We start from the raw sequence: 57,671 nt of genomic DNA, 5'->3' as shown, positions 1-57,671 counted from the left end.
CTCCGGGGAGCGGAAAGAGGAGTATAGCGAAACGAGTAAAAAGTTGGCGCGATTTGCGAAAGAAGTCGTTCCTCAAATTGTCGAAGAACAATGCCACGGCAAGCTTGTTTATGCAGGAGGCGATGATGTTCTCGCCTTCTTGCCGACCGAGACGGTGCTGAAAGCGGCGGAGGAGCTCCGATTGGCGTTTGGCGATGAATGGAAAGGATTAGGTCATGGAGCGACCGCCTCGTTTGGCGTGGTCATCGCTCACAAAAAGTCGCCGCTCCATCTCGTTCTTAACGCTGTCAGAGCGTTGGAGAAAAAGGCGAAACAGTATTCCAACGACAAGACGGGGCAGCAAAAGGACGCCCTTGCTTTAGCGCTTCACACCCGCTCTGGTGAGATTTCGGAAGCGGTTCTCCCATGGATGATTGGGGGAGAGAAGGTTTCACAATTATTGGATCAATGGATTCATCTGTTGAAAACATCCCTGTCGCCGAACTTTATTTTTCATTTCGCTTCCGCGTTTGCCCCGCTGCTGCATGAGCGGCACTGCCCTAAATGGGAGAATGGCGACATGCTCGCGACAGAGCTTCGGCGTTTGCTTAAGCGGTCTGTAAAAGAGGGAAGCCATCTGAGCGCCCAAGAGATCGCCCATCACACGCAAGTTCTTTTGTCTTTGCATGAAGCGGTTCGCAGCGGCTATGACTTTTTGTATCTGTTAAAGATATTGACCTTTTTCAAACGGAGCGAGGGGAACGGGCAATGACAAAATTAGTCTTGACACCGGTAGACACGTTTTTCTTTAAAAACCATCATGCGACGCAAGCGGGGGAGGCGACGGTGATGGAGTCGATATTCCCTCCGCGCCCGAATACGATTTACGGCGCGTTGCGGGCGGCGTACATTTATGCGTACAGCACGTTTGACGACTTTGCGAGGGGCAGTGATGAACAGGTGAGGAGATGGATGGGCACCCCGACTGAGCGGGGGCAGTTCTGTCTCCATTATTGCACGCTGGCGAAAGAAGACGTCTTGTTCTTTCCCCTGCCCTTTGATTATCAAGTCATAGAGGAGGAAAAATCGCTCAAAGCGTATCCATTGCAGCTTGTCCGAGACCGGAAGCTTTCGTCATCTTCTTCAATGTGGCGACTTGCTTCTTCACGGCGTGACAAAACGAAAAGTCCACAGCACTATTACGTCCCGATGGAGGAATGGAAGCAGGCGCTTCTTGAGAATAAGCCAATCTCTTCCCTTTGTTCATTGTCATCGTTCATCGCTTGGGAAGATAAGGTGGGAATTCAACTCGACACGTCCAGCCGAACAGCCCAAAAGGGGCTTTTATACCGGGTGGCGAAAGGGCGTTTTGTAGATGGGGCGTCCCTTGTCGCTTACATCGGTGATGGTCCTGATTTCTCCAAGGTAAAGTGGGCGCGGATCGGCGGGGAAAACCGGCCGTGGTCTATCCGCCAGCAGCCGGAAATGCTTCGTATATGGAATCCGGACGAGAAAAAGAGGATTGAACAAGACATCGAGCGGACGAGGCTGGCAAAGATTATCTTTTTGTCCCCTGCGATTTTCGCCAACGGCTCTCGTCCGATTGCGATGGACGGTGATCGGTGGACATGGCCGAACGGAGCGGTGGTGACATGGCTTGCCGCTTCCATCGGACGACCGGAGTTGTACGGAGGATGGGACATCGTCCGACATCGTCCAAAACCGCGAAAATGGATGGTTCCAGCGGGTTCTGTCATTTACGTGAAGATCGAGCGGGATGATGATTTGCCCCATGTCTTTTCTGCCCTTGACGGTGTTCATTTCACTGATGAAGGGGCAGAGGAAGGGTTTGGGTTTGCGGTGATCACGAGTGCAAAAGAAAGCGAGGAGGAGTTGTAATGTATTCGATCGTACGGCCTTTTCTTATGCATGCCATTACGTCTGTCCATGCGGGGAGTGGGAGCGAGATCGGGTTTGTCGACTTGCCTATCCAGCGGGAGAAGCATACAGGATTTCCAAAAATCGAAAGCTCCTCGCTCAAAGGCGCGCTTCGGTATCACATGACACAGTCGCTTCCTGAAGATAGGAAGAAGCTTGAACTGATTTTCGGCGCGGACAAAGGACAGGAAAGCGTCACACAAGCGAGCGCCATTGCTCTGAGTGATGCACGTGTTTTGCTGTTTCCGGTTAAATCGCTTCGCGGCGTATTTGCTTGGATTACGTGCCCGTTTGTGATTGAGCGGTGGAATCAAGAGATGAGCGTTCATCAGCAATCGATCGGGAAAGAAGTTCAACTTCTTCCGATGCCCGCACCGAACACGGTCAGTTCCGACCGGTTGATGGCGGTCAATGGACGCATTGTGTTGGAGGAGTATGCGTTTTCGGTCACCGTCTCTTCTGAAGCGAAACAGCTGGCGGAACAACTTGCCGCCCTCCTTGGGGAGCATTGCCGCCTGCGTCTTGTAGATCGACTCGTTGTTCTCTCCGATGACGATTTCACGGATTTCGTCAAATTGTCGACCGAAATTAACGCGCGCATTCGCATTTCACCGGAGACAGGGACCGTTGACAACGGTGCGCTCTGGTATGAGGAAAATGTTCCGCCAGAAACGGTTTTTTACAGTTTCCTCTACATTGGTGATGTACGGGGAGACGGAATAGACGGTCTTGCGAAGGCTGCGGATATTGAACGGTACTTTCTGAATGAAAACAAATTTCCATCCGTCTTTCAGCTTGGCGGGAACAGTACATTAGGTCGCGGAATGATGAGAACGATTTGGGTGTGAACGGAGGAGAAGCCATGGAAACAAACGTGAAGCGTGTGGGGATTGAGAACGGGAGAGCCGCATTTGCGTTTCAAGAAGTGAAACAGGCAAAAGAACGATTGAGAGGAAGCTTCGAAAACTATCGTTCTTACGTCAAAAAAATGCCGTCCTTAATTCAAGTCAACGGTCTCGGACAAGCATTGGCGTTTTGTTTTCAAAAAGGGAAGGAATACAAGGCGATTTATCAATCCCTCGCAAAATGGATGAGGGAACAGTTTCCGGATCAATTTTCATCGGCAAACCAAGAACTCGTCGAGGCTGTCGTCAACTTATCGAGCGCTGATTACCGGTTATGGACGATGGAAGCCATGGCGCTGTTAGATTGGATGCGCAAGTTTGCCGACGGGATGGCGAAAGACGATGCAAAGGCGGCAGAGTAAGGAGGGGAGGGCATGCTTTTTCATCCAAAGGACACCCTAGAAGTCGTGCAAAAGGCCAATAAATCGATCGGGCATTTGGCGTACCATCTCCATTATTTTATTGAGCATCGGTGGAATGACCGTAAAAAAGTGTGGGAACCTTCGAAACAGTTGAAATCCGCCCCGATTCTCCCAGAGCTGAAAGAGGTTGGCGAGCAGCTGCGGGCGCAGCGAGAACAGGCCATGGTGGAATGGGCGCAAACAGGGGGAGTCAAGAAGCTGAAAGCCCGCCTCTCTGGCCGAATTGTCCACGGACTGGGCGCGGGGCATGTTCGCGAGACGTCATTGACGATCCACCCCGTGTACGGTCTTCCTTACATTCCTGCCTCCAGTCTGAAAGGCCTTGTGCGCCATTGGTTTATCGAGGCGTATTGCGAAGGGGACGAGAAACGGCTCGGCGAGCATGAAGACGGACGCGCGATTTTTGGGACGCAAGGCAATAAAGGACAGGTGCAGTTTTACGACATCTTTCTCATCGATGGATTGCGGTTGGAAAAGGATGTGCTCGCTGTACATATGAAGGAGTATTATGAGGGAAAAAACGCTGCGACAGATAATCAAAAACCTGTTCCCGTTTCGTTTTGGACGGTCATGGCTGCAGAGGCAGACATTTATTTAACGGCCTATGGCTTTCGAGACGATGAAAAAACCGCCCGTTTGTTGGAGGCAGCATCGTTATACACAAAACAGGCGTTGATGGAATGGGGGATCGGTTCGAAAACATCGTCAGGCTACGGTCGATTTTCTGAAGTGGACGACGTGACGGAAACCGAATTCCTCCCAATGGTGCAAAAAGAGCGCGCCCGTCTTGAGCGTCGAAAAATCGAGCAGGAAATGGTGGAGCGAAAGAGACGCGAGGAAGAAGAACGAGCAAGGCTGGCTCTTCTCTCCCCCGAAGAACGGTTGGTGGCCGAAATTGAACGGCTCGCCGACAGCGAAGCGGATAAGCAGCGAAGCAAAGACGTGCTGTACCAGCAAGTCCTTGAGCAGCGAAACAAACAAGCCGCCCTTGCCTTGCAGGCGTATTGGCAACGCATCGGCGAATGGGGAAAAGGCATCAGCAAAAAACAAAAGCAAAAAATTGACAAGCTTCAACAGCTGCTAAATGACGAATGACACCATCCCAGTTGTCGTCGACCCCCATTGTGTCCAAATCCGGGGGATCGACGACAAGATTTCGAACTTCAATAGAACCTGTTTTCTTTTATGGATAGATCATTTCTCTAGATGAGCAAATGAACTGTAATAAATTTGCAACCAAACAAAAAAGGAGACATGAACCGGACTCCTTGGTTAGAATCAATGTGCCAACCATTCCTACAGGTTCATGTCTCATGAATGGATAAGCACGTTATCAAGGAGCTCACAAGTTTTTCATAACATTGGGGTTCACCTTTTCGGTTTTGAAGCATCACGTTCGTCTCGTCGCCGCCTTGATCACCAAGGGATTTTCCGGAACGTTGACCGTTCTCGATGATGCAATCAAAAACCAGCCTCATGCCGACTAAGGGGCCCCTTGTTTGCCTCTCTTAAAAATGCACATCTACTAATTTGAAGGCAGGATTCTGACACAATGTGCTGATGTACATCCTAGCTCTCCATTTTTTCTATCTTCCATGCAGGATTTTTGCCTCTTGCCCGCGAATCGATATGTTGAACATGTTCAAAGAGGGGTGATGGAATGGCCATTGACCATGACCGGCTGTTCAAAGAACTGATCCAAACGTTCTTCGAAGAGTTTCTCCTTCTCTTTTTCCCCGACATCCACGAGCATATCGATTTCCGCCATTTGTCCTTTTTGTCCGAAGAACTGTTCACTGATGTGACCGCAGGAGAAAAGTACCGCGTCGATCTGTTGGTCGAGACGAAGCTGAAAGGAGAAGATGGGCTGATCATCGTTCATGTGGAGAATCAAAGCTACGTGCAGCCATCGTTTCCAGAGCGCATGTTTGTCTATTTCAGCCGTCTGTTTGAAAAATACCGCACCCGCATCGTTCCGATCGCCGTCTTCAGCCATGATGCCCTCCGCGAGGAGCCGTCCGTGTTTTCGATCGAGTTTCCCTTTGGCGAGGTGCTGCAGTTCCGCTTTTTCCCGGTGGAGTTGCGCAAGAAACATTGGCGGGACTACATCCGGCATGACAATCCGATCGCGGCTGCCCTCCTTGGCAAAATGGGGTATACTGAAAGTGAGAAAGTCGAGTTGAAAAAAGAGTTTTTGCGCATGTTGGTGCGATTGGAGCTGGATGAAGCGAGGCAGCGGCTGCTCTTGGGTTTTTTTGAAACGTATGTGAAGTTGTCGGAGGAGGAAGAGCAACAACTCCAAAGAGAGGTGAGGGCGATGGAAACGAAAGAAAAAGAGAACGTGTTGGAGCTGATCATTTCCTATGAGCAAAAGGGAAGGAAACAAGGGTTGGAAGAAGGCATCAAACAAGGAATGAAACAGGGAATGAAACAAGGAATGAAACAGCTGATTCGTAACATGGCACGCAAAGGAATGACGGTGGAAGACATTGCTCGGTTGGTGGATCTTTCAGAGGAAGATGTTCGGGGATTGCTTAGAGAGTAGGGAAATCAAACACAAGAGGTGGCCATCTAACGAGGGTATTTCGATGTGATGATTGTGGAATTGAACTTGACAGAGATCGAAACGACAGTATCAATCTTTCGAGATATCCTGCATAGCGACTGGTACCGTGAGTTGCACGGGAAGTGAAGCCTTCGGAGCGTCAATCAAACGAGAGCAGTTTCGGCGAAATCGGACAAGGATCAAGCAGGGAATGAAGCATGGGATTGAACAAGGACGCCAAAAAGGATCGAGGAAGGGAAACCCGACATCGCGAAGGAAATGTTGATGAAAGGGTAGGATATCGACACGATCCACGAACTGACCGGGCTGCCGGCGGAAAAGATCGAACAGCCGAAGAAGTCAACCCGCCTTTGCATTGTCGTCGACCTCCAATCATGCAAAAAACCCGGGGGATCGACGACAATGGTTTTTGACGCTCCAAGCCTACAGCCATCACGATTGAAAGTCATTGACAGAATTTTTGAAACGTGCTATGCTGAAAATAGCTCCAAACCGAAAAGCTTGATGGAACAAGCCTTTTTGGGGTTTTTATCGTACCTATGAGGGATTGAAACTTGCCGAAGCGCTCGCCTAAATCTTCCTCAATCATTTTGTTTTTATCGTACCTATGAGGGATTGAAACTGCACCAAAATAGACCTGGCGATGACGCTAAGGAAGTTTTTATCGTACCTATGAGGGATTGAAACTTGAATCCCGTTGATTATGTACAACGCCAAGTGCTGAAAAGTTTTTATCGTACCTATGAGGGATTGAAACCAAGCATTGGAGGGAAAAGAATGATCTACATCTTGCGTTTTTATCGTACCTATGAGGGATTGAAACTCGCTGAAACAGCTGACTCGGTACAGTGAAGCCGAGTTTTTATCGTACCTATGAGGGATTGAAACACACAACGGTACGGACATATCAGCTGACGCCGGAGCGTTTTTATCGTACCTATGAGGGATTGAAACTCCACGCTTGTAGTGAAAACAACAGCCGGAACTACGTTTTTATCGTACCTATGAGGGATTGAAACGCCGAGGCCGAGGCGAAAGCGTTGGTGAAACTATTGCCCAGTTTTTATCGTACCTATGAGGGATTGAAACGCATCTCGTTCCGGATGCGTGTCAGCACATTCAGCACATGTTTTTATCGTACCTATGAGGGATTGAAACAGGCTCGCTATGGCTACGACAACATCAGTGGAATACGTTTTTATCGTACCTATGAGGGATTGAAACTTATATCATCATTTGGTGATTTGTAAACATCTTTTCGTTTTTATCGTACCTATGAGGGATTGAAACCAATCTCAAAAACTCGGTTGCGATCATCGAGCGATGTTTTTATCGTACCTATGAGGGATTGAAACCGTTTCCCAGCTCGAAAAAGTGGCGCAGAAGCAACAAAGTTTTTATCGTACCTATGAGGGATTGAAACCTATTTCCCCAAGCGTGTGCTGGCACGCTGCAAGCATAGTTTTTATCGTACCTATGAGGGATTGAAACCATTCGATATATGGACGACGTCATTGTACTGCACGAAAGTTTTTATCGTACCTATGAGGGATTGAAACCGCTAATAACCGCGTAGTAATGTCGCTCAAAAACGCGTTTTTATCGTACCTATGAGGGATTGAAACACCAAACAACTCAACCAATTTTTTAAAACTAATTCCCGTTTTTATCGTACCTATGAGGGATTGAAACACCGTCTACCCATTCAACAAGGAAGGCTGTTTTTCTGTTTTTATCGTACCTATGAGGGATTGAAACTAAGCGTCTGTCAATGTTTCTTGACGTTCGCTTTCGTTTTTATCGTACCTATGAGGGATTGAAACTCTATGAAACCCTTCGTACCGAAGAGAAACAGCGGTACTAGTTTTTATCGTACCTATGAGGGATTGAAACCAAAGAAGATCGGGGTCAGCCAGGCGGCACTGAGTGCTAGTTTTTATCGTACCTATGAGGGATTGAAACCGAATCTGGCTGATGATATACAAGATGATCTTCTGGTTTTTATCGTACCTATGAGGGATTGAAACAGGACAAGCGCGGTTTTTCCCATCGACGGGCGGGCGCCGGTTTTTATCGTACCTATGAGGGATTGAAACCCCGATCCAAGCGCGCTTCTAAATACCAAATGGTGGTTTTTATCGTACCTATGAGGGATTGAAACGATGATTTGCGGATGATGGTCGGGGCGGGGGATAGTTTTTATCGTACCTATGAGGGATTGAAACCAGCCACTTTTTGAATGTCACTTCCACATATCGGGTTTTTATCGTACCTATGAGGGATTGAAACAACATCCAGTAACGCTTTTTTGTCTTAAAATGAATTGTTTTTATCGTACCTATGAGGGATTGAAACAGAAGTAAAAATTAATAAGAAACACATGGAACATATGTTTTTATCGTACCTATGAGGGATTGAAACAGAAAGGATGGGCGAGATGAAAGTCGTATGGAGCAAATCAGTTTTTATCGTACCTATGAGGGATTGAAACCTCATCCACACGCACAGGAATAATAAGAGCATCAGCGTTTTTATCGTACCTATGAGGGATTGAAACTTCCATCCACAATGAGTAATCGCAATAGCTTGTACCTTGTTTTTATCGTACCTATGAGGGATTGAAACGTGTAAGGCACTGGTTGGTTGAGTAAGCCGAATCCGTTTTTATCGTACCTATGAGGGATTGAAACCCGAAGATCAAGAGACAGAGCGCCGTCTGCTTGAAGAGTTTTTATCGTACCTATGAGGGATTGAAACCGTAGTCATGAGCAAGGTTGGATTGCACGACGATCGCGTTTTTATCGTACCTATGAGGGATTGAAACTCCGGAACGGAAGGGCCAACGTTGGTGCTTCATCGCGTGTTTTTATCGTACCTATGAGGGATTGAAACAAACACCGTGTTTCATTGGCCAACTCCCCGATCTCGTTTTTATCGTACCTATGAGGGATTGAAACATCGCATCCATGATTTCGCGCTGATATGGAGCCCGAGTTTTTATCGTACCTATGAGGGATTGAAACCCTCTTGTTCATCGTTTCCAGCTACACTGCCGATGAGTTTTTATCGTACCTATGAGGGATTGAAACCAAAGAAGATCGGGATCAGCCAGGCGGCACTGAGTGTTTTTATCGTACCTATGAGGGATTGAAACACTCCTCGCAAATGGCGTACGCCACTGGGAAGGAAGGCGTTTTTATCGTACCTATGAGGGATTGAAACTCATATTCATCCGTTTTTTCTTCAAACAGATGAGCGTTTTTATCGTACCTATGAGGGATTGAAACCATTCTATTTTCTCCTCTACAAACAGCACCTATAGCTCCCAGTTTTTATCGTACCTATGAGGGATTGAAACTTTGAAAAAGTCACTTCAATCGTTTAAAAAACGTTATTTGTTTTTATCGTACCTATGAGGGATTGAAACCCGCCAATGGGCGCTCGAAGTGGCGGGAGTTGGCGACGCGTTTTTATCGTACCTATGAGGGATTGAAACTTCGACGATCTCCAAGTCTTTAATGCGGATGCTTTTCGTTTTTATCGTACCTATGAGGGATTGAAACACCTTTGCATGTCCAAATTCCAGCAAATGAACGCGACGGGTTTTTATCGTACCTATGAGGGATTGAAACTCAAACACTCACCATCCACCGATTTCTTTTCCTGTAGTTTTTATCGTACCTATGAGGGATTGAAACATATGCTACAATCTCCCATTCATCTTCGGCAACCGTTTTTATCGTACCTATGAGGGATTGAAACCTTTGTCCCTCATGCTTATGTCGTTCGCGATCCGCCAAGTTTTTATCGTACCTATGAGGGATTGAAACTCATACGCCGGACGCAAATGTGGCCGCTCGTCTACACGTTTTTATCGTACCTATGAGGGATTGAAACTCTGGACTAATCGAAAATATATAAATAAAGGTATCGGTTTTTATCGTACCTATGAGGGATTGAAACTGATCGCTCTGGCCGCAGTTAACTTATTAAATTTATCGAGTTTTTATCGTACCTATGAGGGATTGAAACTGAAAATCAGCAGATATTGCAAAAGCTCGAGGAAGTTTTTATCGTACCTATGAGGGATTGAAACTCAAAGGTTGGCGTGATTACTAACGCTGTGAGAAAGTTTTTATCGTACCTATGAGGGATTGAAACTTCAGTCACTCCTTGTTCTGTAGATTCGTTTTGGCGTTTTTATCGTACCTATGAGGGATTGAAACCCTCAACCACTTTAAGTGTCTTTTTGAGGTCGCCCCGTTTTTATCGTACCTATGAGGGATTGAAACCGGGTTTTGTTGGTTCCGGAAAGTCGTACAATGCTACACGTTTTTATCGTACCTATGAGGGATTGAAACAAATTTTTCAATATCCCCCTAATATAGCTCCATCTCCGGTTTTTATCGTACCTATGAGGGATTGAAACAAGATATTGCGATCAACGAGGCGGTCGAACTGGATAAGGTTTTTATCGTACCTATGAGGGATTGAAACACGGACGAGATGCCCGTAAACAAACCTGTTTTGGCTTTCAGTTTTTATCGTACCTATGAGGGATTGAAACTCTTGTCCGGCTTCGAAGCCGAAAACCAGCCAAGATTCGTTTTTATCGTACCTATGAGGGATTGAAACTCCTTTCAAATTTTGGTCAAAGACACAGACCAAATGTTTTTATCGTACCTATGAGGGATTGAAACGTGACAAACGGGCTTGCAAGTAAGAAACTAGCGATTGTTTTTATCGTACCTATGAGGGATTGAAACTCTCTAGAAATAGAGGTGAAGGAAATTGCAAAACGTGTTTTTATCGTACCTATGAGGGATTGAAACGCTCGAGATTTTCGATATGGTCAATCAAGTTCATGTTTTTATCGTACCTATGAGGGATTGAAACACCTTTAGCTCCTTCGCTGTGTCTCGGAAATTTGTCGTTTTTATCGTACCTATGAGGGATTGAAACCCGTTTGACCTTTATAATATTTTGGCTGTTATCAATGGTTTTTATCGTACCTACGAGGGATTGAAACCGGAGTCGGCCGCTTTCTCCACGCGTTTCCGCCCAGTTTTTGTCGCGCCTATAAGAGGCGAAACCCTCTTCAATGTCACGCCATCGTATGAACGTCTTCCGTTTGAAGAAACCGGATGGCTGCACTTCCCCGATCGACCGCTTCGTTTTGCTTCGGCTGCTCATTCTTGCGCCGCTTGCTTTGCAGGAAGCCGCTTTTTTGTTTCGCACATGGAGAACGTTTTGGCATCTGCTTTTTTTGTATGGCCCCATTGATCCACCAGGCATGGTTGTTCACCGCCTTTCTTTGCCGCTGCTGCATTTCCTCAGTCCGATGCGATATACTTGACATGGGAACAATCACGCTTCTTTCTCGTTCACCGTCGTGTCGGCGGACATGCTGCGTTGGCGTTGGACGGTTTGAAAGAAGGCGGAGAAAAGCGACAGGGGTGGGATGGATGCGCCGCAAACTTCGCGATCTTGGTTTTTCCATCGGCACGCTTCCGACAGGGGAGCGCAATCAAGTCACCGATGTGCCTGGGGTGCGGGTCGGTCATGTGACGATTCGGGAAGATATGAATGAGCGGACAGTGATCCGCACTGGGGTGACGGCGGTGTTGCCGCATGGGGGCAACTGGTTTTTGGAGAAGGTGCCCGCGGCTTGTTTTGTTTTGAACGGTTTTGGGAAAACGGTCGGGTTGGTGCAGGTCGAGGAACTTGGGTTGATCGAGTCGCCGATTATGCTGACCAATACGTTCAGTGTCGGCGCTGTCTGGCAAGGGACGCTTGAGTATATGCTTGCGATGACGCCGGAGATCGGAGATACGACCGGGTCGGCCAACATTGTCGTCGGGGAATGCAATGACAGCTATTTGAATACGGCGCGGGCGCTTTCGGTGACGAAGGAGCATGCGAAAGAGGCGATTGCCGCGGCGCGGGTGGAGATGGAAGAAGGAGAGGTCGGGGCAGGAACGGGGATGATGTGTTTCGGTTGGAAAGGGGGCGTTGGCAGCTCGTCGCGGGTCGTGAGCAGGGGATATACGGTCGGGGCGCTGGTCGTGAGCAATTTCGGGCGGCGTGAAGAGCTGCGGTTTGTGCCGTATGTGCCGCCGTCGTTTGATGAACGGGATGTGCCGGCTGGTTCGATTATGATGATCGTCGCGACCGATGCGCCGCTTGATGCGCGGCAGTTGAAGCGGCTGGCGAAGCGGGCGGCGGTGGGGCTGGCGCGGACGGGAAGCCACGTTCATCATGGCAGCGGCGACATCGTCATCGCCTTTTCGACGGCATACACGGTTCCGCATTTTGTGGATTCAGCGCATCAGGCGCTGCCGCCGCTTGTCCGCGATGATGCGCCGCTCATGAACGAGTTGTTTCAGGCGGCTGTTGAGGCGACAGAGGAAGCGATTTGGAATTCATTGACGATGGCGGAGACGACGACCGGGCGAAATGGACGCGTCGGGGAAGCGATTCCGTATTCGTTGCTTCGATGGATCAAATGGACGGAGAAATGAAACGATGAGAGGAAACGGCCCGAAAGGAATGGTTCTTCGGGCCGTTTCGTTTTTTCTGCCGCGCCTCTTGCCGCTGTGGTTGTCAGTACCGACTATGGAGACGATGTGTCCAAGCGGCGATCTTCTCTTTCATTTCCTCGCGCCATGCACGGTCATGCGTCGCATACCCGACCAATGCGCCGGTGGCGATCAACAAGAGACCAGATAAGACGAAAATGGAGGAAATGGAAAAGAACCCTGCGATCGCGCCTGCGGCGGTCGGGCCAGTCAAGTTGCCGAGGAAGCGGCTGCTTGCCGTGACGCCGAACACCCGCCCTTGAATGCGGCGCGGGCTTTGCGCGTTGATGAGCGCTTGAATAGACGGCCATACGCCGCCAACAACAAGCCCTTGCAAGAAGCGCCACACGTACAGCTCATAAATGTTGTCCGTCCATACTTGCGGCAAGGCGAACAAGCCGGACAGCACAAGCAGTATCGGTAATGTTTTCTCCTGCCCGATTCGGTCGCCGAGTTTCCCTAAGTACGGTGCGCCGATGATCGTCGCGATGCCGGTGATCGACGAGGCGAGGCCGGATAGAAAGGCGAGATTGCTAGAATGGCCGATGAGCGATTGGACAAAAATCGTCATCATCGAGTTGACGCCAAGAACCGCAATTTGCACGAGAAACGTGGCGATAAATAAGACGATGAGCGGCCGGTGTCTGAATACTTCTTTGAAGCTGGCCTTGTTTTCTTTTGTCTGCGGCACGACGGGATCTTTTTCGAGCCAAAAAATGACCGGCAAGAGCGTCAGTAAAATGCAAAGCCCGGTCACGAGAAACACCGGGCGGAAGCCGAACAGGTCGGATAAGGCGCCGCCGATGAGCGGCCCGATGATGTTGCCGGCGATGCTTCCCGTCTGCAGCGTCCCGAGCGCCTCGCCGCTATGGTCTCTCGGCACAACGCGGGCCAAGTATGAAAACGAGACAGTGATAAATCCAGAGAAAAAGCCGACAAGAAATCGGAGAGCAAGCAGCGCCATCGGTGAGGCGGCGAACGCCATGCATCCGGTGATCAAGCCCATGCCGATCCCCGCGCGGATGAGGTTGGCGCGCTGGCCGTACTTATCGGCGAATACCCCCCAAATCGGCGCCATGACAGCGGCTGATAGGAACGTGACGGAAAACACAAGTCCTGTCCAGATGCTCAAGGCGTGGTGCTCAGTGACGCCCATTTGCCATAAAAAGAGCGACAAAAAGGGAATGACCATCGTCATCCCGGCAGAAACCATGAAATTGCACAGCCAAAGAACGCGGACGCTTCGCTTCCAGTTCATAGGAGGTCATCTCCTGTATTATTTCGTTTCTCTAATGATTTTACCACGATGGAAAAACAAAGGAAACGATTTTGCTTCCGAACGGGGGAAAGCGAGAGTCAGGCCGTGCGACGGTGGGGAGCGGTGTCATTTCCCTGAACAAACACCATCCCCCTTGCCTGCCCGGCAAGGGGGTCATCTATGTCAAAGGGGGAGGGGATTAGGCGTTATTGGCTTGGGCTTCTTTCCACTTGGCTAACTCACGTTCGACTTCTTCATCAAATGGCACGGGGGACAACGCAGCATTCGTACCGAACCGGGCGGCGGCCGCTTCGGCTTCTAAGGCGATGACGCGCTCTTCCATGCGGGCGAAGCCGCGCAGCGCCTCATCGGCGGAAAACGAAGCGAGCGCCGTGTCGATTTGTTTCAACGCTTGAGCGGCGTTCACCCGCGCCGCGAGCTCGAGCTGCTTGGCGGCGAGTCCGTCGTACCGTTCGCGTAGTTGGTTCAAGCGATTGGCGACCTCAACTGTTTTCGCTTTGATGGCGTCGTATTGTTGTTTGTACGCCTCCAGCTTTTTCTCGTACAACAGTTTATCACGCAGCGCCAGTTTGGCGACCGATTCTTCGTTGCGCTCGAGCGCCAGTTTCGCTTGGCGGCTTCGTTTCTCAATGGTCGCTTCGGCTTGGGCGATGAGCGTCTCATAGCGCCGCTCGGCGACCCATTGTTGGGCGAGCGCTTGGCGGCCTTGTTCGAGTTGTTGCTCAAGCTGGCGCAAATATTGTTTCGTCATGGCAACGGGGTCTTCCCAGCGGTCAATTTGTTCATTCGCCTCAGCGAGAATAATCGTTTTGATCCGGCGAAAAATGCCCATGTTGTTTGGCCTCCTTTTGTATTGTTTTTTCCCATTCATCCAACCAATCGACGGGAACGGACGGCAGTGCTGGCGCCCATGCTTCGGCAATTGCCGTTTTTCGCGCTTGACGGCGCCCTAAGGTGTACACGGCGGCCAGCGCCAGCAAGATCAGCACCCATTTCGGCAAGATCGCAGCAACGCCTAAAGCGACAAGCGCCCAACCGATCCAGCGCTTCGACCGCGCCGCGGCGAGCCATATCGCCCCCGCGCCCACGAGCAAAAACGGAATGAGCCACCACATGAACAAACCTGCCATCATCCAGCCTTCGCGCGATCCCATGCCGAACTCTCGATGGTGATGTCCGAATCCATCGTGCACGCCGGCAAATGGAACGCCCGGACGGCCGTGCGCCATCACTTCATGCGGCGTCAGAACATGAAACGCGCTCCATCCAACGAGAGCAGCGAGCGCGATGAATAGGAACGTTTGTGCCTTTTTCACATCGTCACCTCCTTTTTTCGGCAGTGGACTGGCTTACGGTTTGTATTGTAGAGGGGGAAGGAGAAAATTAGGTGAAAAGCGAACATTTTTTTGAAGGATTTTTGAGTATATCATGAATAGGGGATCCGCCGCGAGATGGACGATGATTTTGACGGGCATCTGTTTTTTCTGACATTGTGGGGACGAAGGAGGGGAAGACGTGGTTCGGTCGTATGGGCTTGATGTTGGCGGCGCTTTGTTTTGTGTTCTTGTTTTCCTTTTTGTTTCCGACGTTTGATGTCGGATATTATGCGTACGGCTCGTTTCTCGGATTCGCCATCGGCTCGTTGATCGTCGGCTTGGCGAGAATTCGATGGAATCCGCATGCGCGGTTGGGTGGCGCTCTAATCGGTTTGTTCCTCATCATCGCGATCTCTGTCATCATCATCCGCCTGTTTCCCATCGAAATCCGAGATGTCGGAGACTTGGTCATGCCCTATGTCAATGCCATCGTGAATGCGTGTTTTTGTTGCAACTTGTTCTAGGGGCTGTATAATTTCACCGTATGTTTCTAAAATCTTTCCCGATTTTTTATCGACTAGGCTAAAGGATTTTTTATCTCGCTTTTCAGAATAACGTTTTGGCCAACACGACTAGCGATGGCAATCTTTTTTGACCATCGTTAGTCGTTCCGTATCATGTTAGACGTAGATGCTCTCATCCATGTCCATATCCGTCAAGTTCAGCGTTAAAAATCGCTCTATCCATACATAGTGTTTGTGCCATGGGATGAAGAAAAGAATATTTCTCATTTTAGGCATGGGACTGACTCAAAAGGAAATTCATTTGATATCAGAACGAAAAAATCCTCCCGATTTTCGTCGGGAGGGTGCGAAATGTGAGGTGAAAAATAAAGCTTCTGAAGCATATTATGCCTCAGAAGCTTGTTCGACGGCTGTTGCAAATCGCCGGCGATGTTGCATCGTAAAATACGCCATCGTTCCAACCATCATGGCGACGATAAACAGTAGCAACTTACCGATGTTTTCCCACATAAATGAGAAATCGCCGCTTGAGATGACCGCTTTGAATCCGAAAACAGAATAGGTCATTGGGAGCCATGCGTTAAAATGCTGCAACGAACGCGGAATGAGCTCGAGCGGGAACGTTCCGGCGCTTGTTGTTAATTGCAAAATTAATACGACAATCCCAATAAACCGTCCCGGATCCCCGAAGGTTGTGACGAGAAATTGAATGACAGATAAAAAGGCAATGCTTGTGACAACGCTAAACAAGATAAAGAACGGAACGCTTTTCACTTGTAAGTCAAGTCCGTAAAGCAATACGCTATCGGCCAGAAGCGCTTGAAAAATCCCAACCCCAATGAGCACACCAAATTTTGCAAAAAACCAATGAAATGGCGAACGTGGAACCGCTGCTGGTTCGCGAAGCGGGAAGACAATCGAGAGTAAAAGCGCCCCAACAAACAAGCCTAACGACAAGAAATATGGTGTAAATCCTGTTCCGTAGTTTGGCACTTCATTCACTTTTTCATTTTTTACTTTCACCGGTTCTGCAAACATGTCGTATACGTCTTTATTTGCTTTTACGTCGCTTGCTTTTTTGGCCCCTTCTTTTAACTGATCCGCTAGTTCTTCTGAGCCGTCTGTCAGTCGATTCATACCATCTTGCAAATGCCTTGTCCCACTCGTTAATTCATTCATTCCGCTTGCTAGTTGCTGCGAACCATCCGCCAATTGATGGGCGCCGTCTTGCAGCCGATCAGCTCCTTGAGCAAGCACTTGCAGACCAGAGGTCAGTGTTTGGCCGCCCTTCGCGAGTTTGTCAGCTCCTTGTTCCGCTTCTTTCATTTTTTCGTGCAACGTGTTCATGCCTGCGACAAGCTTTTCTTGGCCGTTCAAGAGTGCATTGGCGCCATTGACAAGCTGCTGTTGTCCAGAAAGCAGTTCGTCGACCCCGCGGTCGAGAGCAATATGCCCTTCATGCAGCTGTTTCGCCCCGCTGTTTAACGACGCTGCTCCTGATTGTAATGCTTTGGCTCCATCGTTTAACTGCGCAATGCCGTTTTCGACTTGTTTGCTTCCGAATGATAATTTCTCAACATTTTCCTTTAGCCGCTCATACACCGCCTTTTGTGTCGGATCGGGGGTTTGAGCAATGAGTGCATCAAGCTGCGCCGCTAACTGTTCAAGCCCGCCTGTTACTTGGGTCGCCCCTGTTTGAACCCGAGCCGCCCCTTGTTGCCATTGCGCAAGCGATGATGCTAGCTTTTCGGCTCCCCCGCTTAATTGTTCCGAACCTTGCAAAAGCTGCGGCATGCGGGCATCGAGTGTTTGCATTCCTTCATATACGCGTTTTGCACCGGAAGCAAGATTTGCGGTTCCCTCTTGCGCCTGTTTTGCTCCGTCAAGCAGCTGCCCTTGCCCGTCGGCCATGTGTTTCATCCCGTTGTCAAGCATTTGAACCCCTGCTTGAACTTGCGTGGAACCATTGACTGCTTGATTCAATCCGTCAGTAAAGGCCATGGATTTTTCGGCAAGTGTCGCTAAATGATGATGCAAATCTTTGGATCCATCCTCCGCTTTTTTCATTCCATCATACAGTTTGTTTGTTCCATTTTTTGCCTCGCCGAGACCATCATGTAATTGTTTGGCTCCATCGCTCGCTTTTGTTAACCCGTCTGCTAATGTTTGAATGTTTTCAAACATATTTTCTGCGTACGTTTCCGTTAACGTTTTGGCTACTTCTGTTTTGATTTTTTCAACCGCTGTTCCGCCAATTTGGGCTGATAAAAAGTTAAATCCTTCATTGGGCTTGTAAATAAGTTGAAGTTTTTTCGGGTGATCGTCTTGCAACGTCGTCGCATTTTGTGAAAAATCTTCAGGGATTTGAATGAGCATATAGTACTTTTGTTCTTTTAATCCTTTTTCCCCTTCATGTTCGTTTACAAAATGCCAGTTAAACTGTTTTTTTTCTTTTAACTTTTCAACAAGATCATCGCCGAGATGAAACGCTTTCCCCTCAAACGTTGTCCCCTTGTCTTTGTTTACCACGGCGACAGGAAGTTCGTCCAAATGATCGTATGGATCCCAAAACGCCCATAAAAACATGCCGCTGTATAGAAGCGGAATAAATAAGACAGCTATAATCGGAATCAGTGTTTTCCGATTGGATGCAACTGCTTTCCATTCCTGCATCCATAATTGAAATGCACGCACATGCGGAACCTCCTTTTTAATAATATTGACCGATTTGTCCATTTAGTCATTTTTTGTAAAAAAGAGAAGGATGGTCATGGAGACAATCCTTTTTACCGATATCAGCCGAACCGTTGGGCAATCTTTTGTTGAAACAATGGTTCGCGTTCCTTCCCCCAATCAACGTTTAAAGTCATGTGCCATTCACTCTGATGAGTTGTTGCATCAATCATTTGTTTCTTTTTATCTAACAGGGGCGTTCATCTTTTTGACCAAATGGACGTTTCGGTCATTTCGTTTTATATCTTATCATAAACAATACCTGCATGCAATAAGCAGAAATGATTCATTCATGTTTGAAGTGCGATAAAATATAAAGCCCATCGTTCATCTATAAAATTTCCGATTTTCCGTTTTCATCTTCCATACAAGCTGAGTGTGAAACGTGGCGAGTAGCCAGCTGAATGCAAAATCAATTTCATCATGTTCAAAAAGAAGGCGCGCCTTGCCGCCTATCAATGACAGCGCGCCGCAAGATCTAAAAGGCTGGTGATTTAGTACAAAATGCTGCTAGTTCCATCTATTTCCCAATTAGAAAAACCTTGCGAAATCATCCTTCTTTTTTGGCGAAATGCCGCTGATTTGCTCGTGACAGCCGTTTTTCACCGGCCTTCTAAGCAGGCAGACGGACAAGAAACTCCGACCCTTGCCCGAGTTGGCTTTGGACGTGGATCGCGCCGCCGTGGGCGTCGACGATCCATTTGGCGATCGACAGCCCGAGGCCGTGGCCGCCTTGTTGGCGCGAGCGCGCTTTGTCGACGCGGTAAAAGCGGTCGAAAATGCGGCCGATGTCTTCCGGCGGGATGCCGATGCCGGTGTCTTTGACGGAAAGGAACACGTGCTTTGGCTCGGTGCGGATCGACAGCGTCACCTCGCCGCCTTCGGGGGTGTATTTGATCGCGTTGTCGAGCAAAATGTACAACAGCTGCGTCAATTTGTCCGGGTCAGCGGTGACGAGCGCTTGCTCGGGAGCGTGAAAATGCATCGTAATCTGTTTTTTCGCCGCCAGTTCCGACATGAGCTGGAACGTGCGCTCGGCGTGCGGGCGGAAATCGAACGTTTGTTTTGAAAGCTCCAGCGCGGCGTGTTTCGCATCCGCGCGGGCGAGCGTCAACAAGTCGTTCATCAGTTTCGTGATTCGCTTCAATTCGTCACGCAGGCGGTCGAGCAGGCGGCGGGCAAAGTCGTTTTTCATCACATCTTCCTCAAGCGAAAGCGCCTCGACGGACGAGAAGACGACGCTGAGCGGCGTCCGCAGCTCATGAGAGGCGTCGGCGACGAACTGGCGCTGCCGCTCGTACGCCTCTTCAATCGGTGCGAGCGCACGCTTGGACATAAAGAAGCTGAGCGCGACGCCGACGGCGAGAAACAAAACGGCCAAGCCGATGAGCACAATGAGCAGCCAATGGAACACGCCGAAAAACGACGTGACGTCCATGCCGATATACAGCATGCCCACGAAATCGCCGTGGATGACGAGCGGACGGGCGGCGGCGAGCACGCGCCAGTCGCGGGCCGCTTCGCGCGCGAGGCCGGGCATATGTTCCGGCAAAGAGACGCTCATGTAGACGGGAGCGCGCTCATTTGCCTTGAGATGGGACAAGGCGTTTAAAAAATACGGACGCAGGCGCGGGTGGACTTCATCCCCGGCGAGCAGGCCCCCGTCCGGGCCGATGACGTAAAAAAAGAGTTGGTCTTCGCTTAACAAAATGACATTTTCATCATCAAACAAGTCGAAATTGCTTTGCTTGAGCAGCACTTGTTCGATCGTATTCGCCTCTTGCTCGGCGAGGCGGCTGATGCGCCGCTCTTGGTCAGAGGTAGCGATCCAGTAAAACAAGGCCGCGGCGATCATGACAAACAAGGCGAGAAACAACGTGAAAATGCCGCTGTAGAGCGCCGTCAGCCGCCAATGGGCGCGGCGGAACAAGTCGGCGCTTCCTAGGCGGCGCAGCCAGTCGCGCCATTCCCTCCAGTTATTTTTCAATTTTATACCCCACTCCTCGAACGGTTTGGATGACATCGTCTTTCAACTTTTTGCGCAATAGCTTGATTGTCGCGTCGATCGTTTTCATTGACACATCGGCATCCCATCCCCAGACGCGGTCCAATATCGTTTCGCGCGGCACGACTTGCCCTTGGTTTTGCACGAGCAAATCGAGAAGCTGAAACTCGCGTGGAGTGAGGAAAATCTCTTCATCGCCGCGATGGAGCGTATGGCTTGTCCGGTTCAATGTGAAGCCGTGAAACGTCACTTTTTCCTCTTGGAGCGGGACGAACGTGCGCCGGGCGAGCGCTTTTAAGCGCGCGACGAGCTCATCGATTTCAAACGGCTTGACCAAATAGTCATCCGCCCCGGCTTCAAGCCCGGTGACGCGGTCTTGCACCGCGTCTTTCGCCGTCAGCATCAAAATCGCGCCCGTGTAGCCGTTTTGCCGCAGGCGGCGGCACACATCGACCCCATCGCCGTTTGGAAGCATCCAATCGAGCACGACGACATCGTAAAACTCCGCCATGGCGTAATCGTACGCATCTTCCCCTTCCTGCACCCAATCAATATGGTCGATGCCTTTCTTTTTCAATAAATGAACGATCAGCTCCCCTAGGTGAAGATCGTCCTCGGCCAGCAAAATTTTCATCGCCATTCCTCCCGTTCTGTCTCTCTTCCTTCTTATCATATCAAATCGTTCGTGAAAAAACGGTGAAAACGCAGCCGATTCGCCGCGCAGAAGGCCGTTCTCTCAAAAAGAATTTTCACCATTTTTTCACCTTCCTTGGCTATCATGATGGACGAAGAGGAAAAGGAGGAAAACGGCGATGAGGAAAATGAGGAATTTGCATCTTTGGATTGGGCTGATCAGTTCGATCTTTTTGCTTGTTGAGGCGGTGACGGGGCTCCTTCTATCCGAGCCGTGGCTCATTGGCCAGGCGGAGCGCGGCGAGATGCACCGCGCCGCGCAGGAAGGAATGAACGCGTTCGGGGCGGGGCAGACGTCGGGAGCGGGGGCATCTACGGCCCCGATGGCACCGCGCGCCGAGGGAGGCGGATCGTCGCTCATGATGTTCGTCCGCCAGCTGCACGAAGGGAGAATCGGTTCGCTTGACATCCGCTGGGCGGTTGATGTCGCGGCGGTGGCGATGATCATTTTGACCGCGACGGGGATTTTCCTGTCGATCCGCACGCTCGCAGCGGGACGGAGGCGGAAGCAGAAGCGGATGACGCCAGCGCCGGAGACGACATAACGTATGCAGGAAGGGATGAAACGATGCATCAGAACAACCGGAAGAAACAGCGACGCTGGTCTTCTCTTTATGCAAGGCCGATCGATGTCGGTGGCATCGTCGTATTTCGCCCGCCATTTCACTGCTTGGCGGCCATTCGCACAAAAATGCCGCATATGCGATTAGGGATCATGAAGGAGGAGATGACCCATGGACATGATGCCATTTGAACCAACCCCAACGCCAGAACCGAAACGCCGCGGCCGCTTCGTATCGTGGCTTGCCGCTTCTGTCGCTGGAGCGGTGATCGGCAGCGCTGCGACATGGTATGTAGCGCCGAAATGGATTTACGGGGAAACCCATTCCCAAACGGAAGCGGCGGAAACGACCGCAAAAAGCGAGGCGCTGCCATTGCAGCCGACGGCGAACGTCAAAACGAATATGATTGACGCCATTAACAAAGTGGCCGATGCGGTCGTCGGGGTCGTCAACATTCAGAAGCAAGTGGACTTTTTCTCTGATCAAGCACAAGATACCGAAGCGGGAACGGGTTCGGGCGTCATCTTTAAAAAAGAAGGCAATGTGGCCTACATTGTGACGAACAACCATGTCATTGAAGGAGCGAACAAAGTGGAGGTGGCGCTCCCGAACGGCAAAAAAGTGAAAGCCGACATCGTCGGCGCGGATGCACTCACTGACCTCGCCGTCTTGAAAATCCCAGCCAATGGCGTAACGAAAGTGGCGAGCTTCGGCGACTCGTCGAAGGTAAAAATCGGCGAACCCGTGGCGGCCATCGGCAACCCGCTTGGTCTTGATTTGTCGCGGACGGTGACGGAAGGCATCGTCAGCGGCAAACGGACGATGCCGGTGTCCACCTCAGCGGGCGACTGGGAGATTGACGTCATCCAGACGGATGCGGCAATCAACCCGGGCAACAGCGGTGGGGCGCTCATTAACAGCGCGGGTCAAGTGATCGGCATCAACAGCATGAAAATCGCGGAAACGGGCGTCGAAGGGCTCGGCTTTGCCATCCCGAGCGAAAACGTCAAGCCGATCGTCGAACAGCTCATGAAAGACGGCAAAATCAAACGCCCGTACCTTGGCGTCCAGCTCGTCGATGTGGCCGATTTGTCCGATGAAGTCCGCGCTGATGAACTGAAATTGCCGTCCAACGTGACATATGGTGCGGCCATCACGTCGGTCGAACCGTTCTCGCCGGCGGCCGATGCCGGGTTGAAGTCAAAAGACCTCATCGTCGCCATCAATGGCGACAAAATCGACAGCGTCAGCGCCTTGCGTAAATATTTGTATACGAAAACATCAGTGGGCGATCGCATCAAACTGACGATCTATCGCGATGGGTTTGAGACGACCGTATCGGTCACCTTAAAAGCGAGAGACAGCAGCCAATCGTAAGAAACAGCGCCTCTTTTCAGCCGAAGCGGCTGGAAAGAGGCGATTTTCATTTTCGTGTGGAGCGCTTGCTCATGATGCTGGAGTATAAAGCGAAATGAGACGGCTGTACGTTGATCCGTGTCGTCAGCACTTTGTATCGAGTCTGCTCATATTGCGAGAGCTGGCATGACGACGCGCAGCCGCTGCATGTCCGAGAGTGGGTGCGCCCGCAATGCAGGGCGCACCATGACCCGGATCATAACGCCGCTCGGAATGATGTTGAAGGAAGGGCTTCGTTTGTTGCCGTCACAAGGCAGCCGAACCATGGGACGCACGGGGGCGGCTTGGCTGGCAGCCTGCCGTGGGGCGGGTATTTCCAAGAATTCCCCAACTCTAAGCGTGAGCGCAGATGGGAGAGTGTTCGTACCCTCTAATTTTTGTGAATATATGACTATTTTTCCATTAGTAATAAATACTCTTTTTTTTTGCATTTCCAATAGAATTTTAATTGTAAATATATTGATTTAACGTAGTTGTTTGTATTTTATGAAAAAATCTGTCTTGCTCTCTCCACTTGTCGCTTTGAGCCTCATTTACACATCGGGTGTTTCGTTGGTGTATGCTGAGTCGGGGGTGCAAGCAAATAAGGTAAAAATCCAGATGGAACAAGAAATGGACAAGAAACAGCAAGAAGAGCGTCAGGAAATCATAAATTTAATCAATGAACCTGTTGATCAGGGGGAAAATCTCTCCATAAAGAAGGAAACGTGCTCCATTTCATAGAACATTACAACCATCAAGGCTGGAAGGGGATTCAATATGGGCCCAAGTGCACCGCTATGGATGTCAATGTTGTACTACCTCATGTGCACCGCGACGTTGCTCGCCGGTGTGGTGATGCTGGTGAAAGGAACGGTTCGCCGCTTGTATTCGCTCGCTGCGGTGCTTGCGGTGCCGCTCTTTTTTCTGAACAATTTTCACACGATCGCCAGGGTCGGTGTCGATCCGTTCGACTATTGGCAGCAATCCCTTATCGAAGGGCAATGGTGGGCGTGGCTGTCGCTTGCGTTGTTCCTTTACATCGTATGGTACTGGGGATTGCTTGTCCAGCGCATAGGAGGTAAAAAGGAAGGGCAGGCTTGGTGGAAGCGGCAGAGATGGATATGGGTTGTGCTGGCGGCAGCCGCGCCTGTCATCGTATATTGGGTGCAGAACATTGACAATTCCGTTGTCTCCTCGGTGCGGACGTACGAACCGTCCAACGCTCATTTGCCGCACGGTCCGTCAGCGCGTATTTTCTTTTTGTATTCTCACCCGTTGGAGCGGGAGTCATATATCGTGGAGGCGGACGAACATCATGTGCGCAAAGTGGTGACGCTGAAAGCAGTTGGAATCTCTCACCTTTCGCCCGCTTCTTCAACAAAGGAACTGTTGTTGTGGTCCGATTATACAGGAAAGTATGTGTATCGACTAAATCCAGACACATGGACGGTTGTCGATCAAAAGCGGTCTCCAGCCCTCTTTCCTTTGCCTCATTGGAGGGAGAGTGGGATATTCGTTCGCTGAACCAAGATGTAAAAACCAATAAACTAGAAGTAAGAAAAGAGGGAAAATTGTTATTTTCTAAACGATTCCCTCCCTACGTTCTTCAAGTTTTGCACGTAGCGCCGTATTTCTATGTGTTCGCCGATGTGATTGAAAAGGAACAAGGCGTATTGTATGTGATCGATCAACGCGGTGAGGTCGTGAAAGAAATTCCGTTGCTCACTTCCTCCGCCCGATCGATGGCGGCTTTCCGCAACTACCTTGTCATCGCCACGAAACCTCGTCTCACAATCATTGATCCGCATTCATGGCGAGTGGCGTATTGGGATATAGGAGAAGAGGAAACACGATTCGATCAGCTCCAAGTGAAAGGAGACGCGCTGTGGGTGAGCTATGTCCAGAGGGAAAAGTCGGGGTGGATTGCTTTGAACGATCAGTTCAAGCTGATCGAAAAGCATGAACTGCCTTCTGTGTACTGGGAAGCACGGTTTCACGGCGATTATGTGTATATATTGTTCGAGCCGCAGGAGGGGAACAAGGCGGACAATGCAGGAGAAATGAACATCTTCCAGCTGCGTACGGCCCAACTTGCCGCCAAGTTTACTGTGCCGAAACAAAAGCACAACTTGCAGACATTTTACGTGATGGATGAAATACAATGATAGTGCAGGAGATGACGGCAAGGGGGGGAGAGGGACATACAATTCCGAGACTATGAAGAATTTTGGCCGTTCTATTTGACCCAGCATCGCAAACGAGCGACGCGGCGCTGGCATTTTGTCGGAACGAGCTTTGTCTTTTTGTTCATCATCATCGCGGCTGTAACGGGAAACGCATGGTGGCTGCTTGGCGCGCCGATTGCCGCCTACACGCTCGCTTGGTTCAGCCACTTTTTCATCGAAGGAAACAAACCCGCCACCTTCGGCCATCCGCTTTGGTCGCTTCGAGCTGATTTTCACATGTACGGGCTGATGCTTGCGGGACGCTTGGGGCGTGAGCTTGAGCGGATTGGGCTTTCAGAGGATCGGGATGTCAGCCAAAATGGATAAGAATCACGTTGAGAGGCCTTTCTCCCGACTGATTTCTTCTATCAGTGATTGTCGTCGATCCTCAAGGCTTTTGAGGGATCGAAGGACGACGACAATCCGGGATGAAATATCAGGGAGAAAGGCCTTTGTCCCCGCATTACTTCTTCATTTGTTTAATCTTTTCAAGCGGCAGCCCGGTCAGTTCATGAATCGTGTCGGCATCATATCCTTTTGCCAACATTCGTTTCGCAACATCCATCTTTGCTTTTTCCATTCCTTTCTCCATTCCTTTCTCCATGCCTTTCTTCTCGTATGAAACGATGAGTTCCATGACTTTGGCAGCCTCCTTCTCCTCCATTGTATTCACCTCATTTCGCAGTCGGATTTCTTCTTCATCCGATAACCGCAAATATGTTTCGAAAAAGCCGAACAACAGACGCTGTTTCGCCTCATCGAGCTCGAGGCGGGTGAGCATGCGCAAAAATTCCTTTTTCACTTCCACCTTCTCATCTTCATTATACCCCATTTTGCTTAACAGGGCGGCGGCGACCGGGTTGTCATGGCGGATGTACTCGCGCCACGGGAGTTTGCGCAATTCGATGGCCAAAAAACGGAAATCGAGAACAGCCCAAAACGGAAACTCCACAGTGAAAGAGGAAGGTTCATTACGGATGGCGTCATAGCTGAAGATAGCGATCGGAAGAATACGGCGGCGGTGTTTTTGAAATAAACGGCTGAAATAAATGAACATTCGCTCCGAAAAAGCGGGTTGGATGTAGCTTTGGTGTTCGATGTGGACAATGATCAGTCCATCTTCCCCTTTTAGCTTTGTCTCGATCAATAGATCGACTCGATGTTTTTCCCCTGCAGTAACATCAGTCAACACTTCTTCTGATAAAAAGGAAAGATGGTTAAAGTCAACATGCTCGTATACGCGCGGGAAGAAGAGGAGAACGAATTCTTCAAAAAACGTGCTTAACAACTCTTTAAACAGGCGATCATGGTCAATGCGCGTTTCTGACATGGTCTCCCTCCCTATTTATTTTTGAACTCCCATTTGTTTTATTCGATCCATGCAAGGCAAAATCCTGCCTGATCACAGCTTTTTCACAGAAGTTTTTTGTTCGAAGACAGGAAATAAGAGAAATGCTGTCGAATTTTGATGCTGATGGAAAAATGATGAAACCAACTGATGCTTCGGCCGTATGAATCATTGACGGGAAAGGAGGGGAGGGGGATGTGGTTCGGTCATCCGCCTGAAGTCGTATACGGAGCGGTGTTGGTGGTCAGTGCGCTGCTGACGGTGTTGTATTTTTTCTTCAGCGACGTGCTTGACGGCCTGTTCGATGTAGCCGATCATCCGCTGTTCAGCCCGCAGCTCATTTTATCATTTTTCATCGTCGGCAGCGCGGTCGGGCTGTTGGCGGAAATGTATACGGATTGGGCATCAGGTTCTATCATTTGGCTTAGCATTGGGGTGGCGCTTGTTGCCGTGTTGCTTTTGCACTTTTTCGTTTTTTTGCCGCTCCGCTCGGCCGAGGCGTCGCTTGGGTATACGGACGCCGATTTGGAGGGGGCGCTTGCTAAAGTGATCGTCTCGGTGCCGCCTGACGGGTTGGGCGAAATTCTCATCTCCCGTAAAAGCGGCGCGGTGGCCAAAGCGGCGAAAAGCGCAAATAATGAGGCCATTCCGTCAGGGGAAGAGGTCATCATCGTACAAATGGAAAACGGCGTCGCTGTGGTGGCGAGGCACGATCCGTATCACCTTTCCATCTAAAACAAAGAAAGGGGACCTGTCATGGTTGCGCCATGGTTGATTGTCATTGGTGTCGTCGTCCTGCTTCTTGTCGGACTCATTGCCATTTTCATCGCCCGCTACCGCACGGTCGGGCCGGATGAGGCGCTTATTGTCACTGGCAGCTATTTAGGAAGCAAAAACGTTCATGTCGATGAGTCGGGAAACAAAATTAAAATTGTCCGCGGCGGCGGCACGTTCGTCGTGCCGATTTTCCAGCAGGCCGAGCCGCTTAGTTTATTGTCGATCAAATTGGATGTACAAACGCCGGAAGTGTATACGGAACAAGGCGTGCCCGTGATGGCGGACGGGGTGGCGATCATCAAAGTCGGCAGCTCGATTGGCGAAATCGCGACCGCGGCCGAGCAGTTTTTAGGCAAAACGCGTCAAGACATGGAAAACGAAGCGCGTGAAGTGCTTGAAGGCCATCTTCGCTCCATTCTCGGGTCGATGACGGTTGAAGAAATTTATAAAAACCGCGACAAGTTTTCGCAAGAAGTGCAGCGTGTCGCCTCGCAAGATTTGGCGAAAATGGGGCTTGTCATCGTCTCGTTCACGATCAAAGACGTGCGCGACAAAAACGGTTACCTCGATGCGCTCGGGAAGCCGCGCATCGCCCAAGTGAAGCGCGATGCTGACATCGCCACGGCCGAGGCGGAAAAAGAGACGCGCATCAAGCGGGCTGAAGCAGACAAGGAAGCGCGCAAGGCGGAGCTCGAGCGGCTGACGGAAATCGCGGAGGCGGAGAAAATCAACCAGTTGAAGCTCGCTGAGTTCCGCCGCGAGCAAGACATCGCCAAAGCGCGCGCCGATCAGGCGTACCACCTCGAAGAAGCGAAGGCGAAGCAGGAAGTCATGGCGCAACAAATGCAAATTAAAATCATCGAGCGGCAAAAACAAATCGAGCTGGAAGAAAAAGAAATTTTGCGCCGCGAGCGCCAGTACGATTCGGAAGTGAAGAAAAAAGCCGACGCTGAACGCTATGCGATTGAACAAAAAGCGGCGGCGGAAAAGGCGAAGCAAATCGCCGAAGCCGATGCGCAAAAATACCGCGTCGAAACGCTGGCGAAAGCGGAAGCGGAGCGCATCCGTCTCGACGGGCTGGCGAAAGCCGAGGCCGAGAAAGCAAAAGGGGAGGCAGAAGCGGAAATTATCCGCCTGAAAGGTCTCGCCGAAGCGGAAGCGAAACAAAAAATCGCCGAAGCGTTTGAGCGCTACGGCCAAGCCGCTGTGCTCGACATGATCATCAAGATGCTTCCAGAATATGCAAAACAAGTGGCGAGCCCGCTTGCGAACATCGAGAAGCTGACGATCGTCGACACTGGCTCAGGGGCAGGAGGCGGCGCCAACCGTGTCACGGGCTATGCGACGAACTTAATGGCGAGCTTGCAGGAGACGTTAAAAGCTTCGACGGGCATCGATGTGAAGCAGCTGCTTGAGAATCTCACGACAAGCGGTGCATCATCGGCCGTCACGGCCAAGCCAACCGTTGCCGAAGAGGCGAATGCGAGCCAGTCATGAACATGGTGTGCGGCGCCCTTGATCGAACGAAGGGCGCTTTTTTCGTGGTCATACTTGCGACATTCTTCGGAGTTGCGTATTAAGCATTGTTTCGCTATGATGGGAACGAGTGGAATGGAAAAAAGGAAGTAGGTTGAGGATGATGAAACGAGCTCGAATCATTTATAACCCGACATCAGGGCGCGAGCTGTTTAGGCGCCATTTGCCCGATGTGCTCGTTCGGTTGGAAAAAGCGGGCTATGAAACGTCGTGCCACGCCACCGAGGGTCCGGGAGATGCGACGAAAGCGGCGCGTCAGGCCGTCCTGCGGGAATTTGATCTCGTTGTCGCCGCGGGCGGCGATGGAACGATCAATGAAGTTGTCAACGGCATCGCCGATCAGCCGTATCGGCCGAAACTGGGCGTCATTCCTGTCGGGACGACGAACGATTTCGCCCGCGCCATCGGCGTGCCGCGCTCGATCGAAGGGGCGTGCGAGGTGATCGCCACGGGCGAGCCCGTACCCATTGACATCGGCTGTGTGACGAACGAAGACAAAACACGCTATTTCATCAACATCGCCGGCGGCGGCCGCCTGACGGAGCTCACCTACGAAGTGCCAAGCAAGCTGAAAACGATGCTCGGCCAGCTGGCCTATTACTTAAAAGGGATCGAGATGCTTCCGTCCATCAAGGCGACCGAAGCGCAAGTCGAGTACGACGGCAAACTGTTTGAAGGCGAGATTATGATGTTTTTGGTTTCGCTCACGAACTCGGTCGGCGGTTTTGAAAAACTGGCTCCCGATTCGTCGCTCAATGACGGTCTGTTCGATTTCATCATCGTCAAAAAAACGAACTTGGCCGAATTCATCCGCCTTGTCACCCTCGCGGCGCGCGGCGAGCACATCAACGACCCGCACGTCATTTACACGAAAGCGAACCGGGTGAAGGTGCACTCGCCGATGCAGCTAAACTTAGACGGCGAATTCGGGGGCATGCTTCCAGGGGAATTTGTCAATTTGTACCGCCATTTGGAAGTCATCATGCCGAAAGACAAGGCAGAACAAGTGAGAACAGGAAGATAAGCCTGTTCTTTTCTTATGCCTTTCCCCTATAAAGGGCACGCTACATATACAGAGGAACGGCAGAAAGGAGAACGACATGACGAAGCAGCAACCACCAGTCGCCAAAAATGAATATTATGACGTCGTATTCACGGATTTGACCCACGACGGTCTCGGGGTGGCGAAAGTCGACGGCTTTCCCTTGTTCGTGAAAAACGCGCTTCCCGGGGAGCGGGCGAACGTAAAAGTCGTCAAAGTGAAAAAAGGGTATGGGTACGGCCGCCTCGTGGAGCTGTACGAACCGAGCCCCGACCGCATCGAGCCCCCGTGCCCTGTCTATCGTCAATGCGGCGGCTGCCAGTTGCAGCACCTGAGCTACGAAGGGCAGCTGAAGGCGAAAGAGAAGCAAGTGAAAGAAGTGCTCGCCCGCATCGGCAAGCTTGACGGCGTCACCGTCCATCCCGTCATCGGGATGAAGAACCCATGGCGCTACCGCAACAAGGCGCAAGTGCCCGTTGGCGAGCGCGAAGGGGGCTTGGTCGCGGGCTTTTACAAGGAGCGGACGCATGAAATCATCGATATGGACGCCTGCCTCATCCAGCAAGAGGCGAACGATGTCGTCGTCCAGGCCGTGAAGCGCATCGCCGAGCGCTATGGTATTCCCCCATACGACGAAGCTACGCACAAGGGCGTTCTTCGCCATATTGTCGCCCGCTACGGCGCGGCAACAGGCGAGGTGATGGTCGTTCTCGTCACCCGCACGGACCATCTGCCCCACGAACAGGACATTGTCCGTGACATCGTCCGCGCCATTCCGGGCGTGAAATCGATCGTGCAAAACGTCAACCCCGAGCGGACGAACGTCATTTTCGGCGCCAAAACGCGGGTGTTATGGGGAAGCGAGTTCATCACCGACCGCATCGGCGGCATCCAATTCGCCATCTCGGCCCGCTCGTTTTACCAAGTCAACCCCGAACAGACGAAAGTGCTGTATGACAAAGCGCTCGAATACGCGGAGCTGACCGGGCGGGAGACGGTGATCGACGCCTACTGCGGCATCGGCACGATCTCGCTCTTTTTGGCGCGTAAAGCGAAACACGTCTACGGCGTCGAAATCGTCCCCGAAGCGATCGAAGACGCCAAGCGCAACGCCAAACTCAACGGCATCCAAAACGTCACCTTCGAAGTCGGCGCCGCCGAAGACGTCATCCCGCGTTGGTACGAAGAAGGCATCCGCGCCGACTGCTTGGTCGTTGACCCGCCGCGCAAAGGCTGTGACGCCGCGCTGCTTGAGACGATCATCGCCATGAAACCGTCCCGCGTCGTCTACGTCTCGTGCAACCCGGCGACGCTCGCCCGCGACTTGCGCATCCTAGAAGACGGCGGCTACGAAACGATCGAAGTCCAGCCAGTGGACATGTTTCCGCACACGGCGCATGTGGAGTGTGTGGCGAAAATTCGGTTGAGATAAGACAACGGGCCGGTGGATCCGGCCTTGTTGTTTGCAGTCGAATTGGGCAAACGGCCATGACGACACGAATGACATGATAAAGATTTCATCCGCCTGCAAAACTGGGGGCTGGATGAGATCCATCCTATTGAGAATCCACAACACTTGCAAGTGTTCCTCGAACGGTTATGGTGAACGACTCCCGCTTCATGCAAAGCACAGTCGGAGTTTCTTTGCCCCAAATGTCACCCTCTGTCTTCCTGAGCGTCAACCGGCATAAAACGTATTTTTCTTCCCCTTTTTGTATCGAAAACCGTATATAATAGAGATTGGAAATCACAAGGAGGTACATAGAAGCCATGCTCACAGGCGAATTGCGCCATAAAGTCGATAAAATATGGGAAACGTTTTGGACAGGCGGGATAACAAATCCGTTGACGGTCATTGAACAGTTTACCTACTTATTGTTCATCAAAGGCTTGGATGAAGTCGAAACACAGCGCGAGCAGGAGGATGCGCTGCTCGGCATTGAATCGGAACGCATCTTTCCTCCCGATAAGCAACACTTGCGCTGGAGCAAATTCAAACATTTTGAAGCCGCCCATATGTACGATGTCGTGTCCAATGAAGTGTTTCCGTTCATCAAAAACTTGCACGGCAATCGGGAATCGGCCTATGCAAAATATATGGGCGACGCCATTTTCATGATCCCGACGCCGCAAATGCTCGTCAAAATCGTCGACGGCATTGACCGCATTCCGATGAAAGACCGCGATACGAAAGGCGATTTGTACGAGTATTTGTTATCGAAAATCGCCACCGCAGGCACGAACGGCCAATTCCGCACCCCGCGTCATATCATTCACATGATGGTCGAGCTGATGAAACCGACGCCGGAAGACATCATCGTCGACCCGGCGGCGGGGTCGGCGGGGTTTTTGGTGGCGGCGGGCGAATATTTGCGCAAACATCGCAGTGACTTATTTTTAGTGCAAAGTTTAAAAGAACATTTTAATAACCATATGTTCTACGGTTTTGATATGGACCGCACGATGCTGCGGATTGGCGCGATGAACATGATGCTCCATGGCATTGAAAATCCGAATATCGAATATCGCGACTCCTTGTCGGAACAAAACAAAGATAAGGACAAATACACCCTTATCCTTGCCAATCCGCCTTTTAAAGGTTCATTAGATTATGATGCAGTTTCAAATGATTTGTTAAAAGTTGTAAAGACAAAGAAAACCGAACTTTTATTTTTGGCATTATTCTTACGCATTTTAAAAACGGGCGGACGCTGTGCGTGCATCGTGCCGGACGGGGTATTGTTCGGCAGCTCGAAGGCGCATAAAGATATTCGCAAAGAAATCGTGGAAAATCATAAATTAGAAGCGATTATTTCGATGCCAAGCGGCGTATTTAAACCATACGCGGGCGTATCGACAGCGATTATGATTTTCACGAAAACGGGAGTCGGCGGTACGGATCAAGTATGGTTCTATGACATGAAAGCCGATGGATACTCATTGGACGACAAGCGCACCCCGATTGAAGAAAACGATATCCCGGACATCATTGCGCGCTTCCATAACCGTGAAGCGGAAAAAGAACGGAAGCGCACGGAGCAGTCGTTCTTCGTGCCGGTGGAAGAAATTCGTGAAAACGACTATGACCTTTCGATTAACAAGTATAAAGAGATTGAGTATGAAGAAGTGCAGTATGAAGCGCCGAGTGTGATACTTGAAAGAGTGGAAACGTTGGAAAAAGAGATTATGCAGGGATTACAAGAGTTGAAAGAAATGATAGGAAGGTAATGATTGAATGGAGTATGTAAAACTAAATGAATTATGTGAGATTAATATTGGGAAAACCCCTTCTAGATCAAATCAAGCATATTGGGGAAATGGAAACAAGTGGCTTTCAATTTCTGATATGCAAGGTAAATATGTATCTAACACGAAAGAACAGATTACTGATTTAGCTGTTAACGAGTGCAAAATGAAAATAGTGCCGAAAAATACTGTTTTAATGAGTTTTAAACTTTCTATAGGAAAAATAGCAATAACAACTGAAGAACTATATACAAATGAAGCAATTGCGTCTTTTCCTATCATTCAAAAGGATAAACTAATACCAGAATATTTGTATTATGCACTACAAACTCTTAAACTTGATAAACTATCAGACAGGGCTGTGAAAGGAGCTACGTTAAATAAAGATAAGTTGAATCAGATAAAAATACCACTTACTACGTTAGAACAACAGAAAAAAATAGTAAAAGTTTTAAATAAAGCCCAAGAACTCATCGACAAACGAAAAGCCCAAATTGAAGCGTTAGACCAGTTAACGCAAAGTGTGTTTTTGGAGATGTTTGGGGATCCAGTAAGTAATCCAAAGGGATGGGATGTTAAGAAATTAAAAGATATTGCGGAAATTGAGGATGGAGATCGAGGTGAAAACTATCCGAAGCAACATGAGCTTGTTAGTGAAGGTATACTTTTTTTGTCTACCTCAAACTTTGTGAACAACAAATTAGACTTATCGAAAGTAACGTATATTACAAAGGAAAAGTTTAGTCAATTGAGAAAAGGGAAATTAAGACAGGGAGATTTAATTGTTACATTAAGGGGATCCATTGGGAATATAGTCATTTTTGATGAAGAAGGTTATGACACAGGGTTCATAAATGCTCAAATGGCGATTCTTAGATTGAAAAATGTTAATCGAATTTTTTTCCAGCAACTTTATACATCTAATAGCTTTCAATTAGTTTTAAAGAAAACACAAACAGGATCTTCTCAACCGCAGCTTCCTTTAAAAAATTTAAAAGAACTTGAGATCATTATTCCACCTTTAGAGTTACAGGAATTATTTGCAGCTACTATACGACAAATAAACTTAAAGAAAGAACTTCTTTTAAAAAGTCAAGCAGAGATACAAAATATGTTCAATTCCCTTATGCAACGTGCATTTAAGGGAGAACTATTCAACGATTAATAAATGTGAAGGAAATTCATGTCGGTTTGGTCAGGGGAGGGGTATTTGTTGTTATCCAACTTTCAGTTTTTAGTAGGAAAACCTCATTATGAGAGCTTTACGAATGCGTGTTTAGAGGCGGAAAAAAGTTTAGTTGTGAGTCCGGCGACGTGCGCGATTTTGACGCGCCGTGCGCTGGAGCTTGCGGTGAAGTGGGTGTACAGCTTTGACAGCGCTTTGAAAGTTCCGTATCAAGATAATCTTTCCAGTTTGATTCATGACAACGTCTTTTTGTCCATTATTGATGAAGACTTGTTGCCGTTGTTGCGTTACATTGTCAAACTGGGAAATGTCGCCGTTCATACGAACTCGATGATTACGAGAGAGGAAGCGATTCTTTCCCTGCATCATCTTCATCAGTTTGTGTCTTGGATTGATTATTGTTATTCAGATGAATATACGGCTACGGATTTTGATGAATCATTGCTGCCAATTGGAGAGGAAAAGCGCGAGCGTCCGGAAGAATTAAAAGATTTATACGAACGGTTAAGCTCCAAAGATAAACGTCTCGAAGAAATGATGAAAGAAAACGAACAGCTTCGCGCTCTTCTCACCGCCAAACGGGAAGCGAATACAAAAGAGTACCACTTCCAAGTCGATGAACTGAGCGAATGGGAAACAAGAAAGAAATATATTGATTTAGATTTGAAGCTGGCGGGTTGGGAATTTAAAAAGGATGTTGTTGTGGAATATCCTGTGGTTGGCATGCCGAATCAGGAAGGAGTCGGCTATGTCGATTACGTCCTTTTTGGCGACAACGGGAAGCCGCTGGCGGTCATCGAAGCGAAACGGACAACCGCTGATCCGAACAAAGGAAAGCAACAAGCCAAGCTATATGCCGACTGCATTGAGAAAATGCACGGCCAGCGTCCGATTATTTTTTACACAAACGGTTTTGAAACGTATATTTGGGACGATCTGAACTATCCGGCGCGGAGAGTTTCCGGCTTTTACAATAAGGAAGAATTAAGTTTGCTTATTGATCGTCGGACGATGAAGAAGCCGCTAAAAAATGTGCAAATCAATGACAACATTACAAACCGCTATTACCAAAAAGAAGCGGTGTTAGCCGTATGCGACGCGCTCGAGAACAAACGGCGCAAAGCGTTGCTTGTCATGGCAACAGGGAGCGGCAAAACCCGGACGGCGATTTCGATTGTCGATGTTCTTACCCGTCATAATTGGGTAAAAAATATTTTGTTTTTAGCGGACCGCAAAACGCTTGTCACGCAAGCGAAAAATAGCTTTAGCCATTTGCTTCCGAACTTGACGCTTTGCAATTTGCTCGATAATAAAGACAATCCAGAGGAAAGCCGCATGGTGTTTTCGACGTACCCGACAATGATGAACGCGATTGATGATGCGAAGCGGAAAGACGGCAAACGTCTCTTTACCGTCGGGCATTTTGATTTAATTATCGTCGATGAATCCCACCGCAGTATTTATAAGAAATATCGGGCTATTTTTGACTATTTTGACGCGCTATTGCTTGGGCTTACCGCCACACCAAAAGATGACATTGACCGCAATACGTATGAAGTGTTTGATTTGGAAAACGGTGTGCCGACGTATGCGTACGAGTTGGACCAGGCGGTGCAAGACGGCTATTTAGTCGATTACCGCACCATTGAGACAAAGTTGAAATTTTTGGAAGATGGCATTCATTACGATGAGTTGTCGGATGAAGAAAAAGAGCGGTATGAAGAAACGTTTGATGATGAAGTAGGCGAGGATATTGACAGTGCCGCGTTAAATGAATGGTTGTTTAATGACGATACGATTGATACGGTGCTGAGAGATTTAATGGAAAAAGGAATTCGCGTCGAAGGCGGAGACAAACTCGGCAAAACGATTATTTTTGCGAAAAACCATCGTCATGCGGAACGGATTGTGGAGCGCTTTGATCAATTGTTCCCTGAATACAAGGGCGGCTTTGCGCGGGTCATTGATTACAGCGTGAACTACTACCAAACCTTAATCGATGATTTTTCCGACCGTAACAAATGGCCGCAAATTGCCGTATCGGTCGATATGCTCGATACGGGAGTGGATATTCCGGAAGTCGTCAACCTTGTGTTCTTCAAGAAAGTACGCTCCAAATCAAAGTTTTGGCAAATGATCGGACGCGGAACCCGTTTATGCAAAGACTTATTCGGAGTCGGGAAAGATAAAACGCATTTCCTTATTTTTGACTATTGCGGCAACTTTGAGTTTTTCCGCGAAAATCCAAAAGGAATTGAAGGAAAAACGGTGGAAAGTTTAACGGAGCGTCTATTTAATGCCAAAATCGAAATCATTAAAGAACTGCAGCATTTACAATACCAAGAAGAAGAGTATATTGCCTATCGCAATGAATTGATTGACGAGATGCTAGCGGAAATCAATAAGTTAAACGAAGAAAACTTCCGTGTACGCCAACATATTCAATATGTGCATAAGTTTAAAAACCGAGCCAAGTGGGATTCCTTAACAGCGATGGATGTAAATGAAATTAAAGAACACATTTCACCGCTGATTGTTCCGTTGAATGATGATGAATTGGCGAAACGGTTTGATTTGCTTATGTATACGATTGAGTTGGCAAAACTGCAAACAAAAAATGCGACGAAGCCAATTCGGAGTGTGATTCGTACTGCAGAGGCATTGTCGAAACTCGGTTCGATTCCGCAAGTGATGGAGCAAAAATACATCATCGAAAAGGTGCAGACGGAAGAGTTTTGGAGCGAAGCCGATATTTTCGAATTGGAAGCCGTTCGTGAAGCGTTGCGTGACTTAGTCAAATTCCTTGAAAAAGAGACGCAAAAAATTTACTATACGAACTTTAAAGACCAAGTTTTAGAAGTCAAAGAAAACGGCCCGATGTTTACTGTCAATGATCTGAAAAATTATCGGAAAAAGGTGGAACATTATCTGCACGAACACCGCGACCAGATGGCCATTTACAAGTTGCGAAATAATAAAAAGCTAACCGTCCAAGACGTAAAAACGTTGGAGCATATTCTTTGGAATGAGCTTGGCACACAGGAAGATTATCAAAGAGAATTCGGAGACACACCGATTACAAAGCTCGTCCGCCAAATCGTCGGCCTTGACCCGCAGGCCGCCAACGAAGCGTTTTCCGAATTTTTATCAAGCGAACGGTTGAACATCCAACAAAGCCGTTTTGTCAAATTGATCGTCGATTACTTTGTGAAAAATGGAGTCATGGACAAGCGGGTGCTGCAGGAAGAACCGTTTAAAACTGTCGGCAGCATTGTTGAACTCTTTCAAGACAACATGGACGACGCGCGGAGGATCATTAGCATTATCGATGGGATCAACCGGAATTCGGAAGAAATTGCGGGGGCGTGAGCGGTGGATGGCATCAACCGAGAAGTGGTTCTATTGGGGATGGATGAATCACGACCATGATGGCACGGATGGAGAAACGCTGTCTTTCCTAGGGGCAGTGCATGATAAGGAGCGCTGAACGTGAGCATTTCGTCTCTCATTTTGCTTTTGTTGATCATGTCGATCGTGTTGTTCGTGTATGGCGTTGTCCAAAAGAGCAAAGCCGCCAAACGGATCGCCTTTGGTCTCTTCATAGCATCGGTCGGATTAGCGGGTTTTGTCGTGTTTCTCATCGGTTATATGTAACGGAAAGCCAAAGCCGAACACGCTGTTCTGTGTGTTCGGCTTTGCGTTTGCGGCGCTTCGGGAGGGAATCATTCGGAGAAGATGGGGCTCGTGCTTAAAGGCCTCAAGGACTGGGACCCTGCTGCAAGGGGAGGCGGCCGTTCAGGGCGGGTTCACCCGCCTTGCTTCATCTACCATTTTTTGGTTTGGTAGTTATTTTAAAAAAACAACGAAGAAAGTGATTCATTTTTTTGCACAAGGAAAAGTGTAGGGGATATAAAGAAAATGCAGAAAAGAATGATATATAAAAAAATTATTGAAGCAGAAGTGTGTAGTATTTATAATATTATTTGGTTATGTGTTATACAACAAAAGTAATCAGCTGGCATAGGAGGGATTGGATTGATTGAAAAGCTCGTGGAAACGGTGAACGGGTGGCTGTGGAGCCCTTTCTTAATTGCTTTTATTGTCTGTTGTGGTTTGTATTTTAGCATTCGCACCCGCTTCCTGCAAATCCGCCACGTGAAAGAGATGATCCGGCTTGTGACGACGGGGAAGGGCTCTGAGGCCGGGGTGTCTTCTTTCCAGGCGTTGACGATGTCGTTGTCCGGCCGCATTGGCGTTGGGAACGTCGCTGGGACGGCGACGGGGATTGCGTACGGGGGGCCGGGCGCGGTCTTTTGGATGTGGGTGATCACCTTTATCGGAGCGGCGACGGCGTATGTCGAGTCGACGCTGGCGCAAATTTATAAAGAGGAACAAGACGGACAATACCGCGGCGGTCCGGCGTTCTACATTGAAAAAGGCCTTGGCTGGAAATGGTTTGCGGTTGTGATTGCCGGGGCGATCATTCTCTCCATGGCGGTATTGATGCCGGGGATTCAAGCGAATTCGATCGCGGATGGGTTTTCGAATGCGTTTGGCATTCCGAAATTGGTGACGGGAATTTTCGTGATCGCTGTTCTTGGCTTTACGATTTTTGGAGGAGTGAAGCGGATCGCCAAAACGGCGGAAATTGTCGTTCCGTTTATGGCAGTTGGCTATTTGTTGGTCGCGATTGCCATTATTGCGGCCAATATTGAGAAAGTCCCGGATGTGTTTGGTTTGATTTTCAAAAGCGCGTTTGGCGCTGATCAAGTGTTTGGCGGCATTCTTGGTTCGGCGGTGATGTGGGGGGTCAAACGCGGCCTTTATGCGAATGAAGCGGGGCAAGGGACGGGCGCCCACCCGGCAGCGGCGGCGGAAGTGTCCCACCCGGCGAAGCAGGGGCTTGTGCAGGCGTTTTCGATCTATTTGGACGTGTTCTTGGTCGTGACGGCGACGGCACTGATGATTTTATTTACTAACCAGTATAATGTCATTAATGAAAAAACCAAGGAGCCGATTGTCGTCAACCTTGAAGGGGTAGAACCGGGCGCAGGGTATACGCAAGCGGCGGTGGACACCCTCTTCCCGGGGTTTGGCTCGGCCTTTATCGCGATCGCTCTGTTCTTCTTCGCCTTTACCACGATGTACGCCTATTACTATATTGCCGAGACGAACCTCGCCTATCTTGTGCGCGGTGAAAAGAGGGGAACGGCCTTCTTTGCCCTCAAAGTGATCTTTTTGGCCGCCACTTTCTATGGAACGGTCAAAACGGCGACAACGGCATGGGCGATGGGCGACATCGGGCTTGGCATCATGGTGTGGCTCAACTTGATCGCGATCTTGTTGTTGTTTAAACCGGCCTATATTGCGCTAAAAGATTATGAGGAGCAGCTGAAGCAAGGCAAGGATCCGGAATTCAATGCGTCAAAATACGGGATCAAGAACGCGACATTTTGGGAAAATGGGTATACGAGAGTGGACGAAAAGAAGGAACAAGCGTTATAAGCCATCATACGTTGTAGAGTTGGAGGTGTCCCGCTGCGTTCGGGACACCGTTTTTGTGCGTCCGGCATCCTGGGAATGGCCGCTTTGGAATCCTGTTAGGCAAAGCAGATATTGAAAAAAAGTTGGAAACAGGAGATGATGACGAAACGGTTGATGAGCTGACGGGGATGGCGGTCGGGAAGATGGAAAAGGGGAGAGGGGGAGGAAGTTTGTTTCGTAAAAAAACCGGCCGCAGGGCCGGTTTTTGTGGAAATTAATGGGTTGTTCCCTTTAGGTCACGAACAAGTTGGGCCAGCGCGTCGTGAATCGGCGTCACCGGTCTGCCGAGCAGTTTTTCAAAGTCGTTGCTTTCGATTTCTAAGGAGCCTTCGCGGATGCCGCGTTGAATGTCCACGAGAAACGACACGAGCGGATCGGGCAAACCAGCCTTTTTCATGATATCAGCATAGGCAGCATCGTTGACTTGTTGCACCGGCACGTCTTTGCCTAAGACGGCGCCGAGGGCGGCGGCGAGTTCTTCTTGGGTCATGAGGGGGCCGGAAAGTTCGTAAATTGTGTTTTCATGGCCATCTCCGGCGAGGACGGCAGCGGCGGCTTCGGCGTAGTCTTGGCGAAGGGCCCAGCCGACTTTGCCTGTCCCGGCTGATGTCACCCAAGGCGCCCCGGCGAGGACGGCTTGAACGGTTCCGATTTCGTTTTCCAAATACCAGTTGTTGCGCAAAAAGGAGTACGGAATGCCGGTGTTTGCGATGGCTTCTTCCGTCACCCGATGCACTTCGGCCAAGGCGAGCCGGCTTTCATTCGCATTCGCCAGGCTTGTGTACGCAATGAATCCGACTTGGGCGCGTTGGGCGGCGTTGACGGCATTTGTGTGCTGGCGGATTCTTGTTTCGTTGTCTCCGTCGGTGGAGATGATCAACAGCCGGTCAATCCCTTGAAAGGCTGTCTCCAACGTTTCGGGGCGGTCAAAATCGCCATGGCGAACGTCGACTCCGCGGGCCCGAAGATGTTCGGCTTTTTCCGGCTGGCGGACGCTGACGGCCAGCTGGTGAGCCGGCACGGATTTCAACAGCGTTTCGACGACTTTCGTTCCTAATTTTCCGGTTGCCCCGGTGACTAATATGTTCATACGCCTAGACCTCCTCATTTGTTTTGTTATAACCAGTTTGGTTACAACCGATGTATAAATAAAAGCCCTGTTAAGAGCTTTTATTATTGAAATTGAGCGATCAGCCGGCTGATCGTCGTTTGCGAAAGCCGCTCTTCCATGGCCGCCTGCGCCGCTTTCAGTTCGGCTTGCAGAACCGCCTCGATATTCCGCCCGACCGGGCACTGAATGTTCGGATGTTCATGGATGCGAAACAGTTGATCCGTTTCCACGACACCGACGGCCCGATACACGTCTAACAGCGTGATTTGGTCGGGAGGTTTGCGTAGCGAAGCGCCGCCGACTCCGGGGCGGACGTCAACCAACCCCGCTTTTTTTAACATGCCCATAATTCGACGGATGATGACAGGGTTTGTATTGACGCTCTGCGCGATGAAATCTCCGGTGCAATCGGCCGGGCTGGTCGCAAGCAAGCAAAGGATGTGCACGGCCATCGAAAATCGTGTGCTAATTTGTTTCACGTAAAACACCACCGTTGTAACCATTATAGTTATATCTTCAGGAAAAGTCAACTTTGGTGCTGGCCGTTTTGGATCAATCGTGCTTCCGGTCGGAAAGGGATAAATCCCCGCCAAAGGCCGCGCCGGAGAGAAGAGGGGTTGACGCCGTGACGGAAAGGTGCTTTGGATTCGCCCGCTGATCGTGTACAATACATAAAGGGTGACAACATCGTTCATCTCGGAAGGAGGAAAGCCATTGACAGACAGCGGAAAACAATCGTTCATTACGGACATTCATCAGTTGGATAAAAAAGGAGCGGGACAAGCGGTCGTTTGGCAGGAAGAAGAAGGGAGGAGAAAAAAGCTCAAACTCACTGTTCCGTCCACGCTTCCTGGTGAAAAGGTGCGGGTTTTGATCGATTGGCCGAAACGCCGGAGGGCCCATGCCCGAGTGGAAGAAGTGATCGAGCCGCATCCGGAACGGCTTGCGCCTTCGTGTCCGCACTTTGACCGCTGTGGCGGCTGTGTCTGGCAGCACTGGCGCTATGAAGGGCAGCTGCGCCATAAAACGGAGCATGTCAAGACGCTCTTGAAAGAGCACGGATTTGACCCTGGCGTTGTCCGCGATACGATTGGCATGGAACATCCGTGGCATTACCGCAATAAAATGGAGTTTACGTTTTCTCCGGAAGGGTTGCTTGGACTGCACGAGCGAGGGAACTTCCGGCAAGTCATTTCGTTGGAGACATGCCTCATTGCCGGCGAGAAGATCGTCAAAGCGGCCATGGAGGTGGCGCGTTGGGCGCGCGATCATCAGCTGCCTGGTTATCACAAAGATACCCACGAAGGGCTGCTTCGCCACGTCATGGTGCGCGAGTCGTTTGCGACAGGAGAGGTGATGGTGGCGCTCTTTGCGACCGAGGCGCCGGAAGGGGATCTGAAAGAAGCGGCGGCCGATTTGACGGAGCGGATCACCAAAATGCTCCCGCAAGTGAAAAGTTTGCTTTGGCTCGAGAATCGGGCGTGGGCGGACCGCACCCAAGCGGAACAAACCCATGTGTTGGCCGGACGTGATTTCATTTACGATGAATTGTGCGGCTTCCGCTACCGCCTTTGGTTTGATACGTTTTTTCAAACAAACCCAGTGCAGGCGGCCAAATTGGTTGAACTGGCGTTGGAGATGGGCAAACCGCAGCCTCATGAAAACATGATCGACCTCTTTTGCGGAGTCGGGACGTTTTCCCTGCCATTTGCGAAACGGGTCAAAGCGTTAGCTGGCATTGAAATTGTTGAAACGTCGATTGAGTCGGCGAAGCGAAATGCGAAGGACAACGGCATTGATAATACGTACTTTTTGGCTCGGGATGCAAGACGCGGGATTGATGAAGTGTTGGAACAGTTCGGGCGGCCGGAGCTGCTGCTTTTGGATCCTCCACGTTCGGGGGCGGGCGGGAAGGTGATGCGCAAAATCGGCCGGGCGCGGCCGAAGCGGGTTGTGTATGTCTCATGCAATCCGGAGACGTTTGCGTCAGACATTACGGAGCTAGTCCCGTTCGGCTATACATTGAAAACCGTCCAGCCGGTGGACATGTTTCCGCATACGGCCCATGTCGAGTGCTGTGCGTTGCTTGTTCGGGGATCATGATGGAAGGAATCCCGTTTCTCGGATAGGGAGAAACGGGATTTATTGCTTTTGCCATCCTTTTTTGAAACAAATAGAAATCATTTACAGGGATAGATGTGCAACCTATGCCCCACCTACAAACTTCAGAAGCGGAAGGAAAAAGATGGCGGACGGCCCTTTTCGTTTTTTCCGTCTAACTGTACTTCTGGATCGCATCTGCCAGTAATTGCGGCAATGCCGGGATGTCGCCTGTGCCGTATGTGAACCGGACAAACGTCTCGTCCATATCGAGCGCCTCTGCGAACAACCCAGAAAGTCCACGTGCCTTGCGGTCGATTTCCAGCAAGACTTCTACGCTGTTTTCAGACAAAAAGAAGATCGCTTCCAATTCATCAAGACAGCCTTTGAACGGTCCACTTGCCGGCTTGAATTCAAACTCTTGGACAAACGGCAACCGCCGTTGCCAATAGCGCGGCGCTTGTTCGCACTGCACATGGTGGAGGCGGAATCCTAATTGGCGGGCTGCCTCGAGAAACGCGGCGACGAGCGGGTGCGGTTCGATGGCGAGATGGTCGCGGTCTTGCGGGTCGAGCGCCATTTTAATGTCAAGGCCGGTTTGCAGCCATACCCGCGAAGAGCCGAGCGTGACGGGCACGTCGTACGGCAAGGCGAATTGAAACGGGATCGTTTTCGTTTCGTTCGGCCCAATCGTCAGCGAGCCGCTTACTTTGTACCTTGCCAGCACCGCTTTTTCCTCGTGTTTCTTATCATCGATTTCTCGAAGGTAGGTCGTCACTAACGCTAAGTAAATTTCGTCGATATGCTGCTCGATGCTGCCGCCGCGAATGTCGACAATCCCTTCGACTGTTTCGCCTTGGACATATTGCGCTTTCGCTAATTTCGTATCAACAGTGGCTGCTCCGATGCCGATAGAACTTAACAGTTTTTTGAACAACAAGTTCTCCTCCTTGTCATCGATTTCAGTTGAGAATACGGAGCGCCTGGTGAAAAGGTTCCGTCCTTCTTAATTAAAAAGGTGGGAACGATACCGTCCCGCCAAGAGTCTGACGCCAAAGGGCGATGTTCAAGAAGCGAAACGCAATATATTGCTTTTTAACAATTATATACGGCAATCAAAAAAGGTGCCCCGATCTTTTTGGGACACCTTTCCTTTTTGTTTCGTTGTGTTAACGGATGCCGAGCGGATCGGTTTCTTCATCTGCAACGGTGCACGCTTCCGCCAAAGCGAGGTCGGCGGCGGCGTCTTCGGCAGTGACGAGGACGCGCCAGCTCGGGTTCTCGATCAAACGGCAAAAATCAAGAAAGCGCGTTTGGGCAATCGCTTCGTACCACCCGTGGCGGTCCGAGAGCACCACGGTGCGCTCGTACGGGATGCGCGGGGCGTCTGACCGTGGAACCGACGGCAACAGGCGGTTGGCCGCTTGCCTGACTTGTTCGATGGCGCGGGAGGACGGTTGTTTCGGAATGGCATCAAGCAAAGCGTCCATATGCGCTGCCTCATCGGTTGAGACGAGGCCGGAGACGGATAGCTGCGTCGGAATCCAGCCTTCAAGCACGATGCGCCCGCGTGCCGTATGAATGTCCCAGTGCGTCGATTCCGAAGCGGCGGGGTCCATCGTAAAGCCGTGGTAATAATGGACGGGGATGCGCCAGCCGTTGCTTTCATGAATCACCGTAGCGCCGACGCGCGGCCGTGTGCCGTCTGGTTCTCGCAACGCGAATCCGCGTGCGGAAGCCGCTTCGCCAAACCAGTCGCGTCCGACTTCAAAAAAGTGGACGCCGTGCTCGATCAGGATGCCGCCGCTTCGCCGCTCGTCCCAAAACCAATGGCCTTCCGCGACACGGTGAGCCGCGTTGTGAAGGCTTGCGTAGTCCACTGGGCCAAGAAACGCGCGGTGGATGAGTTGCTTGACGGCTTCTGCGAGCGGGTGGTAGCGAAGGACGAGATTGACCGCCAACGCCCGGTTTTGGCGGGCGGCGAGCTGGATGTTCGCCCGCAGCGCCTCGGCGGTGAGGCCGCCTGGCTTTTCAAGCAACACATGTTTGCCTTCCTCAAGCGCCCGCTTGGCAAGCGGGGCGTGCAAATGCGGCGGGGTGGTGAGAATGACGATGTCAACATGCGGGTCAACGATCAATTCTTCAGCTTCGCGGTATTCGCGCACGTCGCCCGCCTGTGCCTGACGGCGGCGATAGGCGTCGATGACGCGCTGGCGTTTTTCGTCCGTCCGCCCGGCGACAGCGGCGAGATGGAAGGAAGGAAGCGGGGCGAGCGCGCCGGCGAGAAATTCAGCGAATGCGCCGGCACCGGCAATGCCAACATGGTAACGGAAAGATGATGAAGAAATCATGGCGTATTCTCCTCCTCCCTCACATATATATAGCATTAACGATACTCATTATACCGCAAAGAAAAAGAAGAACGAGAAAATGAAAGTTTTGAAATTTGCAAGCATCAATCATTCCTCATCGACACCATCCGACAATTATTTCGCTTGCATAGAAGGAGGAATATTATGTATATTATTATTAGCAACCATCGCAGCCGAGTGCTAGCAATCTATGAACTACTTTCATTTTCTCGTTCATCCGTCAAAAAAGGTGTCTATTTTTGTGAAAAAAAGATATGGAGGGATGACGAAATGAAAGCATTGTTGCTGGCAGGAGGATTAGGTACGCGTCTTCGTCCATTGACCGAAAACATCCCCAAACCGATGGCCCCGATTGCGAACCGGCCATGGCTTGAACACCTCATCGTTCATCTTCGCGACCAAGGAGTCAACGAATTTGTCATCGCCGCACATCATTGTTCAGAAGTGATCCGTCGCTATTTCGAAGATGGGAAGCGCTGGAACGTCAAGATTACATACGCGCTCGAACCGTTCCCGCTCGGAACGGCTGGGGCGATCAAAAACGCCGAGCGCTGGCTGAAGGAACGGTTTCTCGTGTTTAACGCCGACATTGTGCATTTGCCGCAATTGATCCCGCTGCTTGATTTCCATCGTCAACATGGCGGTTTGGCGACGATTGTCTTAACGGAAGTAGACGATCCTTCTTCCTATGGGGTGGTCGAACAAGACGATCGTGGGCAAATTTTACGCTTTGTCGAAAAGCCGCGCCGCGAAGAAGCGCCATCGAACCGCATCAATGCCGGCATGTATATTTTCGAGCCGGACGTGATGCGTTATATTCCGGCTGAGCGGGAAGTGTCGATCGAGCGTGAAACATTCCCGCTGCTGATCGAGAAGAATGTCGGTGTATATGGCATCGTCAGCACCGGATACTGGCGTGATATGGGGACGCCGGCCCGCTACCGCCAAGTGCATTGGGATGCGTTGAGCCGGGAGTTTCCGATTCCGCTCAAAGGACGTGAAATTCAACCGGGCGTGTTTGTTGGTGAAAACGTGGAGATTGGGTCTGGCGTCTTGTTTGTGCCGCCTGTGCTCATCGGCGACCACGTGAAAATCGGTCCGCAGGCTGTCATTGGCCCAAATGCGGTCATCGGCGACCGCTGCCAAATTGGCGCCCGCGTCCATTGCGCGCAGACAATCGTTTGGGACCGCTCTGTCATTCGTGACCGCAGCCGTTTGCAAAACAGCATTTTCGGCTATCGGACGGTGACGCCGGCGGGAGAAGTGTTCGAGGATTCAATCATCAACCAGTTTAAGGAGGCGGTGCAAGCATGATTCGAATTGCCTACGTCAGCACGTACCCGCCGCGGCGGTGCGGGCTGGCGACGTTTACGGAACATTTGCGGCAAAGTATTGACGGCGTCCGCGGACCGTCCGATGGCGACCGCGTCATCGTGTTGTACAACGAAAGCGACGGCGATGACGCCTATCGCCACAACCCGGCGTATTGGCCGCTCCCGGCGCAAAACCGCACGGCGTATGCCGAAATGGCGAAACGGGTGAATGAGAGCGACATCGATGTTGTCGTCCTGCAGCATGAATTTGGCATTTTCGGCGGCGAGGCGGGCGAATACATTCTTGATTTCATCGCAGCGCTAGAAAAACCGCTCGTAACGACGTTCCATACGGTGTTTGCCGACCCGCCGTTGCCGTATCGCCCGATTCAAGGGAAAATCGCGGCGGCAAGCGATGCGATCATCGTCATGAACCGGCAGGCGATCCCGTATTTGGTCAAAGCGTTTGGCTTGCCGGAAGAAAAAATTGTCTACATTCCGCACGGTGCTCCAGGCCCAAGCAGCGAAAATCGCGATTCGCTTCGCCGCCGCCTCGGATTCAGCGGCCGCAAAGTGATGTTGACGTTCGGGCTTCTAAGCCGCGGCAAAGGGGTTGAATCGGTCTTGGCCGCATTGCCGGGCGTCGTGCGCAAGGTGCCGGAAGCGCTGTATGTCATTGCCGGACAGACGCACCCAGAAGTGAAAAAGCGGGAAGGGGAGGCGTACCGCGATGAGCTGAAAGCGTTGATTCATCGGCTCGGGCTCGATGGCCATGTTCGCATGGAGGACCGGTATTTCAGCGAGGAAGAGCTGATTGATTATTTGACGGCATGCGACCTATACGTCACTCCCTACCCGGGCATGCAGCAAATCACAAGCGGCACGCTTGCCTATGCGGTCGGCGTCGGCCGTCCGGTCGTTTCGACGCCGTATGAGCATGCGCGCGATTTGTTGCAAGGTTGTGAAGAGCTGTTGTTGCCGTATGGCGATACGACCGCCTGGGAAGAGCGGCTCGGGCAGCTGTTGGCCGACGAGGCGGCGCTGAAGCGATGGGAGGAAAAGGTGCGCCAAATCGGGGCAAACACGCATTGGCCGCGCGTCGGCGAACAGCATGTCGCCTTGTTTGCGCGCATGTGCGACGCGAAACGTGGGGAGGTGAAGACCATTGGCACCGTCAGTCATTAAGTTCGACCATCTCGAGCGCATGACTGACGACACCGGATTGCTTGAGCATAGCCTTGGCCGCATCCCGCGCCGTCGCGAGGGTTATTCGACCGATGACAACGCCCGCGCCATCTGGGCGTGCCTGGAATGGATGGCGCTATGTGAAGACAAAGGAGAGAAAGAGCGGCTGCACCGTTTGCTTGACCGGTATTTGGCGTTTTTGCTTTGGGCGCAAAACGATGATGGCACGTTCCATAACAACTTTTTCTTCGATCGGACAAAAGAAGAGGAAACGCCGTCAGACGACTGCTTCGGGCGGTCGTTTTGGGCGACGGCGTTGGCTTACGTTCGCCTCAGCGATCCGGCGCGGCGCGAGGCGGCAGCAGATATGTTGCGGCGGGCCATGCCGGCGGCTTGGGAGCTTCGTTCGCTGCGCGGCGTCGCCTGGGGGGTGGCCACTTGCGGCGTCTTATTGACAGAAGGACGCCCGCTTGGCGTCGATCAAGAGGAAGTGGCAGCTTTGGCTGCACGGCTTGAGCAGCGGCTGCTTGCGGCGTATTGGGAGCATGCTGGCGACGATTGGTATTGGTATGAGCCGGAGTTGACGTACGCCAACGGGGTGCTGCCGTGGGCGCTTTGGACGGCATATCGGCGCGCGCCTCGGGATGAGGTGAAGGAAGTGGCGGAAAAAAGCCTTGCTTTCCTTATTGAAAAAATGAGCGGACCGGGAGGTGTCATCCGTCCGGTCGGCAACCGCGGCTGGTGCAGCCGCCGCTACCGCGCCGATTGGGATCAACAGCCGCTTGATGTGATGAAGCTCGCTTTGGCGGCGCGCGAAGCGTATTGGGCAACGGACGACGAGCGTTATCGCGGCGTCGTCCGCCGCTGCCTCGCTTGGTTTTACGGACAAAACGACGGCAACGCGCCGCTTGCCGACCCAAGCGACGGCAGTTGCTGCGACGGGCTTGGCCCGAACGGCCCGAACCCGAATCGGGGGGCGGAGTCAACATTGTCGTACTTGTTAACAGCAGCAATCGCTCAATCGATTTCGGTGGAGGTGGTTGTCGATGAATACGTCAACAACGAAACCGTTCGCATGGCCGGCACACGTGTTTAAAGAATACGACATCCGCGGACGAGCCGGAGAGGAGCTCGATGAGTCGTTCGCGTATTGGCTCGGACGGGCCTTTGCCGACATGATGCAAAAGGAAGGCGAGAAGAGGGCGGTTGTCGGTCATGACAATCGTCTATCATCGCCTGGCTTGCATCGGGCGCTCAAAGATGGGCTGCTCGATGGCGGCTGCGATGTCGTCGATATTGGGCTTTCGACGACGCCGATGTTTTACTACAGCTTATACTACACGAACATTCCATGCGGCATGATCATCACCGCCAGCCATAACCCAGGGGATGAGAACGGATTTAAAATCGCCATGGGAAAAACGACAATTTATGGCGAGCGCATCCAAGCGTTGCGGCGGGCGATGGAGCGGCTCAGCCAGGAACAGCCGCGGCCTGAAACAGCGCGCGGGCGCGAGGAAACGTTGGACCTTGCTCCGGCATATATCAATATGTTGAAGGAGAAAATCCAACTCGGTCCGCGCAAGCTGAAGGTCGTCGTCGACTGCGGCAACGGCACCCCATCGATCATTGCGCCACAAGTGCTCAAAGAGTGGGGATGCGATGTCGTCCCGCTTTACTGTGAATCCGATCCAACGTTTCCGAACCATCATCCGGACCCGGTCGTGCCGGAGAACTTAACGGCCTTGATTGAGATGGTGCGCAAGGAGCAGGCTGATCTTGGCATCGCGTTTGACGGCGACGGTGATCGGATCGGGGTTGTGGATGAAACGGGTGCGATCCGTTGGGGCGACCAACTGATGGTGCTGTTCTGGCGCGAGATTCTTAAGCGCTATCCGGGAGCCGACGCGCCCGTTGAAGTGAAATGTTCGCAAGCGCTTGTTGAGGAAATTGAGCGGCTCGGCGGGAAACCGTTCTTCCATCGCACCGGCCATTCGCACGTCAAAGCGACGTTGCGCCGTCGTCCGGAGATCCCGTTTGCTGGTGAAATGTCTGGCCATTTGTTCTTCAATGATGAGTTTTACGGCTATGACGATGCACTGTACGCCGCTGGGCGCCTGCTTCGATTACTGTCGCACGATGAGCGCCCGCTGTCCGAGTGGTTTGCCGATGTGCCGCGGTACGCGGCGACGCCGGAGACGCGAGTTGCTTGTCCGGAAGAGAAAAAACCAGCTGCCATTGCTGCGGTGAAAAACCGGTTCGCTGGCCGCTATCCGGTTGTTGACGTCGATGGCGCCCGCATCCAGTTCCCGGAAGGCTGGGGGTTGGTGCGGCCGTCGAACACGCAGCCGATTCTCGTCTTACGCGCAGAAGCGAAGACGGAGGAAGCGCTGGCGGAGATTAAGCGGCAACTGGCTGATTGTCTCCATGCTCTTGAATTGTGCATCGATTGGTGATGTTCATTTCCAAGCTGCCCGAAATGCTTGGGCCTGTTCTTGATGGTGCGCTCTGTTTGGCGCAAAAACTCTTTTCCGGCGCGGCGCCCGCTATCTCGTGCGGGCCGCCGGCGCCGGTTTGTTTTTGCTGTCGCAGGGGTTAAAGCTTGATTTCTTGCCAGTTATTTGTCCATAATAGATAGGGGTAAAAACGAGTTGTAGGAGAGTTGAAGGCGTGGTGATCCGTGAATCGTTGCAATATATTCAAGATGCATACGCGGCATTGACGGAGTTGAGCATGCTTATCGTCGATGATCACGGCGCTCCCGTGACGAAAGTATCGAATATGACCGAGCTGGCGGAGCTCGTTTTGTTTGCAGCTGAAAGGGAAGCGCCATCGTTTTTCTGCCCGCGAGAACTTGTTATTGACGGATGGCAGCGTCCATCGGTCGTACCGGTCGGGCGTTTTGGCATGAAAAGCATCGTCGCTCCCGTGTTTGTCGATGAGAAGGCGGAATATTGGATTTGGGCGGGCGTGTTTATCGAGGAAGAGACGAAATGGCTCATTTGCGAACAGCCGCTGGCAGCCGGCGGAAAGTGGGTGTCAGCCATCGAACGATCGGTGGCGCTGCCGGCGCGGGCAGTCGAAGCGAAGTTAAAAGATATAGAAAAGATGGCGGTCATATGCGGGGAATTAATCAGCGGCGAGCGCCGCAAGCAGCAATGCTGTGAATACGGAAAACGGCTCGAAGCAGTGGTCACGGACAGCTCCGCCCTAGCGGACGTGGACAAGCTGCTTTTTGAGTTGCGGGCGTTCGATGAACGCGTCGATATGGCGTTGTATATCGCCAAGTGTCCGCAAGGATGGATGGTGGCGGCGGCAAGCGGGGAAAAGGCCGGAAAGCTGCGCGGCAAGATGATCGATGCGTTGTTTCCGCCGCTTTCGTCTTCGAAGCCGCCGCTTCGTTCGGTTTACGTTCAAGATGCCGCTTTGGATCCACGCTTTTCCTTTTTTGTCCGCCATGGCATCCGCCCGAAAGCGATGATTGCGTATCCGGCGATGTACGGGAAAACAATGGAAGGATGGGTCATGATCGGCAGCGAGGCGGCCTCTTCACTGCCAGCGGCGCTTCGTTCGGTCGGCTCCGCCCTCGTTCAACATTGGCTGCTTCTGGCTAAATGTACAGAGGCCGATATGAAAATGGACCGCCATTTGATGCGCCTTTCGATGTTGATGGAAATTGGACGGGCCATGCGTATGGTGCAGAACGAGGAAGAAATCATCCGGATGATGGCCGAATTCGCCGCGGAGCTCGCTTACGGCGATTTCGTCTGCGTGGTATGGTCTAGCGATGGCCAAACAGCCGTTGTCCACGAAGGAGCGATGGACGTAGAAATGGCCGTTCGTTATCGGGATGATGTCTGCCGTCGCTATGGCTGTCACGGCGAGAAGGCGAAAAGCGAGGTGCCGGCGTTGCTTGATGTCGAGGGCAAATCGGTGATGGAAGTGCCGTTTTTCGTCGGCGATGGCCGCTATGGCGTTCTCGCCGTTCATATAAAGAAAGGAAGGGAAGCGAAAGAGGCGGAAGTGTATATGACGGCGCTGGCCGCGATTGGTGTGATGATGATTAGCGGCAAGGCCCACGGTGGGAATGATGGGACGGTCAATATCGACATGCTGTCCGAGCAGTTGACAGCCCGGGAGATGGATGTATTGGAGCTGCTCATTCAAGGCTGCAGCAACCGCGAAATTTCAGAACGGTTGTTCATTAGCGTCCATACCGTGAAAAATCATATTACGAACATTTTTCAAAAAATTGGCGTCAATGACCGGTCGCAGTTGATCGCCCTTGTGTATCAACTAAACCACCGCCGGCAGCGCCGCTAAGGGGACATCATTGGACGATGGGTGCCATGATGTCTTTTTTTTTTGGATGTAGGAAATTGGAATGAACCCCATTTTGTATTATAATTAGTTGTAGTAAATAAGAACTATTTTTCGATAGATGGAACAATAAAGGAGAAAAATAGCATTCGAATCCGTTTTCCCCAGCGCTGGAACGTGGGATAGTGGAAAAGCTGCCATGTTGCTTTGGCCGGCGCATAAGCATAACAAGGATAGGGGAATGCCGATGAAGCCCAAGGCCATGATCCGAACGATGGCGATCGTGAAAACGGCGGACATTTTAAAAGCGATGGACATTACCGAGGAACTGGCGAAGAGAATGGGGTTTTTGCCGCGCGATTGCCTTTTTCTTCGGCTCGCGACAGAGGAAGCGTGCACGAATGCGTATGAATATTGTCAAAAAACGAGAAAACTGCCATTTAGGATATTTTGGAAAATTGATGCGAGACAGTTTATGATCATTGTCAAACAGCGAGGAGGATGCTTCTCCGTAGCCCAAACTGATGTCGTCAACACTGGGCCGCGCGGCAGGGGGCTGCAGCTGATCACCCATATCGTCGACGATGTATACGTGAAGCAAGCGGGAAACAACGTCTTGTTTTGCATGTGCAAATGCAAAAAAAAAGAGTGACTATTGGAGGAAACAAGATGGAGACAAAACAAGGGGCAATTTGCACGCTGACATGGGCAGAAGATATTACCTTAAACAATGTCGAATCGTTCCGTCAAGCGCTGGAAAAGTTGCTGGACAAACAGGCGGATCAATTGATCGTCAACATGGAGGGGGTCAAATACATTAACAGCGCCGGACTCGGGGTCATCGCTGACAGCGTCATGGCGGCGAGAGCCCGACAAAAAGAGTTGGTCATTGCCGGAGTGGAAGGGTCGCTTGCAGAAATTTTCCATATCGTCAAATTTTCTTCGTTTATCAAACTATTTGCCACAGAGAAGGAAGCCATGGATTATTTCAGTGGAGAATGACGTTCTATGGTGGATGGGTTTTGGGAACATGTTCAACGTTATGACCACCTCGCGTGGCGAGAGTTGCTTCTCGGCTTGGAAAAAATGAATGTATTCGTTGGGCCGGGCGATTATGTGTATTGGCTCGCAGCGCCGGAACAAAGGCGGCTCTTGTTCATTTCGTCATCATGCGAGCAGCTGTACGGCCTGCCTCCGGACGACTTTTACCGCGATCAAGACATATGGGCAAAAGTGTCCTACCCGGATGACCGCGCCAAGGCGGAAAGAAAATGGTCGCTTCTTTCGGGGGCGGATGCGGGTGCCCAAACGTATCGCATCATCAATCAGCGGGATGGCTCCGTCCGCTGGGTGCTTGAACGGACGTTTCCTGTGCTTGGCCAATTCGGGGAAGTGAGGCTCGTCAGCGGAGTTGTCGCTGATCTGACAGAAGCAAAGCGAAACGAGAATGAACGGCAGCTCGCTGAACAAGTGTACAAAGCGATGGAACAGGCGATGCTCGTAACCGATGGCCAGTTTGTCGTTCAGTTTGTCAATCCGGCGTTCACAAAAATCACTGGCCATGGTGTAGAGATTGTCGGTCAGCCGCTGCATACGCTTTACGCGGGTTATTACGAGGCCTGGCTTTATGAGGTGATTCAAGCGGGAACTGGGGAAAGTGGAGAATGGAGGGGGTGGGTGCGCTGGCGGCGGAAAAACGGTTCGGTCTATGTCAGGCAGACGACGGTGCGGGCTGTGCCTGGCCATGATGGAGGAATCGCTTTTTACTTGTTTTTATTTGCCGGTCCAACTTATGAGAACCCATACATCGCAGCGATGAAAGATGACTTGCGGCTGGCCCGCGAGGTGCAAAAGCGCGTGTTGAGCAAGCCGTTGTCGGCCAAAGGAATCCAGATTGCCGGAACGTACATCCCATCACGGGAGCTGGGGGGCGATATGTACGCCTGGTATCCGATCGACAAACAGCGGTACGGCATTTTTTTAATGGATGTGATGGGTCATGGGGCAGCGGCTTCACTCATTTGCATGTCGGTCCGCTCGCTCTTAAACGGCGTCATCCGCAAAGGGATCGTTCCGACGGAAGTGTTTCGCGAGTTGAACCGCCATATGCGCCAGTTGTACCATGAAAACGGGCGGATGACGTATTATTTCACCGCCGTGTATGTTCTTGTGGATGTCAAGGAACGGATGATTGAATATGCATCAGCCGGCCATCCGCCGGGGTTTTTGTTCCAACCGGACGGAACGGTGGCGGAGTTGGACCGCGGCTGCGCGCCGATCGGGCTGCTTCCGCGCCTTTTTGTCGACAGCGGCCGGTTGCGCTACGAGCCGGGGGCGACGCTTGTGTTGTATTCCGACGGGGCGATTGAAGGGGGGGCGGGATCCGTTCGGCAAAAGATTGAAGCGTTCCGCGATGCGCTAACGCCGCATATTTTATTGGACGAGCAGGTGCTTTTGGACCATCTGCGCCGCCATTTTGCGCAAAAAGGGCCGCTTCCGGACGATTTTTCGGCGGTGGTGGCCAAGCTTGGCTAAACGAGGGGAAAAGCCGCCTGTATTCGGATGATCGATCCGCTTCACAAGCTGCTTTTTCTTTATGTATGAAACGGCACGGCAGCCAACTGTGTCTCGGTTGCAAAAATGGCCTTTTGGGCTATCTTTTTTACGGATCGTGAAAAGACGCATTCACTCCTGCCGCCCAATAATGGCGGCAAACACCAAACTATAGTATAGATTCCTTTCCACAATTCAGGTTAAAATAAAGACAATTACGCTGTTGATTGCGAATACAATATAGAAAAGGCAACAGGAGGGAAGACATATGGCGGTGACGAATCCGGCTGGATTTTGGAAGCGGCTGTTGGCTAACTTGTTGGATGCGATTGTCGTTGGCATTCCGATTTCGATCATCGGCTATTTCATCACTGGCAGTTGGGAAACGAACTGGTTTACGTCATTAGCGAACATCCTTTACGCGTTAATCGTTCCGGCTGTTTGGTACGGATATACGGTCGGCAAGCGGATGCTTGGCATCCGGATTGCGAAAGTCAACGGCGGAAAAGTTGGGGTCGGCACGATGTTTTTGCGCTCGTTCGTTGGCGGACTCGTATACTTTATCACGTTTGGCATTGGTCTCATTATTAGTGCGATTATGGTAGCTGCAAGAGAAGACAAACGGTCGATTCACGATTTTATCGCTGGGACGTATGTGACAACGGAAAAACCGACGGTGTAAACAATGGAAAAAGGCGGGCTTCCGAGTGGAGGCCCGCTGTTTTTACAAAGATTAATTAATCTATTGAGGTAATAACTTAGGTAGCGTCAAAAGTTTTATGAAAACTCCACATCCGCCATCCCATGGAGCATCGTAAGGCATCCTTGGAGCCGGATTCGCCCTTGACCAACACCCGCCAAAGGTGTGAAAGGGACGTCAAGGGCGACGGGGACAAAAAAGAGGGCATAGGAAAGCCGCCCTTGCCCTTACCGAATTTTACCTTTGACGAGGTTCGGTTGGTCAAGGGTTCGCTTCGCCGAATCCGGCTGTTCTTCTGATCCATGGGCTCCGGCGGACAAAAAAGTTAGGCTGCCTCTTGTTGGAGGAAATCTTGAGCCATGGCGATCAGCTTCGTCCACCGGGCCGGCATATGGGGCAGATCGGCGAGCTCCGGGATGACGACAGGAACCCGGCCTTCGAGTGCACCGTGCGGGCGCAGGAAGTTGAAATACGCCACAAACAGCGTGACAAAGGAGACCGAGCCTTCTTCCGCGCCAAATCCGTGAGTCGGCCGATAGTTGCCTTTAAACGTCCGGTTGAATCGCTCGATGATTTGTTTGAGCGCGCGGAACTCTTCGGACACCGGATCCTCATTGGTCAGTCCGATCACTTGGCGGACGTCAAACGGAATCCCGTGCTGGGCAAAAAAGTGCTGCGCCAGCAGGTAAATGGGATTGCCGTCGACGACGAACGACAAATCGTCCGGGATGGACGGCAGCTTTCGCAGGACGTCATCGATGGCGCGGATGGCCGACAACGCATCCCGGTGGGGCGAGACGCGATACGACAACACCACTTTTTTCACGGCATCAAACATAAAAAACAGGTAATGCCAGCGTCCTTTCACGCGAATATACGTCTCATCCCCACAGAACGAGCCGGACAGCTCGTACGGGAACTGGTCGACAAATGGCTGAATCATGAGCGCGACGCTATTGGCGTAGTTGAGCACCGTCTGATGGGAGATCGACACGCCATGCACATCCTTCATGATTCCGGCTGTCTGTCTGGAGGACATCCCATAGTTAACGTAGTACGTCAACACGAGTCCGAGGGTGTGCGACGACACCGCCAGACGAGACAAATCGACCTTTGGCTTTTTCGGCGACGATGGGGCCAATGGTTGAAAGTCAAACAAAAACTCACGGAACAGATACCGCACCTTGAAGGCTTGAGGGTTCTGCTGGAACCGTTGGCGTTCTTTTTGGCTCATCCGGCGAAGGTTCTTTTGGTAAAACGGGCAGTCGTTGTTCTTGCATTTGTAGATGTAGTAGTCCTTGCGTTCTTTGATTTTCTCAAGCGTTTGGAAGCAGTGCGGGCAACGAAAGACCGCTTGCTTTTTGAACCGATTTCGATGGTTGAACCGGCATTGGCACACTTTGCATTGGTACTGCCCTTTTCCGCCGTTGTTGGCGTACAGGTAGGATGACGGCGCCTGGCAACGGGGACACGTCAACGAATCCGGAACACGGTGTTTATATACATGCAACATAAAGAGTTAACTTCTCATCCTGCACACCCTAAGCGTTGCAGCACTTCCTCCGGACGTTCGTGGATGTAGTGGACAAACCGAGCAATGGCCTGGACGATATCGTTTCGATTTTTGTGAAACACATTGGCGATCACGGTGTCTTTCAGCCATTTCCACAAGCGTTCGATCGGGTTCAGTTGCGGAGAATACGGAGGAAGGTAAATAAAGTGAAAACACTGTCCTTCTTCCCGCAAAAACTCCTTGACCATTTTGGCATGGTGAATGCGGGCGTTATCCAACACCAAAACCATGAGACGGTCTAAATAGCGCTGTTTGAGCATTCTCAAGAAATCCAAGAACGTCGCGGCATTGGCAGCGGTCGTTTGATGAAGCACCGTTTCGCCATCGTGGATGTTGACCGCGCCAAACAGCGATACGTGGGCATGATGGCCGAACGTCGGCACTTGTTTTTGGCGGCCGACTTCCGACCATGTGGACCGCAAGACATGGTAAGAGCGGATATGTGTTTCATCAAGGTACAACAAGACCGAATCAGGATCCATTAAGTTTTTTTTAGGAAGTCGATCTGTTTCTCAAACCCGTGGTGCTAGATAAACTTGATCAAGCATAAAAATAGCCCTTGCTGGCGGATCTCCAGTAGAATGAAAGTGTCACCCAACATTCGAAAGGAGAGATCCCCCATGCAAGAGCACTTTCATTTT

At 50.9% G+C, this 57,671-nt stretch carries 46 protein-coding genes, 4 pseudogenes and 1 CRISPR repeat array (1 of these 51 running past the window's edge); of the genes and pseudogenes, 36 read left to right on the top strand and 14 right to left on the bottom strand.

Annotated features, from left to right (window positions below):
• The 8 genes and pseudogenes from cas10 to ACVBDQ_RS11195 form a co-directional block, all read left to right on the top strand.
• Nucleotides 1-751 carry the 3' end of a type III-B CRISPR-associated protein Cas10/Cmr2 gene (gene cas10, locus ACVBDQ_RS11230; protein WP_446663227.1) on the top strand. 890 nt of this gene lie to the left of the window's left edge, so 751 of the gene's 1,641 nt are visible here — the last part of the coding sequence; its start codon lies off the left edge, out of view; it ends in the stop codon at nt 749-751.
• Entirely contained in the window at nt 748-1,878 is a 1,131-nt protein-coding gene (locus ACVBDQ_RS11225; RefSeq protein ID WP_446663226.1) for a type III-B CRISPR module-associated Cmr3 family protein, read from the top strand. Before cas10 ends, ACVBDQ_RS11225 begins: the two co-directional genes overlap by 4 nt.
• Nucleotides 1,878-2,765: a type III-B CRISPR module RAMP protein Cmr4 gene (gene cmr4 / locus ACVBDQ_RS11220; protein ID WP_025039255.1), complete on the top strand. Its 888-nt coding sequence runs from the start codon at nt 1,878-1,880 to the stop codon at nt 2,763-2,765. The genes ACVBDQ_RS11225 and cmr4 overlap by 1 nt, the downstream gene beginning before the upstream one ends.
• 14 nt (nt 2,766-2,779) lie before the next feature.
• Entirely contained in the window at nt 2,780-3,184 is a 405-nt protein-coding gene (gene cmr5 / locus ACVBDQ_RS11215) for a type III-B CRISPR module-associated protein Cmr5 (protein ID WP_025039256.1), read from the top strand.
• A 12-nt stretch (nt 3,185-3,196) separates the two neighbouring features.
• Entirely contained in the window at nt 3,197-4,339 is a 1,143-nt protein-coding gene (gene cmr6, locus ACVBDQ_RS11210) for a type III-B CRISPR module RAMP protein Cmr6 (protein WP_020279790.1), read from the top strand.
• 218 nt (nt 4,340-4,557) lie between these two features.
• A pseudogene (locus tag ACVBDQ_RS11205) lies at nt 4,558-4,695 on the top strand (IS701 family transposase); the annotation flags it as partial.
• 209 nt (nt 4,696-4,904) lie between these two features.
• Complete coding sequence (locus ACVBDQ_RS11200; protein ID WP_020279792.1) at nt 4,905-5,789, top strand: Rpn family recombination-promoting nuclease/putative transposase; 885 nt, start codon at nt 4,905-4,907, stop codon at nt 5,787-5,789.
• A gap of 32 nt (nt 5,790-5,821) precedes the next feature.
• A pseudogene (locus ACVBDQ_RS11195) lies at nt 5,822-5,905 on the top strand (hypothetical protein); the annotation flags it as partial.
• 429 nt (nt 5,906-6,334) lie between these two features.
• Nucleotides 6,335-10,839: direct repeats of the CRISPR family, unit length 30 nt; unit sequence GTTTTTATCGTACCTATGAGGGATTGAAAC.
• 75 nt (nt 10,840-10,914) lie between these two features.
• Here ACVBDQ_RS11195 and ACVBDQ_RS11190 read toward each other — a convergent pair.
• The gene (locus tag ACVBDQ_RS11190; protein ID WP_223812571.1) at nt 10,915-11,181 is read right to left on the bottom strand and encodes a hypothetical protein; all 267 of its coding nucleotides are present in this window, start codon (nt 11,179-11,181) and stop codon (nt 10,915-10,917) included.
• Between the two features lie 94 nt (nt 11,182-11,275).
• Here ACVBDQ_RS11190 and ACVBDQ_RS11185 point away from each other — a divergent pair, with 94 nt between their 5' ends.
• Nucleotides 11,276-12,331 (top strand): DmpA family aminopeptidase, encoded by a 1,056-nt coding sequence (locus ACVBDQ_RS11185; RefSeq protein ID WP_021321900.1) that lies wholly within the window; start codon nt 11,276-11,278, stop codon nt 12,329-12,331.
• Between the two features lie 82 nt (nt 12,332-12,413).
• On the opposite strand, the gene ACVBDQ_RS11180 is transcribed toward ACVBDQ_RS11185, so the two are convergent.
• The 3 genes from ACVBDQ_RS11180 to ACVBDQ_RS11170 form a co-directional block, all read right to left on the bottom strand.
• Nucleotides 12,414-13,646 carry an MFS transporter gene (locus tag ACVBDQ_RS11180; protein WP_014194810.1) on the bottom strand — a complete coding sequence of 411 codons (1,233 nt, stop codon included), beginning with the start codon at nt 13,644-13,646 and terminating at the stop codon, nt 12,414-12,416.
• Nucleotides 13,647-13,845: 199 nt separating this feature from the next.
• A complete protein-coding gene (locus tag ACVBDQ_RS11175) occupies nt 13,846-14,499 on the bottom strand; it encodes a PspA/IM30 family protein (RefSeq protein ID WP_014194812.1) in 654 nt (217 codons plus the stop codon).
• Nucleotides 14,459-14,983 carry a hypothetical protein gene (locus ACVBDQ_RS11170; RefSeq protein ID WP_014194813.1) on the bottom strand — a complete coding sequence of 175 codons (525 nt, stop codon included), beginning with the start codon at nt 14,981-14,983 and terminating at the stop codon, nt 14,459-14,461. Before ACVBDQ_RS11170 ends, ACVBDQ_RS11175 begins: the two co-directional genes overlap by 41 nt.
• Before the next feature lie 212 nt (nt 14,984-15,195).
• Between ACVBDQ_RS11170 and ACVBDQ_RS11165 the strand changes: the two genes are divergently transcribed.
• On the top strand, nt 15,196-15,507 hold the full coding sequence (locus tag ACVBDQ_RS11165; protein ID WP_014194814.1) for a hypothetical protein: 312 nt from the start codon (nt 15,196-15,198) through the stop codon (nt 15,505-15,507).
• A gap of 384 nt (nt 15,508-15,891) precedes the next feature.
• Here the strand turns inward: ACVBDQ_RS11165 and ACVBDQ_RS11160 are convergent, their stop codons facing one another.
• The 3 genes from ACVBDQ_RS11160 to ACVBDQ_RS11150 all read right to left on the bottom strand — a co-directional run bounded on the left by ACVBDQ_RS11160 (nt 15,892) and on the right by ACVBDQ_RS11150 (nt 20,879).
• The gene (locus ACVBDQ_RS11160; RefSeq protein ID WP_014194816.1) at nt 15,892-18,201 is read right to left on the bottom strand and encodes a YhgE/Pip domain-containing protein; all 2,310 of its coding nucleotides are present in this window, start codon (nt 18,199-18,201) and stop codon (nt 15,892-15,894) included.
• Nucleotides 18,202-18,853: 652 nt separating this feature from the next.
• Nucleotides 18,854-20,227 (bottom strand): sensor histidine kinase, encoded by a 1,374-nt coding sequence (locus ACVBDQ_RS11155; protein WP_021321897.1) that lies wholly within the window; start codon nt 20,225-20,227, stop codon nt 18,854-18,856.
• On the bottom strand, nt 20,217-20,879 hold the full coding sequence (locus ACVBDQ_RS11150) for a response regulator transcription factor (RefSeq protein WP_031206136.1): 663 nt from the start codon (nt 20,877-20,879) through the stop codon (nt 20,217-20,219). Before ACVBDQ_RS11150 ends, ACVBDQ_RS11155 begins: the two co-directional genes overlap by 11 nt.
• Before the next feature lie 166 nt (nt 20,880-21,045).
• Between ACVBDQ_RS11150 and ACVBDQ_RS11145 the strand changes: the two are divergent.
• The 7 genes and pseudogenes from ACVBDQ_RS11145 to ACVBDQ_RS11115 all read left to right on the top strand — a co-directional run.
• A pseudogene (locus ACVBDQ_RS11145) lies at nt 21,046-21,483 on the top strand (PepSY domain-containing protein); the annotation flags it as partial.
• A gap of 23 nt (nt 21,484-21,506) precedes the next feature.
• Nucleotides 21,507-21,692, top strand: coding sequence for a hypothetical protein (locus ACVBDQ_RS11140; RefSeq protein WP_041468178.1), 186 nt, complete (start codon nt 21,507-21,509; stop codon nt 21,690-21,692).
• A complete protein-coding gene (locus ACVBDQ_RS11135) occupies nt 21,673-22,878 on the top strand; it encodes a S1C family serine protease (RefSeq protein ID WP_446663225.1) in 1,206 nt (401 codons plus the stop codon). The genes ACVBDQ_RS11140 and ACVBDQ_RS11135 overlap by 20 nt, the downstream gene beginning before the upstream one ends.
• Nucleotides 22,879-23,403: 525 nt before the next feature.
• Complete coding sequence (locus ACVBDQ_RS11130) at nt 23,404-23,640, top strand: hypothetical protein (protein WP_446663224.1); 237 nt, start codon at nt 23,404-23,406, stop codon at nt 23,638-23,640.
• Nucleotides 23,641-23,676: 36 nt separating this feature from the next.
• Complete coding sequence (locus ACVBDQ_RS11125) at nt 23,677-24,423, top strand: hypothetical protein (RefSeq protein WP_236620403.1); 747 nt, start codon at nt 23,677-23,679, stop codon at nt 24,421-24,423.
• Between the two features lie 125 nt (nt 24,424-24,548).
• Nucleotides 24,549-25,064, top strand: coding sequence for a hypothetical protein (locus ACVBDQ_RS11120; RefSeq protein WP_446663223.1), 516 nt, complete (start codon nt 24,549-24,551; stop codon nt 25,062-25,064).
• Between the two features lie 36 nt (nt 25,065-25,100).
• A complete protein-coding gene (locus ACVBDQ_RS11115) occupies nt 25,101-25,451 on the top strand; it encodes a DUF962 domain-containing protein (protein ID WP_068895550.1) in 351 nt (116 codons plus the stop codon).
• A gap of 136 nt (nt 25,452-25,587) precedes the next feature.
• Here ACVBDQ_RS11115 and ACVBDQ_RS11110 read toward each other — a convergent pair whose 3' ends face one another.
• On the bottom strand, nt 25,588-26,454 hold the full coding sequence (locus ACVBDQ_RS11110) for an Rpn family recombination-promoting nuclease/putative transposase (RefSeq protein WP_023633338.1): 867 nt from the start codon (nt 26,452-26,454) through the stop codon (nt 25,588-25,590).
• Between the two features lie 213 nt (nt 26,455-26,667).
• Here ACVBDQ_RS11110 and ACVBDQ_RS11105 point away from each other — a divergent pair, with 213 nt between their 5' ends.
• The 9 genes from ACVBDQ_RS11105 (at nt 26,668) to ACVBDQ_RS11065 (ending at nt 39,764) form a co-directional block, all read left to right on the top strand.
• Complete coding sequence (locus tag ACVBDQ_RS11105; RefSeq protein WP_023633337.1) at nt 26,668-27,207, top strand: membrane protein; 540 nt, start codon at nt 26,668-26,670, stop codon at nt 27,205-27,207.
• Between the two features lie 21 nt (nt 27,208-27,228).
• A complete protein-coding gene (locus tag ACVBDQ_RS11100; RefSeq protein ID WP_011229845.1) occupies nt 27,229-28,746 on the top strand; it encodes a flotillin family protein in 1,518 nt (505 codons plus the stop codon).
• 142 nt (nt 28,747-28,888) lie between these two features.
• Nucleotides 28,889-29,809: a diacylglycerol kinase gene (locus ACVBDQ_RS11095; RefSeq protein WP_031206465.1), complete on the top strand. Its 921-nt coding sequence runs from the start codon at nt 28,889-28,891 to the stop codon at nt 29,807-29,809.
• Between the two features lie 76 nt (nt 29,810-29,885).
• A complete protein-coding gene (rlmD, locus tag ACVBDQ_RS11090; protein ID WP_021322244.1) occupies nt 29,886-31,259 on the top strand; it encodes a 23S rRNA (uracil(1939)-C(5))-methyltransferase RlmD in 1,374 nt (457 codons plus the stop codon).
• A 338-nt stretch (nt 31,260-31,597) separates the two neighbouring features.
• Nucleotides 31,598-33,055 (top strand): type I restriction-modification system subunit M, encoded by a 1,458-nt coding sequence (locus ACVBDQ_RS11085; protein WP_021322245.1) that lies wholly within the window; start codon nt 31,598-31,600, stop codon nt 33,053-33,055.
• A 7-nt stretch (nt 33,056-33,062) separates the two neighbouring features.
• Nucleotides 33,063-34,238, top strand: coding sequence for a restriction endonuclease subunit S (locus tag ACVBDQ_RS11080; protein ID WP_021322246.1), 1,176 nt, complete (start codon nt 33,063-33,065; stop codon nt 34,236-34,238).
• A 48-nt stretch (nt 34,239-34,286) separates the two neighbouring features.
• On the top strand, nt 34,287-37,628 hold the full coding sequence (locus ACVBDQ_RS11075; RefSeq protein ID WP_446663222.1) for a DEAD/DEAH box helicase family protein: 3,342 nt from the start codon (nt 34,287-34,289) through the stop codon (nt 37,626-37,628).
• A 120-nt stretch (nt 37,629-37,748) separates the two neighbouring features.
• The gene (locus tag ACVBDQ_RS11070; RefSeq protein ID WP_014194840.1) at nt 37,749-37,913 is read left to right on the top strand and encodes a hypothetical protein; all 165 of its coding nucleotides are present in this window, start codon (nt 37,749-37,751) and stop codon (nt 37,911-37,913) included.
• A 381-nt stretch (nt 37,914-38,294) separates the two neighbouring features.
• Complete coding sequence (locus ACVBDQ_RS11065) at nt 38,295-39,764, top strand: alanine/glycine:cation symporter family protein (RefSeq protein ID WP_014194841.1); 1,470 nt, start codon at nt 38,295-38,297, stop codon at nt 39,762-39,764.
• 253 nt (nt 39,765-40,017) lie between these two features.
• Here ACVBDQ_RS11065 and ACVBDQ_RS11060 read toward each other — a convergent pair whose 3' ends face one another.
• Complete coding sequence (locus ACVBDQ_RS11060; RefSeq protein WP_011229859.1) at nt 40,018-40,893, bottom strand: SDR family oxidoreductase; 876 nt, start codon at nt 40,891-40,893, stop codon at nt 40,018-40,020.
• Between the two features lie 83 nt (nt 40,894-40,976).
• Entirely contained in the window at nt 40,977-41,393 is a 417-nt protein-coding gene (locus ACVBDQ_RS11055; protein ID WP_011229860.1) for an Rrf2 family transcriptional regulator, read from the bottom strand.
• Between the two features lie 235 nt (nt 41,394-41,628).
• Here ACVBDQ_RS11055 and rlmD (ACVBDQ_RS11050) point away from each other — a divergent pair, with 235 nt between their 5' ends.
• On the top strand, nt 41,629-43,017 hold the full coding sequence (gene rlmD, locus ACVBDQ_RS11050) for a 23S rRNA (uracil(1939)-C(5))-methyltransferase RlmD (RefSeq protein ID WP_446663221.1): 1,389 nt from the start codon (nt 41,629-41,631) through the stop codon (nt 43,015-43,017).
• Nucleotides 43,018-43,189: 172 nt separating this feature from the next.
• Here the strand turns inward: rlmD (ACVBDQ_RS11050) and ACVBDQ_RS11045 are convergent, their stop codons facing one another.
• Complete coding sequence (locus ACVBDQ_RS11045) at nt 43,190-43,954, bottom strand: sporulation protein (protein WP_014194845.1); 765 nt, start codon at nt 43,952-43,954, stop codon at nt 43,190-43,192.
• Between the two features lie 229 nt (nt 43,955-44,183).
• On the bottom strand, nt 44,184-45,365 hold the full coding sequence (locus tag ACVBDQ_RS11040) for a Gfo/Idh/MocA family protein (protein WP_011229863.1): 1,182 nt from the start codon (nt 45,363-45,365) through the stop codon (nt 44,184-44,186).
• A 291-nt stretch (nt 45,366-45,656) separates the two neighbouring features.
• Here ACVBDQ_RS11040 and ACVBDQ_RS11035 point away from each other — a divergent pair, with 291 nt between their 5' ends.
• From ACVBDQ_RS11035 to ACVBDQ_RS10995, 9 genes are all read left to right on the top strand, one after another.
• Entirely contained in the window at nt 45,657-46,700 is a 1,044-nt protein-coding gene (locus ACVBDQ_RS11035) for a nucleotidyltransferase family protein (protein WP_011229864.1), read from the top strand.
• On the top strand, nt 46,697-47,884 hold the full coding sequence (locus ACVBDQ_RS11030; RefSeq protein WP_446663220.1) for a glycosyltransferase family 4 protein: 1,188 nt from the start codon (nt 46,697-46,699) through the stop codon (nt 47,882-47,884). The genes ACVBDQ_RS11035 and ACVBDQ_RS11030 overlap by 4 nt, the downstream gene beginning before the upstream one ends.
• Entirely contained in the window at nt 47,865-48,980 is a 1,116-nt protein-coding gene (locus ACVBDQ_RS11025) for a hypothetical protein (RefSeq protein WP_011229866.1), read from the top strand. The genes ACVBDQ_RS11030 and ACVBDQ_RS11025 overlap by 20 nt, the downstream gene beginning before the upstream one ends.
• A complete protein-coding gene (locus tag ACVBDQ_RS11020) occupies nt 48,931-50,340 on the top strand; it encodes a phosphomannomutase/phosphoglucomutase (RefSeq protein ID WP_023633790.1) in 1,410 nt (469 codons plus the stop codon). Before ACVBDQ_RS11025 ends, ACVBDQ_RS11020 begins: the two co-directional genes overlap by 50 nt.
• A gap of 214 nt (nt 50,341-50,554) precedes the next feature.
• Nucleotides 50,555-52,207 (top strand): helix-turn-helix domain-containing protein, encoded by a 1,653-nt coding sequence (locus ACVBDQ_RS11015; RefSeq protein WP_042381020.1) that lies wholly within the window; start codon nt 50,555-50,557, stop codon nt 52,205-52,207.
• A gap of 244 nt (nt 52,208-52,451) precedes the next feature.
• The gene (locus ACVBDQ_RS11010; RefSeq protein ID WP_031212548.1) at nt 52,452-52,856 is read left to right on the top strand and encodes an ATP-binding protein; all 405 of its coding nucleotides are present in this window, start codon (nt 52,452-52,454) and stop codon (nt 52,854-52,856) included.
• Nucleotides 52,857-52,873: 17 nt separating this feature from the next.
• On the top strand, nt 52,874-53,206 hold the full coding sequence (locus ACVBDQ_RS11005) for an STAS domain-containing protein (RefSeq protein ID WP_011229870.1): 333 nt from the start codon (nt 52,874-52,876) through the stop codon (nt 53,204-53,206).
• A 6-nt stretch (nt 53,207-53,212) separates the two neighbouring features.
• Entirely contained in the window at nt 53,213-54,739 is a 1,527-nt protein-coding gene (locus tag ACVBDQ_RS11000) for a PP2C family protein-serine/threonine phosphatase (protein ID WP_014194852.1), read from the top strand.
• Between the two features lie 286 nt (nt 54,740-55,025).
• Entirely contained in the window at nt 55,026-55,439 is a 414-nt protein-coding gene (locus ACVBDQ_RS10995; RefSeq protein ID WP_011229872.1) for an RDD family protein, read from the top strand.
• A 343-nt stretch (nt 55,440-55,782) separates the two neighbouring features.
• On the opposite strand, the pseudogene ACVBDQ_RS10990 reads toward ACVBDQ_RS10995, so the two are convergent.
• Nucleotides 55,783-56,955 (bottom strand): annotated as a pseudogene (locus tag ACVBDQ_RS10990) (IS6 family transposase); the annotation flags it as partial.
• A gap of 29 nt (nt 56,956-56,984) precedes the next feature.
• Nucleotides 56,985-57,512 (bottom strand): IS630 family transposase, encoded by a 528-nt coding sequence (locus ACVBDQ_RS10985; protein WP_150826324.1) that lies wholly within the window; start codon nt 57,510-57,512, stop codon nt 56,985-56,987.
• Nucleotides 57,513-57,671: the final 159 nt, after the last annotated feature.

The sequence above is a fragment of the Geobacillus sp. CCR genome (assembly GCF_052906625.1).
The sequence above is the reverse complement of the archived record's forward strand: the minus strand, read 5'-3'. Positions and strand labels throughout refer to the sequence as shown.

What these genes read in the sequence shown, in the direction of transcription:
- ACVBDQ_RS11225 (WP_446663226.1), top strand. Translation starts at nt 748, where the DNA reads ATGACAAAATTAGTCTTGACACCGGTAGACACGTTTTTCTTTAAAAAC.
- cmr4 (WP_025039255.1), top strand. Translation starts at nt 1,878, where the DNA reads ATGTATTCGATCGTACGGCCTTTTCTTATGCATGCCATTACGTCTGTC.
- cmr5 (WP_025039256.1), top strand. Translation starts at nt 2,780, where the DNA reads ATGGAAACAAACGTGAAGCGTGTGGGGATTGAGAACGGGAGAGCCGCA.
- cmr6 (WP_020279790.1), top strand. Translation starts at nt 3,197, where the DNA reads ATGCTTTTTCATCCAAAGGACACCCTAGAAGTCGTGCAAAAGGCCAAT.
- ACVBDQ_RS11200 (WP_020279792.1), top strand. Translation starts at nt 4,905, where the DNA reads ATGGCCATTGACCATGACCGGCTGTTCAAAGAACTGATCCAAACGTTC.
- ACVBDQ_RS11185 (WP_021321900.1), top strand. Translation starts at nt 11,276, where the DNA reads ATGCGCCGCAAACTTCGCGATCTTGGTTTTTCCATCGGCACGCTTCCG.
- ACVBDQ_RS11180 (WP_014194810.1), bottom strand. Translation starts at nt 13,646, where the DNA reads ATGAACTGGAAGCGAAGCGTCCGCGTTCTTTGGCTGTGCAATTTCATG.
- ACVBDQ_RS11175 (WP_014194812.1), bottom strand. Translation starts at nt 14,499, where the DNA reads ATGGGCATTTTTCGCCGGATCAAAACGATTATTCTCGCTGAGGCGAAT.
- ACVBDQ_RS11165 (WP_014194814.1), top strand. Translation starts at nt 15,196, where the DNA reads ATGGGCTTGATGTTGGCGGCGCTTTGTTTTGTGTTCTTGTTTTCCTTT.
- ACVBDQ_RS11150 (WP_031206136.1), bottom strand. Translation starts at nt 20,879, where the DNA reads ATGAAAATTTTGCTGGCCGAGGACGATCTTCACCTAGGGGAGCTGATC.
- ACVBDQ_RS11140 (WP_041468178.1), top strand. Translation starts at nt 21,507, where the DNA reads ATGCATCAGAACAACCGGAAGAAACAGCGACGCTGGTCTTCTCTTTAT.
- ACVBDQ_RS11135 (WP_446663225.1), top strand. Translation starts at nt 21,673, where the DNA reads ATGGACATGATGCCATTTGAACCAACCCCAACGCCAGAACCGAAACGC.
- ACVBDQ_RS11130 (WP_446663224.1), top strand. Translation starts at nt 23,404, where the DNA reads ATGAAAAAATCTGTCTTGCTCTCTCCACTTGTCGCTTTGAGCCTCATT.
- ACVBDQ_RS11125 (WP_236620403.1), top strand. Translation starts at nt 23,677, where the DNA reads ATGGGCCCAAGTGCACCGCTATGGATGTCAATGTTGTACTACCTCATG.
- ACVBDQ_RS11110 (WP_023633338.1), bottom strand. Translation starts at nt 26,454, where the DNA reads ATGTCAGAAACGCGCATTGACCATGATCGCCTGTTTAAAGAGTTGTTA.
- ACVBDQ_RS11105 (WP_023633337.1), top strand. Translation starts at nt 26,668, where the DNA reads ATGTGGTTCGGTCATCCGCCTGAAGTCGTATACGGAGCGGTGTTGGTG.
- ACVBDQ_RS11100 (WP_011229845.1), top strand. Translation starts at nt 27,229, where the DNA reads ATGGTTGCGCCATGGTTGATTGTCATTGGTGTCGTCGTCCTGCTTCTT.
- ACVBDQ_RS11095 (WP_031206465.1), top strand. Translation starts at nt 28,889, where the DNA reads ATGAAACGAGCTCGAATCATTTATAACCCGACATCAGGGCGCGAGCTG.
- rlmD (WP_021322244.1), top strand. Translation starts at nt 29,886, where the DNA reads ATGACGAAGCAGCAACCACCAGTCGCCAAAAATGAATATTATGACGTC.
- ACVBDQ_RS11085 (WP_021322245.1), top strand. Translation starts at nt 31,598, where the DNA reads ATGCTCACAGGCGAATTGCGCCATAAAGTCGATAAAATATGGGAAACG.
- ACVBDQ_RS11080 (WP_021322246.1), top strand. Translation starts at nt 33,063, where the DNA reads ATGGAGTATGTAAAACTAAATGAATTATGTGAGATTAATATTGGGAAA.
- ACVBDQ_RS11060 (WP_011229859.1), bottom strand. Translation starts at nt 40,893, where the DNA reads ATGAACATATTAGTCACCGGGGCAACCGGAAAATTAGGAACGAAAGTC.
- ACVBDQ_RS11040 (WP_011229863.1), bottom strand. Translation starts at nt 45,365, where the DNA reads ATGATTTCTTCATCATCTTTCCGTTACCATGTTGGCATTGCCGGTGCC.
- ACVBDQ_RS11035 (WP_011229864.1), top strand. Translation starts at nt 45,657, where the DNA reads ATGAAAGCATTGTTGCTGGCAGGAGGATTAGGTACGCGTCTTCGTCCA.
- ACVBDQ_RS11030 (WP_446663220.1), top strand. Translation starts at nt 46,697, where the DNA reads ATGATTCGAATTGCCTACGTCAGCACGTACCCGCCGCGGCGGTGCGGG.
- ACVBDQ_RS11020 (WP_023633790.1), top strand. Translation starts at nt 48,931, where the DNA reads ATGAATACGTCAACAACGAAACCGTTCGCATGGCCGGCACACGTGTTT.
- ACVBDQ_RS11010 (WP_031212548.1), top strand. Translation starts at nt 52,452, where the DNA reads ATGAAGCCCAAGGCCATGATCCGAACGATGGCGATCGTGAAAACGGCG.
- ACVBDQ_RS11005 (WP_011229870.1), top strand. Translation starts at nt 52,874, where the DNA reads ATGGAGACAAAACAAGGGGCAATTTGCACGCTGACATGGGCAGAAGAT.
- ACVBDQ_RS11000 (WP_014194852.1), top strand. Translation starts at nt 53,213, where the DNA reads ATGGTGGATGGGTTTTGGGAACATGTTCAACGTTATGACCACCTCGCG.
- ACVBDQ_RS10995 (WP_011229872.1), top strand. Translation starts at nt 55,026, where the DNA reads ATGGCGGTGACGAATCCGGCTGGATTTTGGAAGCGGCTGTTGGCTAAC.
- ACVBDQ_RS10985 (WP_150826324.1), bottom strand. Translation starts at nt 57,512, where the DNA reads ATGGATCCTGATTCGGTCTTGTTGTACCTTGATGAAACACATATCCGC.